The sequence below is a fragment of the Microbacterium sp. NPDC089190 genome, assembly GCF_040701795.1.
Classification (GTDB): domain Bacteria; phylum Actinomycetota; class Actinomycetes; order Actinomycetales; family Microbacteriaceae; genus Microbacterium; species Microbacterium galbum.
This window is the reverse complement of record NZ_JBFBHF010000003.1, coordinates 393,126-450,598: the sequence shown is the minus strand read 5'-3', so window position 1 is coordinate 450,598 and position 57,473 is coordinate 393,126. Positions and strand designations below refer to the sequence as shown.

Sequence of the window (57,473 nt, the reverse complement as noted above, 5' to 3'; positions counted from 1 at the left end):
TCGACGCTGTACTCGTCTTCGTCGAGGGCGCGTGCCGTGTCCACGCGCGCGGCCAGAGCCGAGGTGTCGACCTTGCTCGCGTCGGCGTTCGCGGTCACGACCCCCACCGCGTCGATGTTCAGCGCGTCGGCGTTCGCGGTGCGGATCTCGACCGTGTGGGTGCCGTTGCGGAGCCCCCGCAGCATGTACGCGGTGCGTTCGCTGCCCGCGGCCAGCGTCGGCGCGGCGGCGACGAGCTGCTCGCCGTCGACGATCACGTCGAGGGTCGGAGCTCCGGAGTTGGTGCCGACGATGTCGAGACCGGTCCCCGCGAACGTGTACGCCATGGTCGCACCCTGTCGGGTGCTCTTCGAGGCGGTGCGCTGCCACTCGTACATGCCCTGGCCGTTGACATGGCTCCACCCGTCGTCGAAACGCAGGACGGATGCCGAGGTGTCGCTCCAGCTGGTCTGGTGCATGCCGTCGATGATCTGGGTGTAGTACGGCGTGTAGCCGGGCACCGTCTCGACGGTGAGGTTGTCGAAGCGCACGAAGCTGAAGCTCGATCCGAGCTGGATGCGTCCGGTCGCCTGGGGGGCGGCATCCGTGTACAAGGCCACTTCGACCCCGTTGATCTGCGCGGTGTAGACCTCTCCCGCCACCTTCAGGGCGATGCGGTTCCACACGCCAGAGCCGGTGCGGAAGTCGACGCCCGCCGTCGTCGAGGTGTTGCCGGTGGCGATCACCGTGCCGTAGCGCTGCAGGGCCCACGCCCCGGTGGGCTCGACGCGCAGCTCGGCGGCCGAGACCGCCTGGCCGTTCGCCGTGCCGCCCTGCTCGCGCGCCCCGATGGTGGCGTACTGAGCCCCGTCGGCCTCGAACATCACGTCGGCGCCGACCAGGTAGTTCGCCCACCGCGCGTCGCCGATGGTCGTCTTGGGGTCACCGCCGTTCCATGCGCCGCCGGCCATGCCCGAACCGATCTGCTGGCGCAGCACGCGCCCGTGCGCGGCGTCGGAGGTCGCGACGGACTCGAAGGCGCCGTTCGTGTCGTTGGTGTAGCGCGGGGTCGCACCCTGGTCTTCGGCCTGCACGCTCGGGGTGCCCGACGATTTGTCGGCCGCTCCCCTGCTGGAGAGGTAGCCCTCGCCGCTGTCGACGAGGGTGCGCGTGTCAGGGTCGTAGCCCTGCACGTCGCCCGTGCCGCGGTAGTCGAAGTCGTCGGCGTACAGGTAGCCGTCGTCGACCACACCGTTGACGTCGCCGGTCGAATCGGTATCGAGCACGTCGCGGCCGCCGTCGGTGTCGGTGTACTCCGTCGTCGCGGGGGCGGTGCGTCCGAAGCCCTCGCGCGGCGCGATCTCGCCATCGCGTGTCTCGGCGTGATCGAGCGTCGTGGCCGTCACCGTCGACCACGGCTTCACGGTGACGGTGTAGCTCCCGTCAGCGGCGGGCGCCATCTCGGCGAGGGGGCGGACGTAGTTGGCATCCGCCGCCTGCCCGGCGTCGGCCGCGCGCGTCTCCCACACCTCCAGCGTCCTGTCGTCGCCCAGGGGCATCCCGTCGACGGCGACGCGGTAGGTCTTGGTGAACGAGCTGTCGTTGACGATGACGGTGGAGAAGTCCGCACCGTCGGGGTCGGCGAGGGTCGTGTACGACGCCCCGCCCGAACGGGCGCCGCTCGGCGGGTTGCCCGTGCCGAGCTCACTGCCCGAGGCCTGCGGGATCGCGCGCCAGATGCCCGCGGTGTTGTCGTCGTTCTCCCACCCGAGCGTGGCGAACTGCGTGAACTGCTCGAGCACCGCAAGGCCGCCGTCGTACGAGATCCAGCCCGACCAGGGTTCACGGGCGTTCACGAGCTCCTTCGAGGAGTACTGGAAGCCGTCGTAGAACGACCCGATCGCCGGCTGGAAGATGTTGAGCGTGCGGCGCGACGCCGAGAAGCCGGTGGTGACCCAGTTGCCCATCTCGAGCGCGCTGCCGGGGCCGCCCATCGAGGTGCCCACCCCGCCCTGCTCGTTGCTGTTGGTGTTGTTCGGGCGGTCGGCGGAGCTCGAGAACGTCGACTGGCCCTCGGAGTTCCACACCTCACGATCGAGCTGCTCGGCGATCTTCTTCATGTTGCCGTTGCGGTCGTCGGCGCTGCTGTAGTGGAAGCCGACGATATCGACGGCGTCACGCAACGAGGAGTCGCTGCCGGTCATCGCATCGCCCAGGGCGACCGGCGGGGTGCCGACGGTGTCGCCGGCGATCGTGCGGATCGAGGTGTACAGCTCGCGCTCGGTCGGCGAGGCGAAGCCGTTGTTCGGGTCGCCCGCGGTGGCGCCCTCGTAGCCCTTCGTGTCGTTGCGCAGCCACCCGGAGAAGTCCTTGTAGAGCTGCAGGTCGGGGTTCGAGGTCTCGTTCGCGTCGGGGTTGATCGAGTCGATCATGTAGCCGAACTGCCGGTAGGCAGCCAGGGTGGTGTTCTTGAACCAGACGTACTGGTCCTGGTGGTTCGTCACCCACGTCGGGCGGTTCCAGCGGAGGATGCTGACGTGCACCGGACCGTGCGCGACGGTCTTCGCATCGGCGGCGAGCTGGAATCCGGGCTCGCGGAGCACGTTGGGGTACTCGTCGCGCGAGCGCATGGTCGAGGCGTTCGCTCCGGTCGAGGTGTTGCGGTCGTTGCCCATCTCGATTTTTACGGTGTTCATGATCGGATGGTCGCCACCGAAGAGCGTCTCGATGAGTTCCCAGTACTTCTCGGGGTGCTGCGACTTGTAGTCCAGCAGCAGGGCGCTCGTCGAGTTCGCGCTGAGCACCCCGAAGCCTTTGAAGGTCAGACCGTTGACGTTCTTCGCCGCCGCGGCGACGTCACTGCCGCGCACCGTCACGGTGACGGGATCGGCGCCGGCCGCCTGTGCCGCGGTCGGAACGAGAAGGGCGCCGATCATCGTCGCCGTGACGAGTGCGGCCGCCGCCGCAGTGCGGACCGTAGGACGGGGATGAGGTCGAACCGGGGGGATCGGTGCCGTGACCATGGGGAGTCTCCTTCGACGGGGGCGCAGCGTCGGTCCGTTCCGATCGCCGCAGGGCACGCCCGTGTGCCCGCCCACATCGTCGGTCACCAGGTATGTCGCGCGGAAGCAAAACGAACACGTTCGATCACTCTTGAATTGATACGTACATCGCCCTACGCTGGCCGATCATGAGCGCAGGTTCTCCGCCCTTCGGACTGTCGCGCCGTGAACGCATCCTCGACGAGCTTCGCCGCACCGGATCCGTGAGGGTCGCCGACCTCGCCCGCGATCTCGGCGTCGCCGAGCTGACCATCCGGCGCGACATCGGCCAACTCGCCGACCGTGGACTGCTGACCCGGGTGCACGGCGGAGCGACGCTGCGCAGCCGGCTCGACACCAGCGTTCCCGCCGAGGCTCGGACGTCGGCGCCCATCCGCTTCCGGGTCGGAATGGTCACCCCGTCGCTCACGTACTACTGGCCGCACATCATCGTCGGCGCCCGCGCCGCCGCCACCGAGCTCGGTGTGCAGCTCGTGCTGCGCGGCGCCAGCTACTCGGTCGCCGATCAGCGGCGGCAGATCGCCTCGCTCGTCGACTCGGGGAGCCTCCACGGCCTGATCGTCGCCCCCGAGACCACCGGCGCCGACGGGCGGGCTTTCCTGCACTGGCTCGAGTCGCTCCCGCTCCCCGTCGTGCTCGCCGAACGCCGGGCGGCATCCGCCCTCGCCCTCACGAAGCTCGAATGGGTCACGACGGATCACGTCTTCGGCGGGTCGCTCGCGGCCGATCACCTCGCGACGCGCGGACACACCCGCGTGGGGATCCTCACCTCGGCGGGATCGCCCACCTCGTCGCAGCTGCGGCGCGGATGGGAACGCTCGCTCGCCGAACTCGGGCTCGACTGCCCCGTCGACGTCGACGCCTCGCTCGACGCCCTCGACGGCACCGCCCGCGAGGCGGTCGTGGCCGACCTGCTCGCCCAGTGCCGCGCCACCGGCACCACAGCGCTGCTCGTGCACTCCGACCCGCAGGCGGTGCTCGTGCAGCAGTACGCGCGCGACCACGGCTGGCACGTTCCCCAAGACCTCGCGATACTCGCCTACGACGACGAGGTCGCGGAGAGCGCCGAACCGCCGATCACGGCCCTGCGCCCCTCGAAGCAGCACGTCGGACGTCTCGCTGTCGAGACCATGGTCGGACGCCTGAGCGAGGGAGCGAGCCGGCCGGTCCAGCGGACGTACGTCCTCCCCGTGCTGCACACGCGCGAGTCGACCTGAGCGATCGGCGCTCGTCTCGCCACGTGCGCCTCGACGGACGCTCCATCGAACGCCGTCGCGCCGCGGGTGGGTCAGCGCACGTAAGCGTCGACGAGAAAAGACCCCCGGATGCCGCGGAACGCCTCGACCAATCGATCGAGCGCCGCGCGGTTCCAGCTCGCGAGCTGCAGATCGTGGGGGCCGAGTGGCTCGAGCCTCCCGGTGCGCAGCCGCACGACTTCCCACCCCGCCCCGCGGAGCGCGCGGTCCTTGCGCCGATCGGCGTCTTCGCGACGACCGACGTGCTCGAGGCCGTGCCGGCCGATCGAGTCGTACTCGACGGCGATGCGCAGCTCGGGGAAGACGAAGTCGGGCCACACCTCCAGGTGATCGAAGAACGGCCGCGCCACGCGGACCGCGTTCAGCTCCTCGCTCAGGTTCAGCCGCTCGCGCAGGTCAGCGCGCACCCGCCCTTCGACGGCGGAGGCGGGCTTCGGAGCGCACACAGAGACGAACGCCTCCCCCACGGCCACGGCGGGCGTCTTGCCGCACAGACGCTGCGGGCGCGGGGCGCGTCGCGCCCGCAGGACCGCGTTGGCGGACACCGCGGGCTTCGTGACGTCGTCGCGCAGGTGCAGCGCCACGGCGCGGGTGGGATTCGCCCGCTCGCTGCAGTCGGGGCACCACGCGCTGCGACGACGCTCCCGCCCTGGGCGGAGACGCTGCTCGGCCGGGGTGGCGGCGAACCGGTGTCCGGCGTCGCACTGCCAGAGCAGCAGGACGTCGGCGGCGGGAGGGACCTGGCTCAGCGCGATCCCGTCGTTGAGGTCGGGATGATACTGCCGCACGAGAGCCGGGAACGCGGCCCAGGCCGCGCGGTACGCCCCCAGGGGGTAGGGCACCTCGAGCCCCTTCGACCACTGCCTGCGGGCCCACCACGCTTGCACTCTCTCCGGCACGCGCCCGACGGTAGCGCCGACCCCCGACACCGACGGAGGAGCCGCGGAATCGCCGGCGCGCGGGAGCCGGCACCACCGCGGGACGGAGGCGAGGCCGGGCGAAGGTGCCTGGCGTCGAGTGATGACGACTCCCCCGCCTAGATCCGTTCCGCTGTCGATGTGGCTGTGCACCGCCGCGGTGATCGTCTTCGCCGCGGTCGCACCGTTCGACATCGACGGGGTGGGGCGATGGAACATCATGGCTCTCGGGCTCGCCCTGGTGATCGCCGGTGGCGTGCGGCTCGGTGTCGAGCTCCCGCGCGCGTAGGCCCCGGGGGGCGGGACCCGCGTGAGCCCCGAGGAAAGGAGTAGGGCGGGTGGGACTTGAACCCACGATCGTCGGGTTATGAGCCCGCTGCCTTGACCAGCTTGGCCACCGCCCCCAGCGGAAACGAGCCTACCGGCATCCGGATGCCGATCTCGAAAGCGGTCGCGGCCGGCGCCCTCCGTGACGCGCGCGGCTAGCGCCGAGAGCCCACCGGCGTCAGGCGGGGGATCCAGCACCGCACGTCGCGCGCGTAGGAGAGGTAGTCGTCGCCGAAGGCCCGGACCAGGTCGGACTCCTCGTGGGGACGGATCGCGTAGTTCCAGATGAGCGAGCCCGCGAGAGCGTAGACGACCACCATCCACGATGACATCAGCAGTCCGACCCCCACGCCCTGCGCGATGCCCGCGAGCGCCATCGGGTTGCGGACGAAACGGTACGGCCCCGCCACCACCAGACGGTTCGGCATGGCGGAGGGCAGGGGCGTGCCGTCCCCCTTGACGGTCATGGCCGCCGCCGACCACAGCCCGAGGGCGCTGGCGGCGACCACGACCGCGACCCCCGTGATGACCACGCCGTGGGGCAGCGGCAGCACGAGCCGCCACCGCTCCTCGAGGAAACGGATGACGAGGGGGAACACGACGAGGAAGAGTCCCCAGAACGCGACGATCTGCGTGGCCGTCGCGATGACGTGGGCCAGGGGCGTCGCGCGCGAGCGAGCCGGTCGGAAGGCGAACGGACCGACCAGCAGCAGCGAGGTCGGGATGCGGCCGAAGACGAGCAGCAGCCACGCGCCCACGGAGGCGACGCTCGCCGCGATCATGAGGATCACCCCCACCCCGGCGAGGGTCGTCATCGTCGCGTACAGCGCGAGGAGGGCCGTCACCACCAGGGTCCAGGCGGTCGCCGCTCCCGCTGCCACCCGTGACGCCCGGCCCGGCAGCACGGCGGCCAGGGCGGACGACACGACGAACAGCGGGATGTCGACCAGTGCCACGACGACCGGGTCGAGCCCGCCGAGGGTCGCTTCACGGACGAAGGGCACGGTGAACACCGACACCCACCAGGCGGCGCCGGCCACCGCCTGCAGCGCGAAGTACGTGCGACCGGCCAGGCGTGCGGTCGGCGAACGCAACGACACCGCCGGATCCCGTCGCTTCGTCAGTGCACGCGGGGTGCGGCGGGCTTGCCGTCGGCGGTGATCTGCGGGTGGTGCTTCGTCAGCTGGATGACGCCCCAGGTGGCGATCGCCCCCGCGATGACGAACCCGATGAGCGCCCAGGCGGGGGCCGTGGAGGCCTCGCCGAGGACGAGCAGGCCGATGAGCACGGCGACGATGGGGTCGATGACGGTCAGTCCCGCGATCACCAGGTCGGGCGGACCGACCGAGTAGGCCGTCTGCACGAAGTACGCGCCGACCGCGACCGCGGCGAGCAGCGCCACGAGGCAGAGAAGCGTCAGCCACTCGAAGTTGCCGGCCTGGGCGCGGCTGATGACGACCTTCGCGAGCGTCGCGACGAACCCGTAGATCACGCCCGCGGCCATGATGTAGAACAGCGCCTGCGCGCGACGACGAACGAGCACCCAGAACACGCCGAACACGATGACGACCACGGCGAGGATGCCGAGGATGATCAGCAGTTCGCGCTCGGTGATGACGTGCTCGGTGGCGAAGAACGCGGCGATCGTCACGAAGATGAAGATGCCGCCGACGCACAGCGCGATCGCGAACAGCGACTGCTTGGTCGGCTTGTGGCGCGACACGCGCGCATTCAGCACGGTCGTGATGACCAGGGCGATCGCGCCGAGGGGCTGCACGAGGATGAGCGGCGCCACCGAGAGCGCGGAGAGCTGGCAGACGATCGCGAGGCCCAGCATGAGCGTGCCCGCCACCCACGACGGGCGCGTCAGCAACGAGGCGAGCTGCGAGCGCGAGAGCCCCCCGGTGGTCTTGCCCGACAGGCGCTCCACCTTCTGCACCCCGCGGTGCTGGTACTGCGCCCCGAACGACATGAACACCGCACCCAGCAGGGCGAGCGGGATGCCGAGCAGGATGCGCGGATCGCGGAACACGCCGACGAGCTGGTCGATTCCGTCGCTGAGGGTTGCATCGAGCGGGATCACCCCTCGACGATAGCCGTCCGCTCGCTGGATAGGCTGGTGACGTGGCCGTACTCCCGATCCGCATCATGGGCGATCCCGTGTTGCACGCTCCCGCCTCCCGCGTCGACGAGATCACCGACGAGGTGCGTCAGCTCGTCGCCGACATGTTCGAGACGATGGATGCCGCCCCCGGCGTCGGCCTCGCCGCCCCCCAGGTGGGCGTGGGTCTGCGGATCTTCACGTACACGTACGAGGACGACGAGGGCCTCCCGTGGCGCGGCGTCGTGATCAACCCGGAGCTGTGGATCCGTCCGCTCGAGCCGGGCTACCCCGACCCCGACGACGAGAGCGAAGGGTGCCTGTCGTTCCCCGGCGAGCGTTTCCCGCTCCGCCGGTCGGAGGCCGCTGTGCTCACGGGCACCGACCTCGACGGCCACGCGGTGCGCATCGAGGTGTCGGGGTGGCGCGCACGCATCCTGCAGCACGAATTCGACCACCTCGACGGCATCCTGTACATCGACCGTCTCGATGACGAGGACGCGCGCGTGGTCGCCAAGATCGCGAAGAAGCGCAAGTGGGGGAAGCCGGGCGCCTCGTGGATGCCGGGCGTCGACGACATCGACGCCTGACCGTCCCCGCCGGTCCCGGCATCCGGGGGACGCGGCGATCCGGACCATACGAGCGGCCGACCGACGGCCCCGTTTGCTGTCGTGCGCCCGGGACCGCCCCGCACCTCACCCGCCGAAGGCGTGCAGCCCGAGGTCCTCACTGAGGAGCTCGCTCGCCACGTGTCCTCGCACACTCGTGCCCTGAGCGTCCAGCGGCGGGCTGATGATCGCGGCTCCCAGACCGCCGCGTGCGGCGAGGACGATCCCGCCCGACACGCTCGACTTGGCCGGGACACCGACCGCCCGCATCCATCGTCCCGATCCGTCGTACATCCCGCACGTCGCCATCACCGACACGACGTCTCGAGCGACGCGCGCGGGGATCACGCGGTCTCCCGTGCGCGGGTTGACGCCGCCTCCCGCCAGCGTCGCGCCCATGATGGCGAGGGTCTCGGCATCCACCAGCGTCGCGCACGCCCGTGCGTAGACGGCGACGGCGTCGTCGGCCGACGCGTCGAGCACGCCTTCCGCGCGCAGGAGGTGGGCGAGGGCGTGATTGCGGTCACCCCGCAGGTGCTCATCGTGGGCGACCTCGTCGTCGACGTCGAGCTCGCGGCCGGCGAATGCCGCCAGCCCGGCCGCGATCCGCTGCATCCGCCCCTCCGGGCCCGTGCCGTCGACGAGGGATGCCGTGAGCAGCGCACCCGCATTGACCATCGGGTTCGGCGGACGACCCGTGCCGGTCTCGAGCGTGATGGCGTCGAAGGACTCCCCCGTCGGTTCGATGCCGACGCGCTCCAGGGCACCGCCATCGGTGTCGAGCAGGGCGAGAGCGAACAGGAACGGCTTGACCGCCGACTGCACGCTGACGCGAACACCGGCCTCGGCACTGCCGCGGACGCTGCCGTCCGGCAGGGCCAGGGCGATGGCGCACAGGTCGGGGTCGGCGGCGGCGAGAGCCGGGATGCTGTCGTCGACCCGACCATCGCGGTGGGGGCGCAGGCGCGTGCGCAGCGCCTCGACGTCGTAACGGGAGGGGTCGGCAGGAGACGGCGATGCGGGAGGGGTCACTCCCCCACCCTCGCAGCCCTCCCCGGCGCAGGCGCGGGCGATTGCGCTTTCCGGCGGTCAGTAGAGGCCGCGCGCCGCCAGTTCGCCGCGCAGGATCGGGGTCAGGCGCTCGGCGAAAGCCGGCGTCACGTGCGTGTCGTCGTAGCGCACGGGGGTGTCGCCGGCGAAAGCGGGACAGACCCCCTGCCAGCAGGTGAAGGGCAGCGCGCTGATCGCGGCGTCGCCGGTCGACGCCGCCTGCTTCTCGCTCGCCTCCTCCATGGCGGTCCAGACGTCGTCGACGGCGGACAGGCACGATGCCGGTCCCATGATGGGCGAGAAGCACCGGCCGAGGTCGGCGCCGTGCGGCGGAGGCGCCAGATACACGGTGCGTCCCGGCGGAGCCCAGCCGGCGACCTCCCGGGCGGTGGAGGATGCCAGTTCGCCCGCGTTCAGGTCCCGACCGTCGATCGTGCGCGCGAGGGTGAACGCGTTCGACACCACGAGCAGATCCGCGGGGTCGGACGCCACCATCGCCGCCACGTCGCTCTTGCGTGCGCCGCAGCCGGCCGTGACCGCGGGGTCACGGCTCTCGATCAGGACGTCGGTGAAACGGCATCCGTACATGCCGACGGTCGTCACCCGCCAGGCGCCGCCGCTCTCGTCGGCCAGACGCGCGAACGCGGGCGCGTAGGCCATCGCGCTGGAGTCGCCCACGAGGTAGAGGTGGTGCGCGGCGCCGGGATCGCCCCACGTGCAGCCGCGGAGATCGGGGGCACGATCGGGGGTGAAGCAGTCGTGCGCGCGGTTGGCGGCCGACGAGTCGCGCATGGCGTCGTCGAGCGACGGATGCAGGCTGGGCCAGGTGCTCGCCGTCGTCGCGGTCGCGAGGTCGCTCTGCAGCGTGGCGAGCGCGTCTCCGGCCACGGCGTCGACCTCGGCCGGGGCCGGCGCGGCGACGGGCATGCCCGGAAGGGTGGGGGCGCCGTAGCTCGCGAAGACGGCGAGGAGGGTCGCGCCGGCGCCGATGACGAGGGTGGCGAGGGCCATTCCGACGCGCGGGGCGAAACGAGAGCGCCACGACGCCCGTGCCTCGGCGGTGGACGGGACTGTGGTCGGGGCGCCGGTCGCGGGCGAGGAGGTCGCGGCGGGGGTGCGTACGGGCGAGGCGGTCGCACGACCCGGCTCGGCGGGGGCGGCCGGGGGCGCCTGTGCGGCGGGGGCGGAGCGCTCGGCGGAGGCGGTTTCCTCGGACGCGGGAAGAGCGGCCTCGACCTCGGCGCGGGCGGCGGGTCGCGCGCCCGGGTAGTACCGCTGACCGGGCACCCAGCCCGCGGGACGCGACGCGAGGGCGCCGACACGGGCCTGAGGCGCGGCGGCCGCGGGAGGCGCGGCGGGGGTGGGTCGCGCGGCGGTCGTGGGTCGCGCGGCGGGGGTGATGCGCGCCGAGGCCGGGGCATCGACGGCGACGTGTCGACCGCGCGGCCACGGCAGGCGATGCAGCGGTTGCTCGACGCCCAGAAAGGTCGCGACCGAGAGGACGACGATCGCGAGAGCGGTGATCGCGAGGGCCGCCGGCCCCGGCGTCAGCACCACGCCGGCGAAGACGATGACCGGGAGGTGCCAGAGGTACAGCGAGTACGACATGTCGCCGAGGGCGACGGAGAGGGGATTGGTCAACACGAAGAGATGGCGGTGACGCGGGTCGCCGGCCACTCCGCCCGCGATCACCAGAGCAGCACCGGCCACGGGCAGCGCCGCCCAGGGCGCGGGGAAGGGAGCGGCGGGGTCCACCACGAAGAACGCCGCGACGATGACCGCCACACCGGTCCAGGACCCTGCCCCGCCGATCGGGGCCGGGACGCGGGAGAGCGGCCCGGCGCTCGCGGCGAGCACCGCACCCACGGCGAGTTCCCCCACCCGCGTGACGGTCGAGAAGTACGCCAACGAGGGGTCGCCCGGCGTCAGCATCACGGCGGCGGCACCGGATGCCACCACGACCGCGAGCGCGAGGACCGCGATCATCGCGCGGGCGATGCGTCCGCGACGGGCAGCTGCGGGCAGGAGCGCCACCGCCAGCAGCACCAGGAGGGGCCAGACGAGGGAGAACTGCTCTTCGACCGAGAGCGACCAGAAGTGCTGCAGGGGTGAGACGTCGCCGGTGGCGAAGTAGTCGCGGCCCTCGAGCCCGAAGCGCCAGTTCGACACCAGGCCCACCGCGGCCAGGGCGTCGCCGAGGGTGCGATCGACCCGGGTGGCGGAGAAGAGCGCGGATGCCACGGCCACGACCACGCCGATGACGAGCAAAGCCGCGGGGAGCAGGCGTTTCACGCGCCGCGCGAAGAAGGCTGCCAGGCGAACGGTCCCCTCGGCGCGCAGATCGGCGAGAAGGATGCCGGTCACGAGGAACCCCGACAAGACGAAGAAGACGTCCACGCCGACGAACCCTCCGCGCGGCCACCCCGTGAGATGCGTCGCGACGACGGCGAGAACGGCCACCGCTCGAAGCCCCTGGAGATCGCGGCGCACGCGCGGGGCACCAGCGGTCACGGGAGTCCCTTCCGACCGGTGGGAAGCGGCCGGGAAGAGCATAGTGGAAGCGCTCCCATATGAACGCCACCGGTGTCCTCATTACGCAGCACGGAGCCTGACCACGTGCAAGCCCCAGATTCCCCCGTGCGGTGGTGCTTCGATCAGCGCATGTGGCAGATCGCCGGGCTCCCCGCCCACCCTCTCCTGGTCCACGCCGTCGTGGTGCTCATCCCCCTCGCCGCCCTCATGCTGGTCGTGGGAAGCGTGTGGCCGGCGGCGCGCCGACGGCTCGGCATCCTGACCCCGATCGTCGCGCTCGTCGCCCTCGTCTTCGTACCGTTGGCGAAGGAGGCCGGAGAGGCGCTGGAGCGGCAGGTGCCGGAATCCGCCGTGCTCGAACGGCACACCGAGCTCGGCGACCAGCTCCTGCCGTGGGCGATCGGGCTTTTCGTCGTCGCCGCCGGACAGTGGCTGTGGTTCCGACTGCAAGCACGACGCACCGACGACGCGGCGCGCACGACCAGACCCGGGGCGCGCGTGGCGACGATCGCCATCGCGGTGGTCGCGGTGCTGGTCGCCGGAGCGACCACTTACTCGGTCGTGCAAGTGGGCGACAGCGGGGCGCGAGCGGTGTGGTCGAGCGACAGCGGCGGCAACTGATCGGCCCGTCATTATGCGCGCCCCCCGCGCCCGCCGCTACCCCTGCCGTGCGAGCGGCGGAGGCCCGTAGCGTTCGGATCGGTGGATGTCGCCCGACGCCCGCCCGCTGCTCGCCCTCGCGGCACCCCCTGTGAAGGAACCGATGAGCCACGCTCCCGACCTGACGATGCCCCACGCCGGTGACATCCTCGGCGGGCGCTACGTGCTCGCCGAGCGCATCGGCGCCGGAGGGATGGGACGGGTGTTCCGCGCCCGCGACGAGGTGCTCCGCCGTGACGTCGCGATCAAGATCTTCTTCACCGACCGCACCGACGAGGCCGAGTCCTTGCGTCGGATGGCGGAGGCGCGCGCACTGGCCGCCCTCGATCACCCGGCGCTCGTGACGCTCTACGACGCCCGCCTCGACACCGACGATCACGTCTACCTCGTGATGGAGCTCATCAACGGTCCGTCGCTCCAGCGGCGTATCGAACAGGGGGTGCTCGCCCCCGCCGAGGTCGCCGGCATCATGGCCGACCTCGCCGCAGCCCTCGCCGTCGTCCACGAGGCGGGGATCGTGCACCGCGACGTCAAGCCCTCGAACGTCTTGTTGCGACCCCTGCGGGGAAGCGACCGCGCCGTCGAAGCCGTGCTGGCCGACTTCGGCGTCGCCCACCTCGTGGATGCCACGCGGCTGACGACACCCGGGACGGTCATCGGCACCGCTGCGTACCTCGCCCCCGAGCAGGTGCGCGGTGAGGCGCCGCAGCCTGCCTCGGACGTCTACGCGCTCGGCCTTCTGGCGATCGAGGCCCTGACCCGCCTTCACCCGTTCGGCGGCGGATCCGTGCAGGAGACCCTGCTGGCGCGGCTCGCGCGGCAACCCGACGTTCCCTCGACGCTCGGCTACGAGTGGAGATCCCTGCTGTCGGCGATGACCGCCCACGATCCGTCGGCCCGCCCCCGTGCGTCCGCGGTGGCCGAGCGAGCGGCGGCGCTCGCGGTCGGGCAGCAGGCGATCGCGGCCGACACGGGTCCCATGACCGTGGCGACGGGCACCACATGGGCCGACCTCGGCCTGCCCGATCCGACGCCGGATGACGATTCCCCCACCGCGCGGGTGACGGCCCCCGTTCCGGCGGTGGCTGCCAGCCGGCCCGCCGGGCCGGTGGCAGCTCCTGCATTCCTCGACGAAGCATCCTCCACGGCGAGGTCGGCCGCGCTGAACGAAGATCACCCCTCGCCTGTGGCATCCGACCCGGCAGAGCGAGAGACGGTTCCGGCTTCAGTGCGCTCACGCCGACGCCGGTGGGCGTGGGCCGGGGTCGGGACGGCCGCCGCCGTCGTGGTCGGGGGCCACCTCGTCGCGTTCTCGTTCGCGGGAGCGGGCGGCGTCCCCGCCACCGGGGGCGTCCCCTCCCCCGCGCCCTCGCTCGTGGCCGAGACCCCGGAGTCGACTCCCTCGTCACCGGTCTCCGACACGCTCGTCGATCCGGTCGTGAACACCGACCAGCGAACGACCGAGACGTCACCCGCCGATCAGACTCCCGTCGAGGTCGTGCCGCTCGAGCCCGCGCCCGCCGACCCGCCCGTGTCGGACCCGGGAACGGACCCCGGTCCGGGGTCAGGAGCCGAGCCGGGGAGGGATGCCGGCGGGGGGCCCGGATCGGGCCGAGGCAACGCGAACGGCGCAGATCACGGGAACGGGAACGGGAACGCCAACGGCTCAGGCAACGGAAACGGCGCGGGCGTCGGCAACGCGAACGGCGGCCCCGGGAAGCGGTGATGCGACGGTCGTGCGGATCGGCGCGGCGGGTCTTGCGTGTCAACGGTCGTGACGCCGGACGCGGCAGCATGATGCGCTACCGGCATGAGTGATCCCGACCGTCTCCCCGTCCCCGACCCCGCCGCGCAGAAGACCGACCGCGACGACACCTCCATCGTCCCCGACATGGACGCCGACCCCGTCGAGGAAGAGGCCCGACGCACTGAAGGCCTCGACGACCGGGCCTGACCCGCCGATCTCGCTCTGGCGCGTATGCCTGCTCCGCGGCGCGAAGCCGCCTCCCCCGTTCACGGCCTTGGCATCCGGAGCGGGCCGGCCGCAACCCCTCGCGTCCGGGCGCGGATCGCGCTTCACTGTGCGCGGGGGGAAGAATGTCGCCGAGGAGAGCCGCGATCGTCGTCGCCGTCGTCGCACTGCCTGTGGTGGTGGCATCCCTCGTCTCGCTCCCCTCGGGCGGCGTCGTCAGCCTGGTGTCGGCCCTCGGGCTCGCCGCGGGCCTGACGGGCGTCGGCGTCGCGTTGGTCTGGGCGACCCGCTCGTCGTGGGAGCCCGAGCCCGCCGCCTCCCCGCGCGCCCCCGACCGCGCCGCGGCGCACCGCCGCGCACGCCGTCTGCTGCGGGTGCAGGGGTGGGTGGGTGTGGCCGGAGGGCTCGGCATCCTGGTGCTCTCGCACGGGATGGATGACGGCGAACGCGCGACGGTGCGCCTCGGCGCTCTGGGGGTCGGCCTGCTGATCCTCGGCGCCGTGAGCATCGTCATCGCGCGCGCGACGGGGCGGGGCCGGAAAGAAGAGGATGCCGCCCCCGACGACGGTCCGCTCCCCTCGGGGTGGATCCTCGTCTCGCGGCGAGATCGCGGCTCCCTGCTCATCTTCGCCGTTCCCGCCCTCGTCGCCGGGGTGTGGGGCGTGTGGCAGTTCGTGCCGCTCGTGCTGCTGACCGTTCGCGAGGCGCCGACGGGGATCCTCGTCGCCCTCGGGGTCGGCGTGGTGGCCGCCGTCGCGGGCGGCGTCGCGTGGGCGCGGCGCCAGGTCCCCGACGTCTGGGTCGACGTCGAGGCGGGACGCGCGCGGGTCGGGTCGCGGGTCGTCGCGGGGAGCGAGCTGACCTCGGCGCGCCTGAGCGCCACCGCGATGATCATCGGCGGGACGCGATCACTGTTCCTCATCCTGGAGGGGCCGGAGAAGCTCCGCGTCCCCCTGCTGCTGCGTCGCCACGGCGCGCTCGCGATGACTCCGGTGCAGCGACGAGCCGCGCTCGCCCTGGTGGACGCCGCGGCGATCGAGCTGCCCCGCGCGAAGGAAGATCCGACGGGGAAGTTCTCGCGGACGCTGTTCCCCACGCACCTCGACGCCGCGCAGGCGCGCGACCTCGTCGCGCATCCGCCGCGTTCCGACGAAGACCTGCCCGTCGCCGTCGGGTGAGACGACGAAGGCCCGACGCGGACGTCGGGCCTTCTGCGGCTCCCCGGCTTGGACTCGAACCAAGAACCTATCGGTTAACAGCCGATTGCTCTGCCAATTGAGCTACCGAGGATCATGCTCACCTCGCGGCGGGCAACCCCACGATACTAACAGCACGCGGGGGCGGCGGAAAAATCAGCGGGCCGAAATCCGTCGCTCGGGCGTGCCGTCGGGTGTCCACTGCAGCGTCTGGTCGCCGTGTCCCAGGGCGACGGCGTGGCCGGCGTGCAGCACGAGCACGTCGGCGTCCAGATCGCGCGGGGCATCCGCGTCGTTCGTGACGATGAGCGAGGCCATCCCCCGCTCGTCGCGGCGGCGGATGATCGACGCGCGCGCGGCGGCCCGCACCTCGACGTCGAGGTTGGCGTAGAGGTCGTCGGCCACGAAGAGGCGCGGCTCGAGAACGAGGGCGCGCGCGAGGGCGACGCGTTGGCGCATGCCGGCGCTCAGTTCGTAGGGGTACTTGGGCGCGGTGCCCAGCGGCAGTTCCATCTCATCGAGCAGCGTCGCCACGCGCACCGCCAGCGCTCGGGTGTTGACCCGGCGGTCGCGGCTGGTGATGGGCTCGGCGATGACATCCTGCACGGTGAGGCGGGAGGGCAATCCGGCACCGGCTCCCTGCGGCAGGTAGCCGGTGTGGAATGTCCACTCACGACGGGCACGACCGGGACGCCGTGCCGAGATGCCGTGCACGCGCGCGTCTCCGCCGACGACCGTGAGGCCGTCGTCGGGGTGACCGGCCAGCAGTGACACGAGTGAGGTCTTCCCCGCCCCGGTCGCCCCGCGCACCACGAGCGTGCGCCCGGCGGGCAGGGTGAGGGTGATGCCGTCGATCACGCGCACGCCGCTGCGCGCGAGCGAGAGGTCGTCGGTGCGGAGGGCGACGTCGGTGTCGAGTGACCGGGGCATGCCCCCATCCTCGCCGAGGATCCGCCTCCCCGTCGCGGGGCTTCCTCGCGACACGCCGGTGCGGTAGCGCGCGGCGGTCTCAGCCGGCGACGAGACGCTGGCGATCGGCATCCAGTTCGCGCAGGCGCAGGCGGAGGCGGCGCCCCTCCTCGGACTCCGCGGGAACACGCTGGATCCCGCGCAGCAACTCGTCCTTCTCGCGCTGCAGTTCGCGCACGAGCAGGCCGCGGGCGAGGTCGTTCGCCGACGCCACCGCGCCCTCCTCGGTGCGCGCCGGGAACTCGGCCGTCAGCAGCTCGGCGGCGAGCGAACGGAACGGCTCGCGCACCGCCTCGACGGCCGTCACGGCCCAGCCCGGTTGCGACAGATCGGTGGATGCCAGGGAGCTGCGGACCGCTTCGAGAGCGGGGTGGCCGAACGGCGTCTGCAGCGCACGCAGGAACAGGTCGGGATCGATCCGGTGCCCGTACTGCAGGAACGCCATCATGGCCCCGCGCTCGAGCGCGACGTCGCGGGTGTGCGGGAGCGAAGCCATCGTGACCGACACGGCGACCGGGGCGGGCTCGGCGGTGCGCTGCGCGTCGCGCTTCTCGGCGCGGTCGGCGCCGCGGGCGGCGCGTTCGACGGCGGCCTGCACCTCGGGGATGTCGAGTCCGAGTCGGCGCGCCAGCACGCGGACGTAACCCGGCCGCAGCGCGGGGTCGCGGATGTCGGCCACGATGGGCGCCGCCGCGTGGAGGGCACCGGCGCGCCCCTCGACGCTGGAGAGGTTGAAGTCCTTGAGACGCTGGTCGATGACGAACTCGAACATGGGGGCCTTGGTCTCCATGAGCGAGCGGACGGCGCCGTCGCCGCGCTGGAGGCGCAGGTCGCACGGGTCGAGGCCCTCGGGAGCCACGGCGACGTACGTCTGGGCCGCGAATCGCTTCTCGTCGGCGAAGGCGCGCAGCGCCGCCTTCTGCCCCGCGGCATCCGGATCGAAGGTGAACACGACCTCGCCGGAGCTGCTGTCATCGCCCATCACGCGGCGGAGCACGGTGATGTGGTCGCTGCCGAAGGCCGTGCCGCACGAGGCGATGGCGGTGGTCACGCCCGCGAGGTGGCAGGCCATGACGTCGGTGTAGCCCTCGACGACCACCACGCGGTGCGATCGCGAGATGTCGCGCTTGGCCAGATCGAGCCCGTAGAGCACCTGGGTCTTCTTGTAGAGCGGGGTCTCGGGGGTGTTGAGGTACTTCGGGCCCTGGTCGTCGTCGTAGAGCTTGCGCGCCCCGAAGCCGATCACCTGGCCGGTGATGTCGCGGATCGGCCACACCAGGCGCCCGCGGAACCGGTCGTAGACCCCGCGCTGCCCTTGGGAGACGAGCCCGGCCTGCAGCAGCTCGTCGCGCGTGAACTTCTGCGCATTCAGGTGGTCGAGCAGATGCGACCAGCCCTTGGGTGCGTATCCGACACCGAAGTGCGCCGCCGCCCCCGCGTCGAACCCGCGATCGCCGAGGAAACGGCGGCCGGTCTCGGCCTCGGGGGTCATCAGCTGCGCGCGGAAGTACTCCGCCGCGGCCGCGTTCGCGGCGTACAGGCGCGATCGCCCCGACGTCTCGGGGGCCGCTCCCCCGTCTTCGTAGTGCAGGGTGTAGCCGACACGGGCCGCCATGCGCTCGACCGCCTCGGTGAAGGAGACGTGGTCCATCGCGCGGAGGAACGAGTAGACGTCACCCGATTCGCCGCAGCCGAAGCAGTGGTAGTAGCCGACCTGCGGCCGCACGTTGAAGCTCGGACTGCGCTCGTCGTGGAAGGGGCACAGTCCCTTCATCGACCCGACGCCGGCGGGCTTGAGCGCGACCCGTTCGCCGATCACGTCGGCGATGTTCACCCGCGCTTTGACCTCGTCGACGTCGGCCTGACGGATGCGTCCGGCCATCAGGCATCCGCTCCGCGCGACGCCCGCGCGCCGGGGGCCCACACACCGAGCTCGGCGGCGTCGACCTCGCCCACGAGACGCCCATGCCACGAGATGGCGAGCTGGTCGGTGAGGCTCGCGACCTGGTCGACGACGACGCGGCGGCGCGCGGCGTCGTCGGCCGCGGCGGCGAAGTCGGGGGCGTGCAGGGCGTCGAGCGCGCCGGGGTTCTCCCACAGCGCGGAGGCCAGGCGCTTGAGCACGTGGCGCTGTTCGCGGTACAGCACCTTGCGGCCGTCGATCGAGACGACGGTCGCGCCGATGATGCCCTTCAGCACCGCCATCTCGACCTCGACCTCGGCCGGGACGATGACATGCGCGCGGTAGCGGGTGAGCTCGTCGGCGGGGTACGCCTCGCGCGTGGCCGCGGTGGCCGCGCGGGCGAACCGACCGATCAGGTCGGAGGTGAGGTTCTTCAGCCGCGCGAGCGCGGGCCGGGTGCCGTCGAAGGAGTGGATCCACTCCGGCATGGCCATGAGCCGCTCGAGCCCTGCGGCCAGGTCGTCGCGCACGAAGTCGTACCCGACCCAGCGCTGGATGGCGTCGAGGAGCCCCTCGCGACCGACCCGTGAGGCCAGTCGCGCAGGATCGACGTAGCGGTTGACGACGGCGTCCTCGAAGTCGTGCACCGAATAGGCGATGTCGTCGGAGAGGTCCATGACCTCGGCTTCGATGCAGCGCTGTCGCGCCGGGGCGCCCCCGCGCATCCAGTGGAACACCGGCTCGTCGTCGGGGTAGACGCCGAACTTCAGCCGACCGCCCGGGTCGGGCACCGGCTCGTCGACCGTCCACGGGTACTTGCACGTGGCGTCGAGGCTGGCGCGGGTGAGGTTCAGACCGAACGGTTCGCCGTCGGCGCCGAACACCTTGGGCTCGAGGCGCGTGAGGATCCGCAGGGTCTGCGCGTTGCCCTCGAACCCGCCGATGTCGTCGGCCCATTCGTTGAGCGCCCGCTCGCCGTTGTGCCCGAAGGGCGGGTGACCGAGATCGTGGCTGAGGCACGCGGTGTCGACGACGTCGGGCGACAGCTGCAGCGCGGTCGCGAGCTCGCGGCCCACCTGAGCGACCTCGAGCGAGTGCGTGAGGCGGTTGCGGGCGAAATCGGCGGGGCTCGCGGGGCTCAGCACCTGCGTCTTGGCGGCGAGGCGGCGCAGAGCGGCCGAGTGCAGCACGCGGGCGCGATCGCGCGCGAAGTCGTCACGCTGCGAGCGGTGCCGTTCGACGTGGAAACGGCCGGCGTCGTCATCGTCGTAGCCGGCCGGACGAGCGGCCGTGGCCGACGCCTCAACCACCACTGTGGTGCAGCTCCGCATCGGCGAGGGCGCGGCCGGCGTCGTGGCCGATCTCGCGGGAGTCGAGCCAGCCGTCGGGAAGGGCCGGGCGCTTGGGAGTGCCGGCGCGACCGCGCTGCCCCTCCGCCGCCGCGCCCGGGTAAGGCGCGTCGAGCTCCATCGTGGCCAGCAGCTCGTCGATCTCCTCGAGCGTCGACGCGGTCGCAAGGCTCGCACGAAGCTCGCCGCCGACGGGGTAGCCCTTGAAGTACCAGGCGACGTGCTTGCGGATGTCGCGGCATCCGCGGCCCTCGTCGTCGAAGAACTCCACGAGCAGCTCGGCGTGGCGGCGGAAGGCCTTCGCCACGAATCCGAGCGTGGCGTCGACGGGCTCTCCGTGCGCGGCACCGGGGCCGCCGAGGGTGCGGGCGAGGTCGCCGAACAACCACGGGCGACCGAGGCAGCCGCGACCGACGACGACGCCGTCGCAGCCGGTCTCGTCCATCATGCGCACGGCGTCGTCGGCCGACCAGATGTCGCCGTTGCCGAGGACCGGCACGCTCGAGACGGTCTCTTTCAGCTTCGTGATCGCCGCCCAGTCGGCGTGGCCCGAGTAGAACTCGCTCGCGGTGCGGGCGTGCAGGGCGATGGATGCCACCCCCGCCCCTTCGGCGATGCGACCGGCCTCGAGGTAGGTGAGGTGGTCGGCGTCGATGCCCTTGCGCATCTTCACCGTCAGCGGCTTGTCGCCCGCGGCCGCGACCGCGCGCTCGACGATCTCGCGGAACAGCGAGGTCTTCCAGGGCAGCGCGGCCCCCCCGCCGCGACGGGTGACCTTCGGGACGGGGCAGCCGAAGTTCAGGTCGATGTGATCGGCGTGGTCTTCGTCGACGATCATGCGCACCGCCGCCTCCACCGTGGCGGGGTCGACGCCGTAGAGCTGGATCGAGCGCGGCGTCTCGGACTCGTGATGCCGGATGAGCCGCATCGTGGTGTCGTTGCGCTCCACGAGGGCGCGCGTCGTGATCATCTCGCTCACATAGAGCCCGGCACCGTATTCGCGACACAGGCGACGGAACGCCGTGTTCGTGATGCCGGCCATGGGGGCGAGCACGACGGGGGCGTCGAGTTCGATGTTGCCGATGCGGAGCGTCCGCGCCGGGGCCAGTGCCGTGTTCACCATGTCATTCTCCCAGACGTGCGCTCATGACGGTGCCCGCCCCCGACGGATGCGGGGACGGGCACCGGGTGGGGAGGAGTCTCACGCGTCGGCGGTCTGCGCGACCTCACGACGCTCGCCCCACACCTGACGGGCGATCTGCGAGAACGCCTCGACCGGCTGTGCACCGCTCACGCCGTACTTGCCGTCGATCACGAAGAAGGGAACGCCCGTGATGCCGAACTGGCGAGCCTGCTCCTGGTCGGCGCGCACGGCGGCGCGGTAGCGCTGCGAGGAGAGGGCCTCGCGGGCCTCGGCCTCGTCGAGATCGACCTCGACCGCGAGGGCGACGAGGTCGTCGTCGCGACCCACGTGCTTGCCCTCGAGGAAGTACGCCGACATGAGCAGTTCCGCGAGCTCCAGCTGCTTGCCGTTCTCCTTCGCGAAGTGCAGCAGCTCGTGCGCCTTCACGGTGTTGGTGTGCTGCAGGATGTCGAAGCGGTACGCGAGCCCCGCGTCGGCCGCGACACCCGTGACGCGGTCGAGCATCTCGCGGGCCTGCTCGGCGGAGATCCCCTTGTGCTGCGAGAGGTAGTCGATCTCGCCGCCGTGGAAGTCCTCGGGGGTGTCGGGCGACAGCTCGAACGAGTGGTACTCGATCTCGACGACCGGGGCGTCGTCGTCCCCGGCCGTGGCCGCCAGGCCGTTCTCGAGGTTCCGCTTGCCGATGTAGCACCAGGGGCAGGCGATGTCGCTCCACACGTCGATCTTGATGGCATCCGTCATATCGCGTGCAACGGCGCGACTCGTCGGTCTATTCCCCGCGCGGCATCCTTCTCCCGGATCCCTCGAGGTTCATCGCCGGCGGGTCATCGCTCCGACACCGCCGGCCCCGTGTAATCCGCGAGCAGCGGAGGAGGCAGCGGACCCTTGATGCGCCGACCCGAGCGGCTCTCCTCCCACGCATGGGCGAGGATCCCGACGGAGCGCGCGAGGACGAAGAGTCCGCGCGCGAGCTCCGGCTCGACCCCGAGCTCGCCGTACACGATCGCCGAGATGCCGTCGATGTTCATCGGCACTCCGCGTGAGGCGAGCGCCCGTTCGATCGCGAGGCCGGCACGCAGATGGTCGCCGACGACGTCTCCCGATGCCGCGGCCTGCTCGACCAGCGCGAGGAGCGGATCGCGGCGCGGGTCGACGGGGTGGAAGCGATGCCCGAAGCCCGGCACGAACGCGCCGCGCGCGCGGTGCTGCGCGATCTCGTCGGTGGCGAGGTCGTCCCAGTTCCCGGCGCCCTCGCGGTGCGCGTCCACCATGCGGCCGAGCATCGCGACGCACTGCTGACCGGCGCCGCCGTGGGTGTCGCCGAGCACGTTGATGCCGTTCGCCATCGCCGAGTTGATGCCGACGCCGCACGTGGCCGCCATGCGTGCGCTCGCGATCGACGGCGCCTGCGGTCCGTGATCGACACTGGCGACCAGGGTCGCCTCGAGGAGGTGCCGGCGCGCCGGCGCGAGGTCGCCACCGGTCACGAGCAGCCAGATCGTGTCGACGAAGCCCGTCGTGCCGATGAGGTTCTGCACCGGGCGACCGCGGAAGGCGATCTCCCCGGGCTGGATGCGGGTGATGGCGGTCGCCCACCAGGCGGTGACGGGGGCGAGCTGGTCGTCGGTCATACGGCGCCTTCCTCGTGCAGGGCGGCGATGTCGTCGGCGGAGTAGCCGAGCGCCGCCAGGATCTCGTCGGTGTGCTCGCCGAGCACGGGGGGCGGGGTGCGCGGGGTGGAGGGAGCCCCGTCGATGCGGATGCCGTTGCCGAGCACCCGCAACGGATCACCGCCGCCGCCCGGGAACGGCAGTTCGTGCACGAGCCCGCGATCGCGGATCTGCGGGCTCGCGAGCATCTGGTCCACGCGCAGGACCGCCGCGGCCGGGACCCCGGCCGAGCTCAGGAGGTCCTCCCACTCGGCCGCGGGCCGGGTCGCGAGGGCGCGTTCCAGCTCGGCCGTGAGAGCCGCCCGGTGGGTCTTGCGACTCTCGCGTTCGGCGAACCGCGGGTCGGTGCTGAGCTCCGCCCGATCGACGAGCGCGCACAGCGTCTCGAACTGCTCCTGCTTGTTCGCGGCGATGTTGAGCAGCCCGTCGCCGGTGGCGAAGGCGCCCGAGGGTGCCGCGGTGCCGTTGTCGTTGCCGAGCGGTCGTGGCTCGTGACCGTCGACGAGCAGGTTCGACACCACCCAGCCCATCGCGGTCACGGCGGTCTCGAGCATCGACACGTCGATGACGCTGCCGACCCCCGTGCGGGCCCGGCCGGCGAGGGCGCTCGACACGGCGAAGGCCGCGGCGAGCCCGCCGATGGTGTCGGCGAGGGGGAAGCCGGCGCGCAGCGGGCCGGTCTCCTCGGTCCCCGTGACGCTCATCATCCCCGAGTAGCCCTGGATGATCTGGTCGTACGCCGGCTTCGTCCGCATCGGTCCGGTCTGGCCGAATCCGGAGATCTGGCACAGGACGAGGCGGGAGTTGAGGGCCTGCAGCTGCTCCCAGCCGAACCCGAGCCGCTCGAGCACCCCCGGCCGGAAGTTCTCCACGAGCACATCGGCGGTCGCGACCAGCCGGCGCAGCGCCTGCGCGCCGCCCTCGGTCTTGAGGTCGAGCGTGATCGACCGTTTCTGCGCGTTCTGGGCGAGGAAGGAGATGCCCAGGTGGCGCGCGTTCAGCTCGGCCGAGGTGCCGAGCCGTCGGGCCAGGTCGCCGCCGTGCGGGGTCTCGACCTTGATGACGTCGGCGCCCATCAGCGCGAGCTGGTACGCGGCATAGGGGCCCGCGAGCACGTTCGTCAGATCGAGGACCGTCACTCCGGCCAGCGGCCCGGGCATCCCGGCATCCGTGTCGGTCATACCGCGGCCTTCGAACGGCGGGCCGAGCGGACGCGGGTGAAGACGACCCCGACGATCGCGATCGCGAGCACCGCGTAGAGGGTGATCGAGATGGGGCTCGACACCAGGATGCCGGCATCCCCCTCGCTGACGGCCATCGCACGGCGGTACTCGGTCTCGGCGAGCGGTCCGAGGATGATCGCGATCAGCATCGGCGCGACGGGCAGCCCGTACCGGCGCATGAGGAAGCCGAGCAGGCCCACCACGAGCACGAGCACGAGGTCGAGGATCTTGCTACTGGTGGCGTATACGCCCAGCATCGCGAAGACCGTGATGCCGGCGTAGAGGTAGTGACGCGGCACCTTCAGCAGCTTCGCCCACAACGGCGCGAACGGGAGGTTGAGGATGAGCAGCACGACCATGCCGACGAAGAAGCTCGCCAGCAGAGCCCACACGAGGTCGGGCGCGCGGTCGAACAGCAGGGGCCCCGGCTGCAGTCCGTACTGCCGGAAGGCCGCGAGCAGGATCGCCGCGGTGGCCGAGGTCGGAAGGCCCAGCGCGAGCAGGGCGCCCATCGCCGTTCCGGCGGTGGCGTTGCCGGCCGCCTCGGGACCGGCGACACCCTGGATCGCTCCGCGTCCGAACATCGGCTTCTTGCGGCGACCGTCGAGCTTGCGCTCGGCGCCGTACGACAGGAACGTGGGCACCTCGGAGCCGCCGACGGGGATGATGCCGAACGGGATGCCGATCGCCGTGCCGCGCAGCCACGCGGGAAGCGCCTGCCGCAGCTCGCGGAACGACAGCCACAGCCGGCCGGTCGAGGGCAGCAGCTTCGTCTCGTCGGGCGTGCCGCGTCGTGCGGCGACGCTGAACACCTCGCCCAGCGCCAGGAGCCCGACCGTGATCACGACGATGTCGATGCCGTCGAACAGTTCCGGCAGGCCGAAGGTGAAGCGCGAGGTGCCGGAGGCGCCGTCGATGCCGACGACCGAGATCGCCAGGCCGATCACCAGGGCCGCGAGACCGCGCACCACCGACTCGGTCACCACGGCGGAGATCGCCACGAACGCGAACACGGCGAGCGCGAGGTACTCGGCGGGGCCGAAGAGGGTCGCCAGCTCCGCCAGTCGCGGCGCGAAGAACACCACGAGGATGGATGCCACGATCCCACCGATGAAGGCGCCGATCGCCGAGGTGGCGAGCGCCTGCGCGGCGCGGCCGCTCTTGGCCATGCGGTGACCCTCGATCGAGCCCGCGATCGCGGTGCTGTTGCCGGGGGTGTTCATGAGGATGCCGGCGATCGAGTCGCCGAAGAGGCCGCCGAAGAGCACGCCGGCGAACATGATGAACGCGCCGATGGGGTCGAGCGAGAAGGTGACGGGCAGCAGCAGGGCGACGGCCATCGCCGAGCCGAGGCCCGGCAGCACACCGACCGCGGTCCCCAGAACGGCGCCGATGAGCACCCACAGCATGTTGATGGGGGTGAGGACGACGGCGAAGCCCTCCCCCAGGTTGACGAGCGCATCCATCAGAAGAGTCCCTCCAGGATTCCGGGCGGAAGATTGAGTCCGAGGCCGCCCGAGAAGGCGATCTGCACGAGGGCGGAGATCGCCAGCGACAGGAAGATGTCGAAGACCGGCCGGCGGCTGCCGAGCGCGCGCGCGATCCCCCAGAACAGGAACGCTCCCGAGAGCAGCCACCCCAGCGGGGTGAGCGCCGCGATGAAGACGACCACCGTCCCGACGGCGCCCAGCATGGCCCAGAGGTTGCTGCGGGGCCGCACGGCGGGCGCTTCGGGTTCGCGGCCCTCCACGGCGGCGAGGAGCGCCTCGTCGTCGACGTCGACGTCGGCGTCATCGTCGGTGGCGCCGGCGTCGGCCACGTCGACCGGTTCGGGCCGGCGCAGGATGTCGACCGCGAGCAGCACCGCGAGCACGATCACGGCGACCGCGATGATCGTCGGGAACAGCTGCGGGCCCGGGGGTGCGGTGTTGGCCGGCACGGTCATCGTGATCGTTCCGATGATGAGCGCGACGCCGATGGCGAGCATCACCGCCGGGACGACGAGTCCGGAGCGGCGGCGCCAGAACCCGTCGGAGGTGCGGACGCGGTGGGTCCGCGGGACGGTGGGGATGACGCCGCTCACAGGCCCAGCTCCTCGATGATGGCGTTCACACGCGCTTGGTCCTGCTCGATGAAGTCGGCGAATTCGGAGCCGGTCAGCAGTGCGTCGCGCCAGCGGTTGCGCTCCATCACCTCGGTCCACTCGGGGGTCGCGGCCATCTCCTCGACGATCGCGACGAGCTCGTCGCGCTGCGCGTCGGTGATGCCGGGGGGTGCCACGAGTCCTCGCCAGTTCGGCAGGTTCACGTCGACGCCCTGCTCGATGAAGGTGGGGATGTCGATGCCGGGCACCGGCTCCTCGGCCGAGACGGCGAGGGCCCGGAGGCGTCCGGCCTCGATCTGATCGCTGAAGTCGTTGTAGCCGCTGACGCCGACCGCCACCGTGTTCGACAGCAGGGCGGTCAGCACTTCGCCGCCGCCGGCGTACGAGACGTAGTTGATCGCTCCGGGGTCGATGCCGGCGGCCTGCGCCGTCAGACCGGTGAGCAGATGGTCGGTGCCGCCGATGCCGCCGCCGCCGACGGCCTGGCCATGCGGGTCGGCGCGCCAGGCCCGGATGAAGTCGTCGAGGTTCTGGAAGGGCGAGTTCGCGGGCACGATGAAGACGATGTAGTCCTCGGCGAGCCGGGCGATGGGGGTCGTGTCGCCCAGGGTCGCCTCCGATCCGTTGACCGTGATCGCGCCCTCCATGACCGTGCCGGTCATCATGAGGTTCGTCGGATCGTCGCCGAGCTGTGTGAATTGGCCGAGACCGATCGTGCCGCCGGCTCCGGGGACGTTCACCACCTGCACGTTGTTCACGACCGAGGTCGAGCGCAGGACCTGCTGCGACTCGCGGGAGGCGAGGTCCCACCCCCCGCCGGGTGCGGCCGGGGCCATGATGGTCAGCTTGGCGCGGGGGTCCACTCCGGCGGTCGAGCCGCTGGCATTCACTGCGGCCACGCCGACGAGCGCCGCGGTGGCGGCGATCCCGAGGGCGTTCCACAGGACGCGTCTGGTTCTCACGTCGTCACTCCTTCGTGAAGATGTCAGGTGTCCATCTAGTGGACTCCGGTGTCCACCAGACGGTACACTCGGGACCGAGCAGGTGCAACCGGCGCACCGCGGAGGGGAGCGACCGTGTCCACCGTGACCGAGGCATCCGAGCGTTCTGCTTCCGAGGGAGGGGGCGTGCGCGCCGTCACCCGCGCGTTCGAGGTGCTGCAGTGCTTCACCGCGGCCCGGCCCGTGCTCTCGCTCGCCGAGATCGTCCGCGAGAGCGGGCTCCCGCGCACCACGGTGCTACGCCTGATCGACACCCTCGTCGGCGAGCGGATGCTGCGGCACGCCGCCGACGGACGCATCACGGTGGGGGCGCGCCTGATCCGTCTGGCGGCGTTCGCCGAGGCCGCGTGGGCCGTCCCCGACGAGACCGCCGACCGCATGACGCGGCTCGCACAGGAGACCGGCGAGACCGCGAGCCTCTACGCGCGCAGCGGCCTGCGGCGCGTAGCCGTCGGGCAGTCGCCCAGCCCCTACTCGCTCCGCCACGTCGTCCAGGTCGGCGACGAGATGCCGCTCGTGCTCGGAGCCGCCTCGACGCTCCTCGTGGCGGCGAGCGGGCCGGACGCCGCCGACCACGTCCTCGAGGCGCTTCCCGCGGCCGAGCGGTCCGCCGTCGACGTCGCCTCCTTCCGCGCCGCGGTCCACGACGCCCGTCGCGACGGGTACGCCGTCTCGCACGGCGCACGGGAGCCGGGGAACAGCGGCGTCGCGGTCATCGTGCGCGAGGGCGACGAGCGCCGACCGGCGGTCGTGCTCGGGCTCGGCGGACCCACCGCGCGCTTCACCGAGGAACGGGTGCCCGTGTTCCTCGACGCGTTGACGGCGGCGGCCGCCGACATCCGGCGCACCGGCCTGCCCGCCGCCCTGGACTGACCCCCTTCCCGATCGAGAGGACCGCCCGATGACGAGCACGATCCCCGACAGCACCGTCTACCCGCCTCCGGGCGCCTACGCCGCCGCGACCGTCGGCGATGCGATGGAGCGCTTCGGGGTCGCCCGCGGCGTCTCCCCCCTGTGGGAGGGGGCGGTCGTGTCCGGACCCGCGGCCACGCTCCTCACCCGCCCCGGTGACAACAAGGGCGTGCACGCGGCGTTCGAGCAGATCCGCGCGGGCGAGGTCCTCGTCGTCGACGGCGGGGCGGATGAGACGCGCGCTCTCATCGGCGAACTCGTCGCCGAGAAGGCCAAGGCGCTGGGCGTCGCCGGCATCGTGATCGACGGGGCCGCCCGCGATGCGGTCGAGCTCCGCGAGGTGGGGGTGCCGGTCTTCGCCCGCGCGGTGACGCCCGCGGGGCCGTGGAAGACCGGCCCCTACCGCCTCGGCGGCGTCGTCACCGTGGGCGGGGTTCCCGTGGCGCCGGGCGATTGGGTCGTCGGCGATGCCGACGGGATCACGATCGTCCCTCGCGAGCGCATCGCCGAGGTCATGTCCGCCGCCGACGCCCTGGTGCGCGCAGAGGCCGACCGCCGCAGCGCCAACCGCGCCCTGGTGCCGCGTGTCTGAGGTGGCAACCGCCCGCCCGCTCATCTGGATCCCCCGCGAGGTGCACCCCGACGCGATCGGCGAGCTCGAGACGTGGGCGGAGGTCCGCCGAGGCTGGGGGCAGGATGCCGCGACCGAGGCCGACATCGCGCCGCTTGCACAGGGCGTGCTCCTGCGCACCGCCCGGATGGATGCCGGACAGCTGAGCCGGATGCCACGGCTGCGCATCGTCGCGCGGCACGGCGTCGGCACCGACACCGTGGACACCGCCTTCGCCCGGGAGCACGGCATCCGGGTCACGACGACACCCGAAGCGAACGTGATCTCGGTCGCCGAGCACGCGATTGCCCTGCTCATGGCCGTGCGGCGCGGTATCGGGGCCGCGGCCGCAGGTACCGCCGACCGTGACGCCCTGGTCGGGGCCGAACTGAGCGGCTCGACGCTCGGGCTCATCGGCTACGGCCGGATCGCACGCCGCGTCGCGCGGATCGCCCAGGGAGGCTTCGGCGTGCGCATCCTCGCGTTCGATCCCGCCGTGCCCGACGACGTCGTCCGCGCCGACGGCTCCGACCCGCGTGCCCTCGACGAACTGCTCGCCGAGTCCGACGCGGTCAGCGTGCACGTCCCCCTCGTCCCCGCGACGCGAGGGCTGCTCGGCGCCGCGCAGTTCCGGCGCATGCGCTCTCACGCGGTCGTGGTGAACACTTCTCGCGGCGGGGTCGTCGACGAGGACGCCCTCGCCACCGCGCTCGACGCCGGGGAGGTGGGCGGAGCGGGCCTCGACGTCTCCGAAGTCGAGCCGATGCCCGCCGACCACCCGCTGCGCGACCGGGCGAACGTGGTGGTCACCCCTCACATCGGCGGGCAGACGCGCGAGGCGATGCGTCGCGTGGCCATGGAGGCCGCCGCGTCCCTCCGGGACGAGCTGGCGCCGTAGGCGGTCACGCCGTCGGCGCGTCGACCGCACCGCCGAAGCGGCGATCGCGCGAGAGGTAGAGCCCGATGGCATCCCACAGGTGCGTGCGGCGGAAGTCGGGCCAGAGCGTGTCGAGGAACACCATCTCGGCGTACGCGGACTCCCACAGCAGGAAGTTCGAGGTGCGCTGCTCGCCACTGGAGCGCACGAACAGATCCACGTCGGGCATGTCGGGCTGGTAGAGGTTCTTGCGGATGAGCTTCTCGGTCACGGCCGACGGCTTGAGCTTCCCGGCCGCGATGTCGTCGCCGATCCGGCGCATGGCATCCACGATCTCCACACGCCCGCCGTAGTTGACGCACATGGTCAGCGTCAGAGTCGAGTTGCCCTCGGTGAGTCGTTCGGCGTGCTGCAGTTCCTTGATGACCGAGCCCCACAGACGCGGCTTACGACCCGACCAGCGGATGCGCACGCCCCACTCGTTCAGCTGATCGCGGCGACGGTGCAGGACCTCGCGGTTGAAGCCCATGAGGAAGCGCACCTCATCGGGAGAACGCGACCAGTTCTCGGTCGAGAAGGCGTACACCGACAGGTGCTTCACCCCGGCCTGGATGGCTCCCGCGACCACGTCGAGCAGCGCGGCCTCTCCCGCGCGGTGACCCTCGACGCGCGTGAGCCCCTGGCGGTTGGCCCAGCGGCCGTTGCCGTCCATGACGATCGCGACATGCTCGGGCACGGCCCCCTTGGGGTAGCTGGGCGGGTACTCGCCCGTCCAGTCGAGGGGGCGGTACGGCACGGCGTCGCGGTGCGTGAACGGCTTCGGTGTCATCGATGCGACTCCAGGTGCGAGAGGGAACGGATGCCGCGCTCCAGGTGGAACTGCGCGTACGCGGCCACGAGGCCCGAGGCGGCGGCCACCGTGCGGCCGGGGGCGGTGTCGATGGTCTCCCACTCCCCCGCCATGAGCGCGCGGAGCATGTCGACGGTGTCGCGCGCGACGCGCGGCGAGCCCGCGGGCGCGCACGTCGAGCAGACGACGCCGCCGAGCTGGGCGAGGAAGTAATCGTGGTCGCCGATCGTGCCGCAGCGCGCGCACTCCGTGAGCCCCGGCGCCCAGCCCGAGAGGGCCATGGCGCGCAGGAGGTACGAGTCGAGCACGCTCCGCTCGGAATGCTCACCGCGCGCCAGGGAACGCAGTCCACCGACCAGCAGCAGATACTGCTGGGGCGTCGCCTCGGCCTCATTGAGACGATCGGCGGTCTCGACCATGGCGCTGGCCGTGGTGTACACGTCGTAGTTCGCCACGATCTCGGCTCCGTACGAGCCGAGCGACTCGGCCTGCTGCACGATGTCGAGGTTGCGGCCCTTGAACAGCTGCACGTCGGCGACCATGAAGGGCTCGAGGCGCGAGCCGAACTTCGACGACGTCCGCCGCACGCCCTTCGCGACCGCGCGGATCTTTCCGTTGCGGCGGCTGAGGAGGGTGAGGATGCGGTCCGCCTCCCCGAGCTTGTGGGTACGCAGGACCACGACTTCGTCGCGGTAGGTGGGCACAGTCCATTATCCGTCCGCGCACCCGTGAGCGGCCTGCGCGACGCGCCTCCCCCACCCGCCCAGGCACGGGCCGGAGAATGGATGCCGTGGACTCCCCGACCTTCGTCATCCCCCTGTGGGCCGACCTGACCGCCGTCGCGCTCGGCGGCGTCCAGGGAGCCCTCTTCGCCTCGGGGTTCCAGGGCCAGCGCCGGCTCGATCTGCTCGGGGTGGCGATCATCGGCATCCTGCTCGGGATGGGCGGGGGTCTCATCCGCGACCTCCTGCTGGGTCTCACGCCGGCCACGCTGCAGAGCAACTGGTACCTCATCACCGCGACGCTCGCCTCGATCGTGGGCATGCTGCTGTCGGGGATCTTCCAGCGACTCAACCGCGCGATCGTGATGCTCGACGCCGTGGTGATCGGCCTCTTCGGCGCCTTCGGCACCTCGAAGGCGCTGGCCCTGGGGATGCCCGCGGTGCCCGCCATCTTCGTCGGGGTGCTGGCCGCGGCCGGCGGCAGCGTGCTCCGCGACGTGCTGATGGGCCTGCCGGTGGCGATCATGCACGTGGGCTCGCTCTACGCCGTGGCTGCGGGCGGCGGATGCGTCGTGTTGGCGACGACCGCCGCCTTCGGCGTGCCGCTGCCGATCGCCGCGGTGATCGGTGTGGTGGTGACGACCGTCATCCGCGTGCTCGCCGTGCTGTTCGACCTCTCGCTGCCCGAGCAGCGCAAGCTCTACCGCCGCAAGGTCGCGGTCGAGACCACCGGCATCCCCATCATCCGCACTGACGAGTGACCGCGCGAGTCGCCGCGATTCGTCGCCTCGGGCGGGCGCGCGGCGACGAACCCCGGCGACTCACGCGTCGAGGTCGACCTCGTCGCCGACGCGGATCGTTCCGCCCGCCGCGACGGGCAGCAACAGGATGCCGAGGGTCGGCTCGTGCTGACCGAACTCGCCGGTCAGCACGCGGAGCAGGCGCGCGTCGCGCACGCCGGTGTCGGGGTTCGCGGTGATCGCCGCGCACCGCTCGATCGGCTTCTGCACCTCGAACTCGACCTCGCCGATCCGCACGCGACCGCGCCACGTGAGCTCCTCCCACGGGGCAGCGCCCGAGACGACGATGTTCGAGCGGAACCGGCGGTCGTCGACGGGCGCCGGCACCGCGGCATCCAGGTCTGACACCGAGGGCGCTCCATGCAGCGAGATGTACCCGCGCGGCCGGTCCTGGAAGCGTGCCGTCACCCCGTCTCCGAGCAGTCCCAGGGGCAGGATGCCGTCGGCCTCGAGCAGCTTCGCATCGCTCGTCGAGCGCAGGTAGGCCGTGACCGCCTCGCTGAGCCGCGCACGGCCCTCGTCGCTCAGATCGGCGGTCACGTCGATGTCGTCGACGCGCAGTCGCAGCGTCCGCGCCTCATCGTCGAAGGTGAGCTCCACGCGCGCCAGCGTGGGGAACGACATGAGCGCGAGTCCGCGGCTCTTCGGGAAGGTGGCATCCGCCGGCTCGAGGGCATCGGCGAAGCGGAACACGAGCGAGCGATCGCCCTGCACGCGACCGTCGTCCTGGACGACGAGACTGTCGCGCTTCTCGGGCGTGAAGCCCTTGACGGGGTAGCGGTAGAGGGCGTCGACGCGGATCACATCGCTCATCCTCGCATCCACGCCCTCCACCGCCGTCACCACCGGGCGAGCACCTCGCCGTGCGGCAGCAGGATCCACCCGTCGGGGTGCGCGGCCCACTCCCGCCACGCGTCCGAGATGCGCTGCAGGGTCGCCTCATCCGCGAGGCCCAGTCGCCTGGCGTGCCCCGCGAACGCCGAGGCGAGTACACGGTCGGCCCACATGCCGCCCCACCAGGCGCGCTTCTCCGGCGTGTCGAACACCCACACGCTCGCGCTCGCCTCGACGCGCGAGAACCCGGCTTCGCGCGCCCACGCCTTCAGCACGCGCCCCGCGTCGGGTTCTCCCGATGACCCGCGGTGCACGCCGTGGTAGATGTCGAGCCATTCGTCGAGGGCGGGGATGAGCGGATGCCAGATCACCCCGCCGTAGTCGACGTCGCGCACCGCCACCAGGCCGTCGGGTCCCGCGACGCGGCGGAACTCCCGCAGGGCGTCGACGGGCCGCTCGAGATGCTGGAGCACCTGATGGGCGTGGACGATGTCGAACGAGGCGTCGGGCACGTCGAGAGCGTAGGCGTCGCCGGTGCGGAAGGTCACGTTCGTGCGCTCGCCGGCGGCGGCGCGGGCGATCTCGACGACGTCGGAGGCGGCATCCACCCCGACGACCTCTCCCGGGAAGACCCGGTCGGCGAGGTCGACGGTGATGGTGCCGGGGCCGGCGCCCACATCGAGGATGCGGGTGCCGGCCGACAGCGACGACACCAGGTACGCCGCCGAGTCGACGACGGTGCGCGCGGCGTGGGAACGCAGCACGCTCTCGTGGTGTCCGTGGGCGTAGGCCACGGCCGGAGGCTCCGGTCGGGTCAGACGCCCGCGAGGGCGCCGGTGGCCTGACGCGTGCGGATCGCGCGGTTGACGCCCGACACGATCGCCTTCAGCGACGCCGTCGAGATGTCGCCGTCGATCCCCACGCCCCACAGGCGCTGATCGTCGACCTGCAGCTCGACGTAGGCCGCGGCCTGCGCGTCGCCGCCGGAGCTGAGGGCGTGCTCGACGTAGTCGTACAGGGTCACGTCGAACCCCTGCGAACGGACGATCTCGAGGAACGCGGCGACCGGACCGTTGCCCACGGCCGAGGCCGGGTGCGTGGTGTCGCCGTCGCGCAGCGAGACGTCGAGGTGCACATCGCCCGACATGTCGCTCGAGGAGCGGGTCGAGAGCAGCTCGAAGCGGCCCCAGCGCTGGTCGTCGTCGGTCGCGGGCAGGTACTCGTCGGTGAAGATGTCCCAGATCTGGGCGCTCGAGACCTCGCCGCCCTCGGCGTCGGTGCGCGCCTGCACGACCCCCGAGAACTCGATCTGGAGCTTGCGCGGCAGGTCGATCGCGTGGTCGGCCTTCAGCAGGTAGGCGACGCCGCCCTTGCCCGACTGCGAGTTGACGCGGATGACGGCCTCGTACGAGCGGCCCAGGTCCTTCGGATCGATCGGCAGGTACGGCACCGCCCACTCGATCTCGTCGATCGTCTTGCCCTCGGCCGTCGCGCGGGCCTCCATCGCCTCGAAGCCCTTCTTGATGGCATCCTGATGCGAACCGCTGAACGCGGTGAAGACCAGGTCGCCGGCCCAGGGGCTGCGCTCGGGGACGGGCAGCTGGTTGCAGTACTCGACGGTGCGCTTGACCTGGTCGATGTCGCTGAAGTCGATCTGCGGGTCGATGCCCTGCGTCAGCAGGTTGATGCCCAGGGCCACCAGGTCGACGTTGCCGGTGCGCTCGCCGTTGCCGAACAGGCATCCCTCGATGCGGTCGGCGCCGGCCATGTAGCCCAGCTCGGCGGCGGCCACCGCCGTGCCGCGGTCGTTGTGCGGGTGCAGCGACAGGATGACGTTCTCGCGGTGGTCGAGATTCCGCGACATCCACTCGATGGAATCGGCGTAGACGTTGGGCGTGGCCATCTCGACGGTGGCGGGGAGGTTCAGGATGACCTTGCGCTCGGCCGTCGGCTGGAAGACCTCGAGCACCTCGTTGCAGATGCGCAGCGCGAAGGCGAGCTCGGTGCCCGTGTAGCTCTCGGGCGAGTACTCGTAGTAGACCTCGGTCTGCGGGATCGTCGCCTCGTACTTCTTGCACAGGCGCGCGCCCTCGAGCGCGATGTCGACGATGCCCTGCTCATCGGTGCGGAACACGACCTCGCGCTGCAGCACGCTCGTGGAGTTGTACAGGTGCACGATGGCCTGCTTCGCGCCGGCAATCGCCTCGTACGTGCGGGCGATGAGGTGCTCGCGCGCCTGCGTCAGCACCTGGATCGTGACGTCGTCGGGGATGAGTTCTTCTTCGATGAGCTGGCGGACGAAGTCGAAGTCGGTCTGGCTGGCGCTGGGGAAACCGACCTCAATCTCCTTGTAGCCCATCTTCACCAGCAGGTCGAACATGACCCGCTTGCGCTCGGGGCTCATCGGATCGATCAGGGCCTGGTTGCCGTCGCGCAGATCCACGGCGCACCAGCGCGGTGCGACCTCGATGCGCTTGCTCGGCCACGTGCGGTCGGGCAGGTCGACCCGGATCTGCTCGTGGAAGGGACGGTACTTGTGCACCGGAGCGGACGTGGGCTTCTGGGTGTTCTTCATGATGTGTCGCTTCTTTAGATTCGTTCGGTGGGGCCGACGACGATCTCCGCGACGAGGAAGGCCCTTAGAACGAGGACTCGTCGCGGCAGCTAAGAAGAAGAAGGCCACCGAAGCGCATGGAGCGATCGTAGCAGCCCCGCACCGCGGCCTCCGCCGCGTCCGCGTCGCGAGCCGCCGACGTCAGGCCGCGGGCGCTGCCCACTCGCGCGCCAGCACGGCGTACACGAGCAGGTCGCCCCAGCGCCCCTTGAACCATTCCTTCTCGACGAAATGCGCCTCCCGGCGCATGCCGAGGCGTTCGGCGAGCGCGACCGAGCGGGCGTTGTCGGGATCGATCCGGGCCTCCACCCGCCGCAGACCGTAGACGCCGAAGGCGGTGTCGATGAGAGCGCGCACCGCGGCGGTGCCGAGCCCCCGGCCGGATGCCCCCGGGCTCACGACCCAGCCGATCTCGGCGGATCCCGCGTCCGTGTCGAGGTGGAACAGCACGAGGTCGCCGATGACGGCGCCCTCGCTCTCGATGACCAGGACGACACCGCCGCGCTCGCCCTCCAGGCTCGTCCCGCCGAACAGATGCCCGATGCGGCGCCGGATGTCGTCGGGCGACTGGGGGTCGAACGGGAGGAACCGGCACACCTCGGCGTCGCCGCGGTAGCCGGCCATGGCCTCGAGATCGCGCTCCTCGAAAGGGCGCAGGCGCACGCGCTCCCCCGTCACCTCGAGGGTCTCGGGCGCGGGCGGCAGGGCGAACGGCGACGTGCTCACGGCAGGAGGGCGACCTTGCCGCCGGGGTGCCCGGTCATCACGAAGCGCACGGCCTCGACCGCCTCGGCGAGCGGGTACGTGCGGGCGAGGGGAACCGCCAGGGCCCCGGATGCCGCGAGCTCCAGCACCCGAGCGCGGGCGATGTCGCGGAAACGGGCGCTCTCCGGGCGGGCGCCGGCGATCCACAGGAAGCCGTCGGCCTTCGCGCGATCGGGCGAGACGATGGTGACGATGCGGTCGCGGTCCGAGACCAGCTCGAGCGAGACGTCGATGGCCTCGTCGGTCCCTGCCGCGTCCCAGGCGGCGACGATCGCCGCTCCCTCCGCCGCGGCTTCGACGCGCTCGCGCAGCCCGTCGCCGTAGGCCACCGGGATCCCTCCGTAGCGACGAACGCGCTCGGCCGAGTCGTCGGCATCCGCCCCGACCGTGCCGATCACGCGGACGCCGAGTTCGCGCGCCTGCTGGAGCAGGCTCACCCCGACGGCGCCGGAGGCGGCGTGCAGCAGCACCGTCTCGCCCTCGACGACCCGGGTGACCTGGATCATCTCGGCCGCCGTGGTTCCGGCGAGCAGCAGGTTGGCCGCCTCGGGATGCGAGAGGGCCGCAGGCTTCGCGAAGACGTCGCGGGCGGGCACGGTGAGGTCGGTCGCGTAGGCGCCCTGCACCCGGAACGCCACGACCTCGTCGCCGACCGCGAGCTCTCCCGAGCCGCCGACCGCGCCATCGCCGACCGCGGTGATCTCACCCGACAGCTCGTACCCGATCGGCACCGGGAACGTCGCGCCGGGGCGCTGCGTCGCGACGTGCTTCGCGTCGGCGGGGTTGATGCCGGCCGCGCGCACGCGGATCGTCACCTCGCCCGGTCCGGGGGCGGCGACGTCGACCTCGTCGAAGCTCCACGTCTCGATGGGCCCCGGAGCCGGAGCCGTCCACCTCTTCGCCATGCCTGCACCTTTCGTTGCGACCGCGCGTTCAGCACGGTCGGGGTCACGCGGTCGGGGGCCGAGCGGGTGTCGCGCGGTCTCCGGGGCTCAGAAGCCGAGGCGTCCGAGCTGCTTCGGGTCGCGCTGCCATTCTTTCGCCACCCGCACGTGCAGCGACAGATAGACGCGGCCGCCCACGAGCGGCTCGATGCCCGCGCGTGCTCGCGCGCCCACATCGGCCAGGCGCGAGCCCTTCTTGCCGATGATGATGGCCTTCTGACTGTCGCGCTCGACGACGATGTTCGCGTACACGTCGGTCAGGTCGCTGTCCTCGCGCGGCGCGACGTCGTCGACCGTCACGGCGATCGAGTGCGGGAGCTCGTCGCGCACGCCGTGCAGGGCCGCCTCGCGGATGATCTCGGCGATGCGGTCTTCGAGCGTCTCGTCGGTCACCACGTCGTCGGCGTACAGCGCGGGGCCCTCGGGCATGAGGGCGAGCAGCTCGTCGCTCAGCACGTCGAGCTGATCGTTGGTCACCGCCGACAGCGGGATGACCGCCGCCCAGTCCTCGCGAAGTGCATCGACCTCGACGAGACGCTCGGTGATCTGATCGCGGGTCGCGGCGTCGGTCTTGGTCACGAGGGCGACCTTCTTCGCGCGCGGGTAGCCCGACAGCGACTCCGCGATGCGGCGATCGCCGGGACCGACCTTCTCGGTCGCCGGTGCGCAGAAGGCGATGACGTCGACGTCGCCGAGCACCTGCTCGACGAGGTCGTTCAGGCGCTGACCGAGCAGGGTGCGCGGGCGGTGGATGCCGGGGGTGTCCACCACCACGAGCTGACCGCCGGGGCGGTTGACGATGCCGCGGATCGCGCGGCGCGTCGTCTGCGGCTTCTCGCTGGTGATGGCGACCTTCTCGCCCACGAGCGCATTGGTCAGAGTGGATTTGCCGACGTTGGGTCGCCCCACGAAGGTCACGAACCCGGAGCGGGTGTCGGTCATCTGTCGTTCCTTTCACGCGCCGACAGCTCTGCGTCGGCGTCGTCGTCGGCGGAGACCTCGCTGCGCTCGACGATCACGGTGGCGATGCCCCGGTTCCGGCCGCGCGACGCGCCTCCGGTCATCACGAGGCCGGAGTGCTCGGCGGTGGCGCCGGGCTGAGGGATGCGGCCGAGCGCCTTGCCGAGCAGGCCGCCGATCGAGTCGACGTCCTCGTCGTCGAGCTCGAGACCGAACAGGTCGCCGACCTCGTCGAGCCCGAGGCGCGCGTTGATCCGGTAGCGGCCCTCGCCGAGCTCGACGATCTCAGTGTTGGGAGCGTCGTATTCGTCGGCGATCTCGCCCACCAGCTCCTCGATGAGGTCTTCGAGGGTCACCAGACCCGCGACGCCGCCGTACTCGTCGACGACCAGGCAGACGTGGACGGCATCTTTCTTCATCTGCTGCAGCAGCGTCTCGGCCTTCATCGACTCGGGGACGAAGACGGCCGGCCGGGCGATGCGGCGGATGGGGGCGTCGCGCCAGCCGGCCTCGTCGCGGAAGCCGAACTGCACGAGATCCTTCAGGTACAGCACGCCCACGACGTCGTCGGCGTCGTCATCGGCGAGGGGCACCCGGGAGACCCCCTTCTCGAGGAACAGCGCGAGGGCCTCGCGGGAGGTGGCCGCGGCATCCACACTGACCATGTCGGTGCGCGGCACCATGACCTCGCGGACGTAGCGATCGGTGAAGTCGAAGACCGAGTGGATCAGCTCGCGATCGTCTTCCTCGATCAACTCGTTCTCGGCCGCCTCGTCGATGATGCTGAGCAGCTGCTCCTCCGACGCGAACGAGGTGGAGTGCGACACCCCCGGCGTCACGCGGTTGCCGACGGCGACGAGACCATGCGCGAGCGGGCCGAGCAGGATGCGCATGCCCCGGATGACGGGGGCGACGCCGCGCAGCAGACCGCGCGCGTGCTGGCGACCGACGGTGCGCGGACTCGCCCCCACCGCGACGAACGAGATGCCCGTCATGAGCACGGCCGCGGCGATCACGGCCCACCAGATGTCGTCGAAGATCAGCATGAACGCGGCGGCGACGAGCACGGCGGCGGTCGTCTCGGCGAGCACGCGGATGAACACCACCGCGGTGTTGTGCGCGCTCGTGTCGTCGGCGATCCGCCGGAGCGATCGGGCGTTGCGGCCTGAGGCGCCGAGCTCGAGAAGGTCGGTGCGCGAGGTCACGCCGAGCGCCGCCTCGGAGGCCGCCATCAGGCCGCCGAACGCGACGAGGAGGAAGGCGGCGACGAGGAGGAGCGCTTCGGTCATGCCCGACGCTGGCGCTCGACGGCCTGGAACCCGGTGATCAGCTCCCGCTGGAGCCCGAACATCTCGCGCTCCTCGTCGGGTTCGGCGTGATCGAATCCTAGGAGGTGCAGCAACCCGTGCGTGGTGAGGAGGATGAGTTCGTCCTGCGTCGAGTGCTTCGCGGCGACCGCCTGCGTCTCGGCCACGGCGGGGCACAGCACGATGTCGCCCAGCAGCCCTGCGGGGGTGGGGGCGTCTTCGGAGCCGGGACGCAGCTCGTCCATCGGGAAGCTCAGCACATCGGTGGGGCCGGGCTCGTCCATCCACTGCACGTGGAGCGACTCCATGGCCCCCTCGTCGACGAGCACGATCGCCACGTCGGCGTCGGCGCTGACGTGCAGCTCCGCCAGGTTGTACTCCATCAGGCGCAGCAGGACCTGCTCGTCGACCTCGTGGCCGGATTCGTTGTTGATCTCGATCGTCATGAGCGGTTTCGTCTCGGGAGGTGATCGCGGGGACCGGCGGCACCGGGGCCGCGTCGCTCCGCACGGTTGGCGAACTCGGAGGCCTCGTCGCGTTCGCGACGCGCGGCCAGGCGCTTCTCGTCGTACTCGCTGTACGCGTCGACGATACGGCCGACCAGGGAGTGACGCACGACGTCGTCGCTGGTCAGGCGCGAGAAGTGGATGTCGTCGATGTCGCCGAGCACGCGGGTGACCAGACGCAGACCCGAGGCGCCCTGCGGGAGGTCGACCTGCGTGATGTCGCCGGTGACCACCATGCGGGTGCCGAAGCCGAGGCGCGTGAGGAACATCTTCATCTGCTCGGGCGTGGTGTTCTGCGCCTCGTCGAGCACGACGAACGAGTCGTTCAGCGTGCGACCGCGCATGTAGGCCAGCGGGGCGACCTCGATCGTGCCCGTCGCCATGAGCTTGGGCACGATGTCGGGGTCCATCATCTCGTTGAGCGCGTCGTACAGCGGGCGCAGGTACGGGTCGATCTTGTCGGTCAGTGTTCCGGGGAGGAACCCGAGTCGCTCGCCCGCCTCGACGGCGGGTCGGGTCAGGATGATGCGGTTGACCTCTTTGCGCTGTAGCGCCTGCACGGCCTTGGCCATCGCGAGGTAGGTCTTGCCCGTACCGGCGGGGCCGATGCCGAACACGATCGTGTTCTCGTCGATCGCGTCGACGTACTCCTTCTGGCCGGCCGTCTTGGGGCGGATCACCTTTCCGCGCGACGACAGGATCGCCTCGCCCATCACCTCGGACGGGCGAGGCCCGCCGTCGGTGCGGAGCATGCGGTTGGAACTCGTCACGTCGGCCGGGTCGAGGCCGTGGCCGGAGCGGGTCATGGCGACCAGCTCGTCGACCAGGCCGCGAGCGGCCCGCACCGCCGCGGGAGAGCCCGACAGCGTGATCTCGTTGCCGCGCACGTGCACGTCGACGTCGGGATGCTCCTTCTCGACGACGCGCAGGAGACGGTCCTGCGGACCGAGCAGCTGCACCATGGCCACGCCGTCGACGGCGATCTGCTCGGAGACGGTCTCTTCGGGGGAATCAGCCACCCAGGCTCTTTTCGTTCAGGCCGCCCGCGAGAACGTGGGCATGCACATGGAAGACGGTCTGTCCGGCACCCTCGCCGGTGTTGAAGATCAGACGGAAATCGCCGTCGGCGTGCTCGGCGGCGACGCTGTTCGCGAGACCGATCACCTCGGTCAGCAGCTCCGGGTCGCCGGCCGCGAGCTCGACGACGTTGCGATACTGCTGCGTCTTGGGGATGACGAGCAGGTGCACCGGCGCCTGAGGGGCGATGTCGCGGATCGCGAAGGCGTTCTCGGTCTCGGCCACGATCTCGGCAGGGATCTCGCCCTGCAGGATGCGCGTGAAGATCGACGGTTCGCTCATGGCATCCAGTCTAGTGAGGGCCTCCGACACCGGGGCTCGGCCGTTTCGCCGACGCCCTCTCGGCGCTCACCGACCCGGATCGGGGCGGATCCCACCGCTCGGGGCGGAGAATCGACGCCCCGATCTGCCGTATCCGCGCCGGATGCGAGAAGCGCCCGGCACGGCCAGGCTCACCAGCGCCCGTGCGCCGCCGACAGCACCGAGATGGCCGCGGCCCCCGCGGTGGAGGTACGCAGCACGGTGTCGCCCAGCCGCACGAGGCGGGCGCCGGCGTCTTCGAGCGCCGACAGCTCCTCCGGGGCGATCCCGCCCTCCGGGCCCACCACGAGCACCACGTCGCGACCGTCCGATTCCTCCGCGGCCACCTCGGTGAGGCGGACGGATGCCGTCGGCTCGAGCACGAGGACGACAGAGGCACCGGCACGGGCGACGAGGTCGGCCGTCCGGGCCACGCCCTCGACCTCGGGCACCCACGCGCGGTGCGCCTGCTTCGCAGCCTCGCGGACGATCGTCCGCCAGCGCGCGAGCCCCTTGTCGGCCTTGGCATCCCAGCGCGAGACGCTGCGCGCCGCCTGCCACGGGACGATCTCATCGACGCCGAGCTCAGTCGCCGCCTGGACGGCCAGCTCGTCGCGGTCGCCTTTCGCCAATGCCTGCACGAGCACGAACCGCGGGACGGGCGCTGCGACCTCCTCGCGGCCCGTGACGCGCACGTCGACCTGCTTGGGGCCGAGAGCGGTCACGACTCCCGAGAGCCACACGCCGCGTCCGTCGCCGAGCGTGACCGCCTCGTCGACCCGCACGCGCCGCACGCTCGCGGCGTGATGCGCCTCCGACCCGGTGAGGGTCACGGCATCCCCCGGCTGTGCGTCGGTGGCGTCGTCGGTGACGAAGTGCAGCGCCATGCTCAGTGGCGGAAGCGATCGCGGAATTTGCTGAACATGCCCTGCTGGTGCTCGGCCAGGCGGGGCGCCGGAGCCTTGGTGCGCTTGGCGAACTCCTCGATGAGAGCCCGCTCCTTGTGGTCGAGGCGCGTGGGGGTCACCACGTGCACACCGACCTTCAGGTCGCCGCGCTGGCTGCCCCGCAGGGGCGTGATGCCGCGGCCCTTGATCGTCAGCACGTCGCCCGACTGCACGCCCGGGCGCACCTCGAGGTCGACGGAGCCGTCGAGCGACTCGATCGTCGTGGTGGCGCCGAGGATGGCGTCGGGCATCGACACCTCGAGGGTGGCGACGAGGTCGTCACCCTCGCGACTGAATGCGTCGTGCGCCTCCACGGTGATCTCCAGGTACAGGTCGCCGTTGGGGCCTCCGGCCGGGCCCACCTCGCCCGAGCCGGGGAGCTGCAGGCGCAGGCCCGACTCGACGCCCGCGGGGATGTCGACCGACACCGTGCGGCGCGCGCGCACCCGGCCCTGACCCTGGCAGGTGCCGCAGGGGTAGGGGATGGTCGTGCCGTGACCGTGGCACACGGTGCAGGGCTGGCTGGTGACGACGTTGCCGAGGAGGCTCCGCACGGTGCGCTGCACGTGACCGGAACCGTGGCAGATGTCGCAGGTGACCTCGCTGGTACCGGGCTGCGTGCACGCTCCCTGGCACGTCTCGCAGAGGACCGCCGTGTCGACCTCGAGGTCGCGGTGCGTACCGAAGACGACGTCGCCGAGCTGCAGCGTGACGCGCACGAGGGCGTCCTGGCCGCGCTCCCGGCGTGACCGCGGTCGCGGGCCGCGGCCTCCGCCGCCGCCCTGCGCGCCGCCGAAGAACGTCTCGAAGATGTCGCTGAAACCGCCGAACCCGGCCGCTCCCCCGCCCCCGAACGGGCTCTGGTCGCCGCCCATGTCGTAGCGGCGGCGCTGCTCGGGATCGCTCAGCACGTCGTAGGCGTGTGTCACGAGTTTGAACTTCTCGGACGCGTCCTCGCCGGGATTCACATCGGGGTGCAGCTGGCGCGCGAGACGCCGGTAGGCCTTCTTGATGTCTTCCGGGCTGGCGTCGCGTTCGACGCCCAGGACCTCGTAGTGGTCAGCCACAATCGCCTTCCTGCCCGCTCGCGCGGGGTCGTTCTCGTGGGGAGTGCTCGCGGCGCGAGACGTCAGCGCGAGCTGTCGTCGTCTTCGAGCATCCGGGTCAGATAGTGCGCGACGGCGCGGACCGCCGCGAGGTTGGAGGAGTAGTCCATGCGGGTCGGCCCGAGCAGACCCACGCGGGCCCCGCCGGTGGAGCCGTCGTACCGGCTCGCGAGCACGGAGGCCTCGACGAGGCCGAAAGGCTCGTTCTCGCGCCCGATACTCGCCGACAGTCCCTTCTCGTCGGCGACCATCTCGCTCATCAGGCGCAGCAGGGTCACCTGCTCCTCGATCGCTTCGAGGAGCGGGTAGATACTGCCGCGGAAGTCCTGCTCGCGCTTGGCGAGGGTCGCGGCGCCGGCCATGACGAGACGGTCCTGACGGAAGGCCTCGAGCTCCTCCCCGACCACGCGCAGGACCGCGTCGGCGATCGCGTCGAGCACGACCCCGGGGCGCGGGCCGGCAGTGAGGGCCTCGGAGACGCGCTGGGAGCTCTCGGCGACGCTGTGTCCGACGAGCACCGCGCCCACGCGCGCGCGCAGCAGGGCGATGTCGCTCTCGCCGGGCTCGGCGGGCACGAGCGCGATGCGCTGCGACACCCGACCGGTGTCAGTGACCAGGATGACGAGAACCCGGGGCCCGCCGAGGGCGACGAGTTCGACGTGCGTGACGTTGGCGCGAGCGAACGAGGGGTACTGCACGATCGCGACCTGGCCGGTCAGCTGCGTCAGCGCCCGTACCGTGCGTGCGAGGAGGTCGTCGAGGTCGCCCGCCTCATCGAGGAAGGAGGTGATGGCGCTGCGCTGGGCGCTCGACAGCGGGCGGAGCTCGGCGAGGTGGTCGACGAAGACGCGGTAGCCCTTGTCGGTCGGGACGCGTCCCGACGACGTGTGCGGCGCGACGATGAGGTCTTCGTCCTCGAGGAGGGCCATGTCGTTGCGGATGGTCGCCGCCGACACTCCGAAGGCATGGCGGTCGACGATGGCCTTGCTGCCGACGGGCTCGCGCGTGTCGACGTAGTCCTGGACGATCGCGCGCAAGACCTGGAGGCCGCGTTCCGACACCATGGCTGCTCCTCCCGTTTGGCACTCGACTCGACTGAGTGCCAATTCTACGACGATCGCCCCGCCCGTGCGTCGAGCGGCTCGCGGAGGTCGGCGGCGTCGCTGTCAGGCGGCGCGGCGTGCGTGTGAACGCCGCTCCGAGCGGCGAACCCCCGGACAGGGCGTTTACGCCTCGCCGGGCGTTTGCACGAAGCACCGACGCGCCAACGGGCCGCGGGCATCGTCACGCCCGACGATTCAGCCCGTGGGCAGCAGAGGCGTCCCCGGGTCAGGCCGTCAGCGCGCGCACCACGGCATCCGCCAGCAGGCGTCCGCGACGGGTCAGCACGATGCGCCCGCGCACGGCATCCGGGCCCTCGATGAGCCCGTCGGCGATGAGGGATGCCACGGCCTTGCGCCCCTCGCCGAGGATCTCCGGCACCGGGAGCCCTTCGCGGATGCGGCTGCGCAGGAGCACCGATTCGAGCCGACGCGCCGTCTCGTCGGGACGCTCTCGCGCCGCGGCGGGCGATTCGGCGGCGGCGAGCCGCTGGGCGTACGCGGCGGGATGCTTCACGTTCCACCAGCGCAGCCCCGCGACATGGCTGTGCGCGCCCGGACCGAAGCCCCACCAGTCGGTGCCGCGCCAGTACGCGAGGTTGTGGCGCGAACGGTGCGCGACGCCCCGCGACCAGTTCGACACCTCGTACCAGTCGTAGCCCGCGGCGGCGAGCAGATCGTCGGCGAGCTCGTACATGTCGGCCTGCAGGTCGTCGTCCGGCGTCGCGACGGCGCCGGAGCGGATCTGCCGCGCGAGCTTCGTCCCGTCCTCGACGATGAGCGCGTACGCCGACACGTGGTCGGGTTCGAGAGCGGTCGCCGCCTCGAGCGAGGCGCGCCAGTCGTCGAGCGACTCCCCCGGCGCGCCGTAGATCAGGTCGACGGAGACGTCGAGACCCGCGCGGCGCGCGGCCGCGACCGCGGTGGCGACGTTCAGCGGATCGTGGGTGCGGTCGAGCGCCGCGAGCACGTGGGGCCGGGCCGACTGCATGCCGATCGACAGGCGCGTCACCCCGGCGGCGGCGAGGGTGTCGGCGACCGCGTCGTCCACGGTGTCGGGGTTCGCCTCCACGGTCACCTCGGCGCCCGGCGCGATGCCGAACTCGTCGCGGACCGCGTCGAGCATGCGGGCGAGGTCGCCCGGCGGCAGCAGCGTCGGCGTCCCTCCCCCGAAGAACACCGTGGATGCTGCGCGCCGACCGCCCGCGGCATCCATCACTGCGCCCGCCAGGCGCACCTCGGTGGCCAGGGTGTCGGCGAAGTCGTCCTGCCGCGCTCCGCGGAGCTCGCTCGCCGTGTAGGTGTTGAAGTCGCAGTAGCCGCAGCGCACGCGGCAGAACGGCACGTGCAGGTAGACGCCGAAATCGGCGCCGGGATCGATGACGAGGTCGTCGGGGAGGCGTCCGTCGATCGGCGCGGGGTCTCCGAGCGGGAGGGGCCCGCCCATCAGGAGGAGTACAGCGGCGAGATCGCTCGCAGGTAGCGCGCGAACAACGCCTTGCGCCGACGCCGGACGCGGCTGGTGAAGAGGCGGTACGACGGGGCGGTGGGCCGATCGAAGGCGCGTACGACGAACCAGACCTCGTCGTTTTCGCGCCACTCGAGGCTGAAGAGCTCCTCGCCGCTCACGATCGAGTGCCCCACGGTGCCCAGGATGAAGCCGACACGACGAGGCTCCTCGAAGACCGAGATGACGCGCAGCTCGGCGTCGGCGCGGTGCCCATCGACCTTGCCGTGCAGGCGCACGCCGGTGCCGGGGCGGACGAACGGCGTGCCGTCGGCGGCGAAGCGCTGCTCTGCTTCGAGCCGGCTCGGCGCGACGGGCGCGCCCTCGGCGTCGAAGCCGACGCCCGCGTAGCCCTCCCCGGATGCCGGGCGCACGTCGGTGATGCTGAGTTCCTCGCCGCGCAACGGCGCCCACGACAGCAGCAGCTCGCTCGCGGCGGCGAAACGCTCCTCGCCGCTGCCGATGCGCCAGGCGTCTTCGGCGGGCACGGAGTGCTCCGGCGGATACTGCATGAGGTCGGGCGCCTGGGTGGCGCCGACCGCCGCGTAGTCGACCGTGTCATCGGTGAAGTTCTGCCTGCGCATGATCCACCCCTCTCGGTTGCGTGCGTTCTACTTCTTGGCCTCGACGTCGCCGGAGAGCGCGGCGATGAACGCCTCCTGGGGGACCTCGACGCGACCGACCATCTTCATGCGCTTCTTGCCCTCCTTCTGCTTCTCGAGGAGCTTGCGCTTACGGGTGATGTCACCGCCGTAGCACTTGGCGAGGACGTCCTTGCGGATCGCGCGGATCGTCTCGCGCGCGATGATGCGCGCACCGATCGCGGCCTGGATGGGCACTTCGAACTGCTGGCGCGGGATGAGCTTGCGCAGCCGCTCGGCCATCATCGTGCCGTAGCTGTAGGCCTTCTCGCGGTGCACGATCGAACTGAACGCGTCGACCTTGTCGCCCTGCAGGAGGATGTCGACCTTCACCAGGTCGGCGGTCTGCTGTCCGGCCGGTTCGTAGTCGAGGCTCGCGTAGCCCTGCGTCCGCGACTTCAGGTGGTCGAAGAAGTCGAAGACGATCTCGCCGAGCGGCATGTTGTAGCGCAGCTCGACCCGGTCTTCGCTGAGGTAGTCCATGCCGAGAAGCGTGCCGCGGCGTGACTGGCACAGCTCCATGACGGTACCGACGTAGTCCTTCGGGAGCAGGATGCCGACCTTGACGATCGGCTCCGAGACCGAGGCCACGCGGCCGTCGGGGTATTCGCTCGGGTTCGTGACCGACACGGTCTCGCCGGTGTCGGTGGTGACCTCGTAGGTCACCGACGGAGCGGTGGTGATCAGATCGAGACCGAACTCGCGTGAGAGGCGCTCGGTGATGATCTCGAGGTGCAGCAGGCCGAGGAAGCCGCAACGGAACCCGAAGCCGAGCGCGACGGAGGTCTCGGGCTCGTACTGCAGCGAGGCGTCGGAGAGCTTGAGCTTGTCGAGGGCCTCGCGCAGCTCGGCGTAATCGCTGCCGTCGATCGGGTAGATACCCGAGAAGACCATGGGCTTCGGGTCGGTGTACCCCGCGAGAGCCTCGGTGGCGGGTTTGCGGTGCGTCGTGATCGTGTCGCCGACCTTCGACTGGCGCACGTCCTTCACGCCGGTGATGAGGTAGCCGACCTCGCCGACGCCGAGCCCCTGGGTGGGGATCGGCTCGGGGCTGGAGACGCCGATCTCGAGCGCCTCGTGGGTCGCGCCGGTCGACATCATCTGCAGACGCTCGCGCGGCTGCAGTGCCCCGTCGATCATGCGGACGTAGGTCACCACGCCGCGATAGGCGTCGTAGACCGAGTCGAAGATCATCGCGCGCGCGGGCGCGTCCGCCACGCCGACGGGAGCGGGGATCTTCTCGACGATGAGGTCGAGCAGCTCCTCGACGCCCATCCCCGTCTTGCCGCTGACGCGCAGCACGTCGGCGGGGTCGCCGCCGATGAGACCCGCCAGCTCGGCCGCGTACTTGTCGGGGTCGGCGGCGGGGAGGTCGATCTTGTTCAGCACCGGGATGATCGTCAGATCGTTTTCGAGCGCCAGGTAGAGGTTGGCGAGGGTCTGCGCCTCGATGCCTTGAGCGGCGTCGACGAGCAGGATCGCGCCCTCGCACGCGGCCAGCGAACGGCTCACCTCGTAGGTGAAGTCGACGTGACCGGGGGTGTCGATCATGTTGAGGGCGAACGTGCCGTCGGCCGTGGACCACGGCATCCGGACCGCTTGCGACTTGATGGTGATGCCGCGCTCGCGCTCGATGTCCATGCGGTCGAGGTACTGCGCGCGCATGTCGCGGTCGGCGACGACGCCGGTGATCTGCAGCATGCGGTCGGCCAACGTCGACTTGCCGTGGTCGATGTGGGCGATGATGCAGAAGTTGCGAATCTGCGCCGGCGGGGTGGCGGACGGCTCGAGGGGCTTCAGGGCGCGCGGTGACATGTTCCGTCGATTCTACGGTGGCGCGCCGACATCGCCGTCCGCGGACGCTCAGGCTGCGCCTCGACGGCGCTTCTAAGGTGGATGCCATGGCGGTCCAGGTCGTGCTCGTGCACGGCATCCGCACGTCGGCGACCATGTGGCGCGCGCAGGTCGCCCACCTCGAGCAGCGCGGCACCCCGGTGACCGCCGTCGACCTGCCCGGGCACGGCACGCGTCGGGGCGAGGAGTTCACCCTCGACGAGGCCTTCGCGACCCTCGATCGAGCGGTCCGGGATGCCGCGACCCGCGGTCCCGTGCTGCTCGTGGGCCATTCGATGGGCGGTCTGCTCTCGATCGAATACGTCGGGCGCGAAGACCCGCCGCCGGTCGCGGCGTTCATCGCGGCGTCCTGCACCTCGATCCCGCGCGGGGTGGGGCTCGCCGCATATCGGTTCCTCGCGCGTCGATTCGACAGCCTGCCCGACCGCGGCCTGGGTCTGACCAACCGGGTGCTCGACCGCACGCTCCCGGCCGAGACCCGCCCGGACTTCGGCGCCGGCGGCTACGCGTTCGACGCGCAGGACTCCGCTCTCGCGTCGCTGTCGGTGCTCGACCTGCTCGCGGCGCTGCGGCGCATCGAGGTGCCGCTGTGGTTCGTGAACGGGCAGTGGGACCAGCTGCGCGTGAACGAGAAGCTCTTCACGTCGATCGCGAAGGATGCCGAGCTGATCGTGGTCCCGCGCACGACCCACCTCGTCACGGCGATGCGGCCCCGCGTGTTCAACGCGCTGCTCGAGGTGGCGCTCACCACGGTCGAGACCTCGACCTGTTAGACTCGTCTCTTGGCTTGCGTGTGGGGTTTTTCCCGACCTCCACGACCGCCGGTACAGCGCCCCTCTACCGCTCGACCGGCACTTCCAACACTCACTCAAACGAAAGACCGTCGACGTGGCGAACATCAAGTCGCAGATCAAGCGCAACAAGACCAACGAGAAGGCGCGCGAGCGCAACAAGGCCGTCAAGAGCGAGCTGAAGACGCACGTGCGTCGCACCCGCGAGGCCGTTCTGGCCGGTGACAAGGAAGCCGCCGAGAAGGCGCTCGTCCTCGCCGGCAAGAAGCTCGACAAGGCCGTGAGCAAGGGTGTCATCCACCAGAACCAGGCCGCGAACCGCAAGTCGGCCATCGCGAAGCAGGTCAACGCTCTCTGAGCCGCAGCCGTTTCGACAGCCCGTCCCGCTTCAGCGGGGCGGGCTTCGTCGTTCCCGGAGCGAGAGGTTCGGTCCAGCGCATTCGGGGGTCTCGTCGCGTCCGGGATGTCCGCGGCATGTTCAGGCCTGGGCGCACGCGATCTCCTCCTCGCGGCGGAGGCACCCGCGCACCGGCGTTCGTAGCGTGGATGCCGGGAGGTGCAGTATGCAGAGCGAACGAGCGGCGAAGGTCTTCGGCGACCGGGAGGATCCACGGTCCCGGCTGGTGCAGTTGTTCAGCGGTGAGATGCCGGCGGGTGGGCAGCCTCCGGAACCGGCGCTCCGGTGGGCGCGGGCGGTGTCCTCACCGGATGACGATGAGGTGGTCGTGGTTCGCGACCTTCGGCGAGCGGAGCCGCGACTCACGCTCCGGGCGGCGACGTTCCTGGCGCGCCACATCGCGCGGGCGTGATCGGGTGCCGACGCGGCTCGCACTCGAGGACAGGGGATCGTTCCGTGACAGGGGCATCCCGGCCGGATCGGACCTGTCTCCGAACGATGCGCTGTCGTCGCCCGTACCTGAGGCGCTTGCTCACGGGGCCCCGACGCCGGGCGCCGCCTCAGTCGCCGTACGGCGCGCGCGTGGCGATGACGGTGATCATCCGCTCGAGCGCGAACACGGGGTCGCGCGAGGCGCCCTTGACCTCGGCATCGGCGCGCGCCGTGGCGTGGATCGCCATGCCGAGGGTGTTGCCGGTCCAGCCGACGAGGTCGCGGCGCGCACGGTCGACCTGCCAGTCCTTCATGCCGAGGCGCTGCGCGGTGGCCGACGACGACTCGCGCGTCCCCGCGACCCGCGCCATGGTGCGCAGCTTCATCGCAACAGCGGCGACGAGCGGCACGGGGTCGGCTCCGGATGCCAGGGCGTGCCGCAGCGCGAGCAGCGCCGGGCCGTACTGCCCGGCGATGGCCGTGTCGGCGACGGTGAACGCCGAGGTCTCGACGCGCCCGCCGTAGTAGCGCTCGACGATGCGCTCGTCGATGTCGCCCGGCACATCGGCGATGAGCTGCTGGCATGCGGCGGCGAGCTCGGTGAGGTCATCGGCGAAAGCGGACACGAGCGAGCGGAGCGCGACGGGGGCGATACGCTTCTGGGCCGCCTTGAACTCGCCGACCGCGAAGTCGAAGCGATCGGAGTCGCGCTTGACGGCGGGGCAGGCGATCTCGATGCCGCTCCCCTGACCCGCGCGGATGCCGTCGAGGAGCTTCTTCCCGCGGACGCTCGCGCCGGTGTGGCGCAGGACGACCGTGGCGCCCTCCTGCGTCTGCGACAGGTACGACACGGCCTCGGTGAGGAACGTGTCGCTGCACTTCTCGACCCCGCTGACGCGGACGAGGCGCGGCTCGCCGAAGAGCGACGGTGACGTGACGGAGAGCAGGGTACCGGCGGCGTAGTCGTCGGCACGGATGTCGGTGACCTCGAGGCTGGGGTCTTCGCTCTTCAGGAGGGAGCGGATGCCGGCGATGGCACGCTCGGCGCAGACCTCTTCGGGGCCGGAGACCAGCACGATGGGCGCCGGCTGCGGGGCACGCCAGGACACCTGCGGGATGGCCGATTTGGCCTTGGCGGGCGCTGCGCGTCGAGGGGCCGGGGTCACTCCCCCAGCCTACCGATGCCCTCGGACACCGTGGTCGGTCGGCGTCTCAGCGCGTGGCGGCCCGGGTCGAGCGCCGAACGGGCGCCGGTCCGGTCATGCCTCGCGCTGGCGCCACAGCGCGAGTCGTCCTTCATCGTCATGCCAGACGGCGAGGATCCCGCCGGTGTCCGTCCGTGCCGCGATCGTGCCCTCCTTCTGCAGGATGTCGAGCAGACGCGCGGTCGGGTGTCCGTAGGTGTTGTGGGCTCCGACGCCGATGAGCCCGACGGCGGCGTGCAACCGGTGGTAGAGCTCGGCGTCCTGGTCGGCACTACCGTGGTGGGACACCTTCACGATCTCCACCCGCGGCAGCTCGATGCGGCGCAGCAACGCCGCCTGCGGCTCGGCGCCGAGGTCGCCGAGCAGAACGGTACGCGGGAAGTTCTCGCCGGCGACGTCGATCGCGACGCTCGCGGCGTTTCCCGGCTCCATTCCGGGCAGGGGGCCGAGCGCCTGCCACCGCGTGTCGCCCACCTCGCCCGTCATCCCCATCGTGGCGGCGAGGAGCCGCGCCCCACCGGCAGCGAAGCGGTCGAGCAGCTTCTGATCGGTCGACTCTCCCAGGGGGCCGTGGAACACCAGCGAGGTTCGGCCCACGACCGCTGCCGACCCGCCCACGTGGTCTTTGTCGAAATGCGTCAGCACGACCAGGTCGAGGCGCGCGATGCCGAGGGTCTGCAGGCAGTCCGCGAGCGGTTGCGGGTCCGGCCCCGTGTCGACGAGGGCGACCGCTGCACCGGACCGCCACAGCGTGGCATCGCCCTGCCCGACGTCGCACATGGCCACCTGCCATGCCACCGGGACGGTGAGCGGTCCGGCCACGGAGCGCACGGTTCCCGTGGCGCCGGCCACCCCCACCAGGACCGCGACCATCGCCGTCGCAACGGCGGTCAGGCGCGGCACCCGCTGAGGGCGGACGATCGCCATGATGATCGCGGCACCGACGACGGCCAGAAGCGCAGCACCCGTGGTCCCGTCCGGCCACGGCAGGTTCTGCGCGGGCACACCGGCGGTCGTGTGCGCGACCGCGGCGATCCAGGCGGCGGGGATCCACGCCAGCACCGTCAGACCATCGCGCAACCAGGGGATGGGGGCGATGCATGCGAGCGCCCCCGCGATCGTCGCCGGCGCCGCGGCCGGATCGGCGAGTATGTTCGCCACCACCCCGAGCAGCGGAACGTGGGGGTCGATCAGCACGATCAGCGGGCCGCACACGACCTGAGCCGACGAGGGCACCGCCAGCGCCAGAGCGAGGGGTGCCGGCATCCATCGCCCGAGACCGTCGGCGAGCGGGCGCGCCAACACGAGCAGGGCCGCGGTCGCCGCGGCCGACAGGGCGAAGCCGAGCGATCGGCACAGCCACGGGTCGGCGATCAGCAGCGCGGTCGTCGCCCCCGCCAGCACGGCGATGCCGACGGCCGGTCGCCCCAGGGCGACCGCCAGCAGCGCGATCGCACTCATCACCGCGGCTCGGACGACGCTGGGCTCGGGTGTGACCAGGATGACGAACGCGGCCAGGACGGTGAGCGCGCCGACCACCCGGATGCCGCGGCCGACCCCGCACAGGGAGAGGAGACCGAACGCGGACCCCACGACCAAGGCGCAGTTCGCACCCGACACCGCCGTCAGGTGGGACAGGGAGGCGGCGTTCATGGCGGTCTCGGTGGCGCTGTCGAGGCTGGAGGTGTCTCCGACGGCCAGTCCCGGGATGAGGCCCGCCCCCGGTTGCGGCAGGCCGCGAGTCGAGTCGACCAGCCCGTCTCGCAGTTGTTCGAATGTCGCCCAGAGACCTTCGGGCGCAGCCGCCCGCTCGACCTCGGTCACCCGCAGCGCCAGGATCGCGCGGTCGGCGGGATCAGTGGGGATACCCGTTCCCGCGACGACGAGCTCGCTGCCGGGTCCGAGTGCAGCGGCGTCGTCCAGGGTCTCGGAGTCGAGGCCGATCCGGGCCGGGATCAGCCCGCGCACCGCGGTGTCGCCCGCAGCGACGAGGGAGACCGTCGCATCCGCCCACGCCCCGCCCTGGGAACTGCGGGCGAGATGTCCCGTCACGGTCGCCGTGACGCGCAGATGCCGCCCGCCCTCCACCTGCAGATGCGCGACGGCCTCGCGCGTGGGGACGAGGGACGCCACCGTGCCGGCCGAGGCGCCCGCGCAGCCGAGCGCGACAGCGGCGACGACCAGGATCGGATGCCGCACCCGGGTGAGGAGCGCCACCGCTCCGGCCGCGGCCGCCGCAAGGCCCGCCGCGAGAAGGCCGGGATCAGTCAGGACGGTCGCCGCGGCGGCCGCCGCCCACGTGCCCCCCGCCACAGCGACCGGCCGCAGGGACCGCCGCAGCAGTGCCCGCCTCACGTTCACACGTGCACCAGGTCGCGGATGGCGGCCAGCATCTTGTCGCCGATGCCCGGCACCGACAGAAGGTCGTCGACGCTGGTGAACCGTCCGTTCTCCGTCCGCCAGGCGATGATGCGGTCGGCCATCGCGGGCCCCACCCGCGGCAGGGTGTCGAGCTGCTCGGCCGTCGCCGTGTTGAGGTCGATGAGGATGTTCGCGCCTCCCGCGGTCGCCGGCGCGCCCGTCTCCGGAGCGGCACCCGCCACCGGAACGACGATCTGCTCCCCGTCGGTCACCGTGCGGGCGAGATTGACGCCGTCGCGGTCCGCGTCGTCGGCGAACCCGCCGGCCAGCGCGACGGCGTCAGCCACCCGGCCACCGGCATCGAGCCGATAGAGCCCCGCCCGGCGGACGGCACCGGCGACATGGACGTACATGCCGGACGGGACGGGCACGATCGCGCTGCGCGACGGCGACGGGCCGGGCGTGACGGTCTCGGCCCCGGTCGCTGCGCGGAACATCCCGATCCCGATGGTGATGGCGAAGGCCGCCAACACGAGCACGATGACCGCACCGACGCCGAGCTTCCGGCGCGCACCGGACGAGTCGGCATCCGGGGTCTGCACGGGACGGGCGGTCATACGCTCACGGTAGGCAGGAGCACCGTTCCCGAGTGGGCACGCCGACGGCATCCGTGGACGAGCCCGCCATCTCGCCCCGTGGGGAGGAACCGCCTGAGGCGGAGTTCCCCGACGGCGTCGCCGCTACCGCATCGACGCCGGCCCGCTCACCCGCTCACGAGGCGCCACGGCTCATGCCCCCACCCCGAGAGCACCGGATGCCACGCCCCAACGCTCCGGGGAGCGTCAGGACGTGGCATCCGGAGGCGACGATCACTTCGTCGAGAAGCTGACCACCTTCGGCGGGCGCACGACGGCGCGCACGATCTCGCGATCGCCGAGCGCACGCAGCACCTTCCCGTCGGCGCGGGCGAGCTTCTCCAGCTCGTCGGCGCCGATCTTGGCCGAGACCTGCAGCGTGCCGCGCACCTTGCCGTCGATCTGCACGACGGCGGTGACGGTGTCTTCGACCAGCAGGGTCGGGTCGGCCTGGCGCCAGGTGACGAGGCCGACGAAGCCCTCGTAGCCGAGCGTCTGCCACATCTCCTCCGCGGTGTGCGGGGCGAACAGGTCGAGGGTCATGGCGATGACCTCGGCGGCCTCGCGCACGGCGGGGTCGCTCGCCCCGGCGGACCCGTCGATCGCCTTGCGGGTGGCGTTGACCAGTTCCATGAGGCGTGCGACGACGACGTTGAACTTCGTCTGCTCGATGAGGTTCGGCGCCTCGGCCAGCAGGCGGTGGGTCACGCGGCGCAGCGACGCGTCTCCCTCGGCCCAGACGACGTCCGTCTCGCTGTCGACGTCGTGCGCGATGCGCAGGGCGCGGGCGAGGAATTTCGCCGCACCGGTGGTCGAGACGTCGTTCCAGTCCTTGTCGTCCTCGACCGGGCCGGCGAAGGCGAGCGCGACGCGCAGCGCGTCGGCGCCGTGGGCGTCGAGCTCTTCCTGGAACAGCACCAGGTTGCCCTTGCTCTTGGACATCTTCGCGCCGTCGAGGATGACCATGCCCTGGTTGATGAGGCTCGAGAAGGGCTCGGTGAACTCCACCAGGCCCATGTCGAACAGCGCCTTGGTGATGAAACGCGCGTACAGCAGGTGCAGGATCGCGTGCTCGACGCCACCGATGTAGAAGTCGACCGGACCCCACTTCGACGCCTCGCGGGTCGGGAACGCCTCGGTCTCGTTGTTCGGAGACAGGAAGCGCAGGTAGTACCAGGAGCTGTCGACGAAGGTGTCCATCGTGTCGGGGTCGCGCAGCAGCGTCTGCCCCGTCTCGGGGTCGGTGACCTGCACCCACTCGGTCGCCGCCCCCAGGGGCGAGGTGCCCTTGGGCTTGAGGTCGAGACCCTCGACCGAGGGCAGGCGCACCGGCAGCTGGTCGGCGGGCACCGGGGTGATCGAGCCGTCCTCGCCGTGCAGCATCGGGATCGGCGTGCCCCAGTAGCGCTGGCGCGAGATCAGCCAGTCGCGCAGGCGGTACGTCTTGGCCGCGCGGCCGACGCCCTTCGCCTCGAGCTCCTCGATCATGCGGGCGATCGCGTTGCGCTTGCTCAGCCCGTTCAGCGAACCCGAGTTCATCATGCGACCGTCACCGGTCAGCGCGACCCCGGTCCTGACCGGATCGAGGTCATCGACGTCGCCGAGCGGATCGATCGGCACGCCGTCGGCATCCAGCTCGATGACCGGGATCGCCCCGGTGACGGGCGCGTTGGTGTCGACGACCACCTTGACGGGCAGGTCGAAGGCGCGCGCGAAGTCGAGGTCGCGCTGGTCGTGCGCGGGCACGGCCATGACCGCTCCGTGGCCGTAGTCGGCCAGCACGTAGTCGGCGGCCCAGATCGGCAGCTTCTCGCCGTTGACCGGGTTGACGGCGTAGTGCCCCAGGAACACGCCCGTCTTGGGCCGGTCGGTCGACTGACGCTCGATGTCGGTCGCGCGCTGCACCTGCTCCAGATAGGCGCGGAACGTCTCCTGCACCCCCTGATCAGCGGATGCCGCGAGCTCGGCCGCGAGATCGGATTCCGGTGCCACGACGAAGAACGTCGCGCCGTGCAGCGTGTCGGGGCGCGTGGAGAAGACCGTGATCTTGTCGGCGCGACCCTCGATCTCGAACTCGATGTCGGCACCGACCGAGCGACCGATCCAGTTGCGCTGCATCTGGATGACCTTGCTCGGCCAGAAGCCCTCGAGCTGGTTCAGGTCGTCGAGCAGACGGTCGGCGTAGTCGGTGATGCGCAGGAACCACTGCGTCAGCTTCTTCTTCACCACGACGGCGCCGCTGCGCTCGCTCGTGCCGTCGGGCAGCACCTGCTCGTTGGCGAGCACGGTCTGATCCACCGGGTCCCAGTTGACCAGGGCGTCCTTGCGGTAGGCCAGGCCCTTCTCGTACAGCTTCTGGAACAGCCACTGGTTCCAGCGGTAGTACTCGGGGTCGCTCGTGTGCAGCACCCGGCTCCAGTCGAACGAGACGCCGTAGTCCTTCAGGCTCGCCTTCTGCTGGTCGATGTTCGCGTACGTCCACTCGACGGGGTCGGCGCCGCGCTTGATCGCGGCGTTCTCGGCCGGCAGGCCGAAGGAGTCCCACCCGATGGGGTTGAGCACGTTGTAGCCGCGGTGGCGCCAGAAGCGCGCCACGATGTCGGAGTAGAGGTAGTTCTCGGCGTGACCCATGTGAAGGTCGCCCGAGGGGTAGGGGAACATCGCGAGCACGTACTTGCGCGGGCGCGTGTCGTCGTCGCCACCGGCGCGGAAGGGGTCTTTCTCGGCCCAAGCCTGCTGCCACTTCGCCTGGATGGCGTGGGTGTCGAAGCCCCCCTCGCGGGGGTCTGCTGCGGAATTCTGAGACACGGGTGAAGCCAATCGTGAAGGTCGGGAGGCCACGAGGGCCGGCTCCCAGGCTATCGGAGTCCCGGTCACCACCCGGGCGGGACGTCGACCCCGAGCGCGGCGAGCGGACTGCGGGCCTTGAGCCCCACTTCGGCCACCTCGGATGCCGCGACCGAACGCCACGTGATGCCGCCGCCGGCGCCGACCCAGGCGGCATCCGGTTCCACCACGACGCTGCGGATGACCATGGCGAGGTCGGCGGAGCCGTCGTCGCCGACCCAGCCGAAGGCGCCGGAGTACACACCGCGGGGCGCTCCCTCGAGCCCGGCCAGGATGTCCATCGCCGACTGCTTGGGGGCGCCCGTCATGCTCCCGGCCGGGAAGGTCGCGGACAGCAGCTCCCCAATCGTCGTCCCGGGCAGCAACCTCCCCGACACTTCGCTCACGAGCTGGTGCACGCTCGGGTAGGTCTCCACCTCGAGGAGGCGATCGACGCCGACCGTCGCCGGCTCGCACACGCGCGACAGGTCGTTGCGCATCAGGTCGACGATCATGACGTTCTCGGCGCGCTCCTTGGCATCCGTCCGCAGTTCCTCGGCCAGCGCCCGG

General features: G+C 71.5%; 52 protein-coding genes and 2 tRNA genes (2 of these 54 cut by a window edge). 13 read left to right on the top strand and 41 right to left on the bottom strand.

The window, feature by feature from the left end; genetic code table 11:
- A protein-coding gene (locus AB0230_RS12100; protein WP_366375958.1) for a chitinase N-terminal domain-containing protein crosses the window boundary here: on the bottom strand, positions 1-2,915 show its 5' portion. Its footprint begins 2,446 nt before the window's first position; the window shows 2,915 of its 5,361 coding nt (coding positions 1-2,915); it begins with the start codon at positions 2,913-2,915; its stop codon lies off the left edge, out of view.
- A gap of 254 nt (positions 2,916-3,169) precedes the next feature.
- On the opposite strand from AB0230_RS12100, the gene AB0230_RS12095 reads away from it, so the two are divergent.
- The gene (locus AB0230_RS12095) at positions 3,170-4,258 is read left to right on the top strand and encodes a substrate-binding domain-containing protein (RefSeq protein WP_315995663.1); all 1,089 of its coding nucleotides are present in this window, start codon (positions 3,170-3,172) and stop codon (positions 4,256-4,258) included.
- Positions 4,259-4,329: 71 nt separating this feature from the next.
- Here AB0230_RS12095 and AB0230_RS12090 read toward each other — a convergent pair whose 3' ends face one another.
- The gene (locus AB0230_RS12090; protein WP_366375957.1) at positions 4,330-5,196 is read right to left on the bottom strand and encodes a zinc-ribbon domain-containing protein; all 867 of its coding nucleotides are present in this window, start codon (positions 5,194-5,196) and stop codon (positions 4,330-4,332) included.
- A 121-nt stretch (positions 5,197-5,317) separates the two neighbouring features.
- On the opposite strand from AB0230_RS12090, the gene AB0230_RS12085 reads away from it, so the two are divergent.
- Positions 5,318-5,503, top strand: coding sequence for a hypothetical protein (locus AB0230_RS12085; protein ID WP_366375956.1), 186 nt, complete (start codon positions 5,318-5,320; stop codon positions 5,501-5,503).
- A 41-nt stretch (positions 5,504-5,544) separates the two neighbouring features.
- On the opposite strand, the gene AB0230_RS12080 is transcribed toward AB0230_RS12085, so the two are convergent.
- From AB0230_RS12080 to AB0230_RS12070, 3 genes are all read right to left on the bottom strand, one after another.
- Positions 5,545-5,618: transfer RNA gene (locus tag AB0230_RS12080), tRNA-Ile, on the bottom strand.
- Positions 5,619-5,696: 78 nt separating this feature from the next.
- Positions 5,697-6,641 (bottom strand): methyltransferase, encoded by a 945-nt coding sequence (locus tag AB0230_RS12075; RefSeq protein ID WP_366375954.1) that lies wholly within the window; start codon positions 6,639-6,641, stop codon positions 5,697-5,699.
- Between the two features lie 20 nt (positions 6,642-6,661).
- Complete coding sequence (locus AB0230_RS12070) at positions 6,662-7,624, bottom strand: DMT family transporter (RefSeq protein WP_363391754.1); 963 nt, start codon at positions 7,622-7,624, stop codon at positions 6,662-6,664.
- A gap of 41 nt (positions 7,625-7,665) precedes the next feature.
- Between AB0230_RS12070 and def the strand changes: the two genes are divergently transcribed.
- Positions 7,666-8,232, top strand: a complete 567-nt coding sequence (gene def, locus AB0230_RS12065; protein WP_315995658.1) for a peptide deformylase — start codon at positions 7,666-7,668, stop codon at positions 8,230-8,232.
- A 105-nt stretch (positions 8,233-8,337) separates the two neighbouring features.
- Here def and glsA read toward each other — a convergent pair whose 3' ends face one another.
- Together glsA and AB0230_RS12055 are read right to left on the bottom strand one after the other, a co-directional pair.
- On the bottom strand, positions 8,338-9,282 hold the full coding sequence (gene glsA, locus AB0230_RS12060; RefSeq protein ID WP_315995657.1) for a glutaminase A: 945 nt from the start codon (positions 9,280-9,282) through the stop codon (positions 8,338-8,340).
- A 57-nt stretch (positions 9,283-9,339) separates the two neighbouring features.
- Positions 9,340-11,811: an acyltransferase family protein gene (locus AB0230_RS12055; protein WP_366375951.1), complete on the bottom strand. Its 2,472-nt coding sequence runs from the start codon at positions 11,809-11,811 to the stop codon at positions 9,340-9,342.
- A 105-nt stretch (positions 11,812-11,916) separates the two neighbouring features.
- Here AB0230_RS12055 and AB0230_RS12050 point away from each other — a divergent pair, with 105 nt between their 5' ends.
- From AB0230_RS12050 to AB0230_RS12035, 4 genes are all read left to right on the top strand, one after another.
- Positions 11,917-12,453: a DUF2231 domain-containing protein gene (locus AB0230_RS12050; protein ID WP_363579116.1), complete on the top strand. Its 537-nt coding sequence runs from the start codon at positions 11,917-11,919 to the stop codon at positions 12,451-12,453.
- An 85-nt stretch (positions 12,454-12,538) separates the two neighbouring features.
- The gene (locus AB0230_RS12045; RefSeq protein WP_366375948.1) at positions 12,539-14,218 is read left to right on the top strand and encodes a protein kinase; all 1,680 of its coding nucleotides are present in this window, start codon (positions 12,539-12,541) and stop codon (positions 14,216-14,218) included.
- Positions 14,219-14,302: 84 nt separating this feature from the next.
- On the top strand, positions 14,303-14,446 hold the full coding sequence (locus AB0230_RS12040; RefSeq protein ID WP_315995653.1) for a hypothetical protein: 144 nt from the start codon (positions 14,303-14,305) through the stop codon (positions 14,444-14,446).
- Between the two features lie 143 nt (positions 14,447-14,589).
- Complete coding sequence (locus AB0230_RS12035; RefSeq protein WP_366375946.1) at positions 14,590-15,642, top strand: hypothetical protein; 1,053 nt, start codon at positions 14,590-14,592, stop codon at positions 15,640-15,642.
- Between the two features lie 39 nt (positions 15,643-15,681).
- On the opposite strand, the gene AB0230_RS12030 is transcribed toward AB0230_RS12035, so the two are convergent.
- From AB0230_RS12030 to AB0230_RS11980, 11 genes are all read right to left on the bottom strand, one after another.
- Positions 15,682-15,754 (bottom strand) — tRNA-Asn (locus AB0230_RS12030).
- A 62-nt stretch (positions 15,755-15,816) separates the two neighbouring features.
- Positions 15,817-16,590: an ATP-binding cassette domain-containing protein gene (locus AB0230_RS12025; RefSeq protein WP_315995651.1), complete on the bottom strand. Its 774-nt coding sequence runs from the start codon at positions 16,588-16,590 to the stop codon at positions 15,817-15,819.
- A 79-nt stretch (positions 16,591-16,669) separates the two neighbouring features.
- Entirely contained in the window at positions 16,670-18,511 is a 1,842-nt protein-coding gene (gene dnaG / locus AB0230_RS12020; protein WP_363391765.1) for a DNA primase, read from the bottom strand.
- Complete coding sequence (locus tag AB0230_RS12015; protein ID WP_315995649.1) at positions 18,511-19,863, bottom strand: deoxyguanosinetriphosphate triphosphohydrolase; 1,353 nt, start codon at positions 19,861-19,863, stop codon at positions 18,511-18,513. Before AB0230_RS12015 ends, dnaG begins: the two co-directional genes overlap by 1 nt.
- The gene (dusB, locus tag AB0230_RS12010; RefSeq protein ID WP_363579128.1) at positions 19,835-21,004 is read right to left on the bottom strand and encodes a tRNA dihydrouridine synthase DusB; all 1,170 of its coding nucleotides are present in this window, start codon (positions 21,002-21,004) and stop codon (positions 19,835-19,837) included. The genes AB0230_RS12015 and dusB overlap by 29 nt, the downstream gene beginning before the upstream one ends.
- A 78-nt stretch (positions 21,005-21,082) precedes the next feature.
- The gene (locus AB0230_RS12005) at positions 21,083-21,766 is read right to left on the bottom strand and encodes a DsbA family oxidoreductase (protein WP_366375943.1); all 684 of its coding nucleotides are present in this window, start codon (positions 21,764-21,766) and stop codon (positions 21,083-21,085) included.
- Positions 21,767-21,849: 83 nt separating this feature from the next.
- Complete coding sequence (locus AB0230_RS12000; RefSeq protein ID WP_366375941.1) at positions 21,850-22,656, bottom strand: citryl-CoA lyase; 807 nt, start codon at positions 22,654-22,656, stop codon at positions 21,850-21,852.
- A complete protein-coding gene (locus AB0230_RS11995; protein WP_366375939.1) occupies positions 22,653-23,876 on the bottom strand; it encodes a CoA transferase in 1,224 nt (407 codons plus the stop codon). Before AB0230_RS11995 ends, AB0230_RS12000 begins: the two co-directional genes overlap by 4 nt.
- The gene (locus AB0230_RS11990; protein WP_366375937.1) at positions 23,873-25,384 is read right to left on the bottom strand and encodes a tripartite tricarboxylate transporter permease; all 1,512 of its coding nucleotides are present in this window, start codon (positions 25,382-25,384) and stop codon (positions 23,873-23,875) included. The genes AB0230_RS11995 and AB0230_RS11990 overlap by 4 nt, the downstream gene beginning before the upstream one ends.
- Entirely contained in the window at positions 25,384-26,001 is a 618-nt protein-coding gene (locus AB0230_RS11985; protein WP_366375935.1) for a tripartite tricarboxylate transporter TctB family protein, read from the bottom strand. Before AB0230_RS11985 ends, AB0230_RS11990 begins: the two co-directional genes overlap by 1 nt.
- The gene (locus AB0230_RS11980) at positions 25,998-26,984 is read right to left on the bottom strand and encodes a tripartite tricarboxylate transporter substrate-binding protein (protein ID WP_315995642.1); all 987 of its coding nucleotides are present in this window, start codon (positions 26,982-26,984) and stop codon (positions 25,998-26,000) included. The genes AB0230_RS11985 and AB0230_RS11980 overlap by 4 nt, the downstream gene beginning before the upstream one ends.
- 114 nt (positions 26,985-27,098) lie before the next feature.
- Between AB0230_RS11980 and AB0230_RS11975 the strand changes: the two genes are divergently transcribed.
- The 3 genes from AB0230_RS11975 to AB0230_RS11965 are packed head-to-tail and all read left to right on the top strand — an operon-like array spanning position 27,099 to position 29,443.
- Complete coding sequence (locus AB0230_RS11975) at positions 27,099-27,896, top strand: IclR family transcriptional regulator (protein WP_366375932.1); 798 nt, start codon at positions 27,099-27,101, stop codon at positions 27,894-27,896.
- Positions 27,897-27,924: 28 nt separating this feature from the next.
- Positions 27,925-28,527, top strand: coding sequence for a methyltransferase (locus AB0230_RS11970; protein ID WP_366375930.1), 603 nt, complete (start codon positions 27,925-27,927; stop codon positions 28,525-28,527).
- The gene (locus tag AB0230_RS11965; protein ID WP_366375928.1) at positions 28,520-29,443 is read left to right on the top strand and encodes an NAD(P)-dependent oxidoreductase; all 924 of its coding nucleotides are present in this window, start codon (positions 28,520-28,522) and stop codon (positions 29,441-29,443) included. Before AB0230_RS11970 ends, AB0230_RS11965 begins: the two co-directional genes overlap by 8 nt.
- A 4-nt stretch (positions 29,444-29,447) precedes the next feature.
- Here the strand turns inward: AB0230_RS11965 and AB0230_RS11960 are convergent, their stop codons facing one another.
- A complete protein-coding gene (locus AB0230_RS11960) occupies positions 29,448-30,251 on the bottom strand; it encodes an isoprenyl transferase (RefSeq protein WP_315995638.1) in 804 nt (267 codons plus the stop codon).
- Positions 30,248-30,976 carry a DNA repair protein RecO gene (recO, locus tag AB0230_RS11955; RefSeq protein WP_315995637.1) on the bottom strand — a complete coding sequence of 243 codons (729 nt, stop codon included), beginning with the start codon at positions 30,974-30,976 and terminating at the stop codon, positions 30,248-30,250. The genes AB0230_RS11960 and recO overlap by 4 nt, the downstream gene beginning before the upstream one ends.
- A 77-nt stretch (positions 30,977-31,053) precedes the next feature.
- On the opposite strand from recO, the gene AB0230_RS11950 reads away from it, so the two are divergent.
- Entirely contained in the window at positions 31,054-31,755 is a 702-nt protein-coding gene (locus tag AB0230_RS11950) for a TRIC cation channel family protein (RefSeq protein ID WP_315995636.1), read from the top strand.
- A gap of 60 nt (positions 31,756-31,815) precedes the next feature.
- On the opposite strand, the gene AB0230_RS11945 is transcribed toward AB0230_RS11950, so the two are convergent.
- The 16 genes from AB0230_RS11945 to lepA form a co-directional block, all read right to left on the bottom strand.
- Positions 31,816-32,607 carry an MOSC domain-containing protein gene (locus AB0230_RS11945; RefSeq protein WP_366375925.1) on the bottom strand — a complete coding sequence of 264 codons (792 nt, stop codon included), beginning with the start codon at positions 32,605-32,607 and terminating at the stop codon, positions 31,816-31,818.
- A gap of 26 nt (positions 32,608-32,633) precedes the next feature.
- Positions 32,634-33,422 (bottom strand): methyltransferase domain-containing protein, encoded by a 789-nt coding sequence (locus AB0230_RS11940; RefSeq protein ID WP_315995634.1) that lies wholly within the window; start codon positions 33,420-33,422, stop codon positions 32,634-32,636.
- Positions 33,423-33,442: 20 nt separating this feature from the next.
- The gene (gene leuA / locus AB0230_RS11935) at positions 33,443-35,203 is read right to left on the bottom strand and encodes a 2-isopropylmalate synthase (protein ID WP_366375923.1); all 1,761 of its coding nucleotides are present in this window, start codon (positions 35,201-35,203) and stop codon (positions 33,443-33,445) included.
- Between the two features lie 180 nt (positions 35,204-35,383).
- Positions 35,384-35,968, bottom strand: coding sequence for a GNAT family protein (locus AB0230_RS11930; protein WP_366375921.1), 585 nt, complete (start codon positions 35,966-35,968; stop codon positions 35,384-35,386).
- Positions 35,965-36,912 carry an NADP-dependent oxidoreductase gene (locus tag AB0230_RS11925; protein ID WP_366375919.1) on the bottom strand — a complete coding sequence of 316 codons (948 nt, stop codon included), beginning with the start codon at positions 36,910-36,912 and terminating at the stop codon, positions 35,965-35,967. Before AB0230_RS11925 ends, AB0230_RS11930 begins: the two co-directional genes overlap by 4 nt.
- Before the next feature lie 87 nt (positions 36,913-36,999).
- Positions 37,000-37,893: a GTPase Era gene (gene era / locus AB0230_RS11920; protein WP_315995630.1), complete on the bottom strand. Its 894-nt coding sequence runs from the start codon at positions 37,891-37,893 to the stop codon at positions 37,000-37,002.
- Positions 37,890-39,200: a hemolysin family protein gene (locus AB0230_RS11915; protein ID WP_315995629.1), complete on the bottom strand. Its 1,311-nt coding sequence runs from the start codon at positions 39,198-39,200 to the stop codon at positions 37,890-37,892. Before AB0230_RS11915 ends, era begins: the two co-directional genes overlap by 4 nt.
- Positions 39,197-39,664 (bottom strand): rRNA maturation RNase YbeY, encoded by a 468-nt coding sequence (gene ybeY / locus AB0230_RS11910; RefSeq protein WP_076675771.1) that lies wholly within the window; start codon positions 39,662-39,664, stop codon positions 39,197-39,199. The genes AB0230_RS11915 and ybeY overlap by 4 nt, the downstream gene beginning before the upstream one ends.
- A complete protein-coding gene (locus tag AB0230_RS11905) occupies positions 39,661-40,686 on the bottom strand; it encodes a PhoH family protein (protein ID WP_315995901.1) in 1,026 nt (341 codons plus the stop codon). The genes ybeY and AB0230_RS11905 overlap by 4 nt, the downstream gene beginning before the upstream one ends.
- A 49-nt stretch (positions 40,687-40,735) precedes the next feature.
- Entirely contained in the window at positions 40,736-41,083 is a 348-nt protein-coding gene (locus AB0230_RS11900) for an HIT domain-containing protein (protein WP_363391793.1), read from the bottom strand.
- A 170-nt stretch (positions 41,084-41,253) separates the two neighbouring features.
- Positions 41,254-41,988 carry a 16S rRNA (uracil(1498)-N(3))-methyltransferase gene (locus AB0230_RS11895; protein ID WP_366375916.1) on the bottom strand — a complete coding sequence of 245 codons (735 nt, stop codon included), beginning with the start codon at positions 41,986-41,988 and terminating at the stop codon, positions 41,254-41,256.
- Between the two features lie 2 nt (positions 41,989-41,990).
- Positions 41,991-43,115, bottom strand: coding sequence for a molecular chaperone DnaJ (dnaJ, locus tag AB0230_RS11890; RefSeq protein WP_366375914.1), 1,125 nt, complete (start codon positions 43,113-43,115; stop codon positions 41,991-41,993).
- Between the two features lie 62 nt (positions 43,116-43,177).
- The gene (gene hrcA, locus AB0230_RS11885) at positions 43,178-44,218 is read right to left on the bottom strand and encodes a heat-inducible transcriptional repressor HrcA (RefSeq protein WP_363391799.1); all 1,041 of its coding nucleotides are present in this window, start codon (positions 44,216-44,218) and stop codon (positions 43,178-43,180) included.
- A gap of 265 nt (positions 44,219-44,483) precedes the next feature.
- Positions 44,484-45,701 (bottom strand): radical SAM family heme chaperone HemW, encoded by a 1,218-nt coding sequence (gene hemW / locus AB0230_RS11880; RefSeq protein WP_366375911.1) that lies wholly within the window; start codon positions 45,699-45,701, stop codon positions 44,484-44,486.
- Entirely contained in the window at positions 45,701-46,345 is a 645-nt protein-coding gene (locus AB0230_RS11875; RefSeq protein WP_315995623.1) for a DUF1990 family protein, read from the bottom strand. The genes hemW and AB0230_RS11875 overlap by 1 nt, the downstream gene beginning before the upstream one ends.
- 27 nt (positions 46,346-46,372) lie before the next feature.
- Positions 46,373-48,217 carry a translation elongation factor 4 gene (gene lepA / locus AB0230_RS11870; protein WP_315995622.1) on the bottom strand — a complete coding sequence of 615 codons (1,845 nt, stop codon included), beginning with the start codon at positions 48,215-48,217 and terminating at the stop codon, positions 46,373-46,375.
- 86 nt (positions 48,218-48,303) lie between these two features.
- Here lepA and AB0230_RS11865 point away from each other — a divergent pair, with 86 nt between their 5' ends.
- Positions 48,304-49,029, top strand: a complete 726-nt coding sequence (locus tag AB0230_RS11865) for an alpha/beta hydrolase (protein ID WP_366375908.1) — start codon at positions 48,304-48,306, stop codon at positions 49,027-49,029.
- Between the two features lie 115 nt (positions 49,030-49,144).
- Entirely contained in the window at positions 49,145-49,405 is a 261-nt protein-coding gene (gene rpsT, locus AB0230_RS11860) for a 30S ribosomal protein S20 (RefSeq protein WP_136585549.1), read from the top strand.
- Positions 49,406-50,004: 599 nt separating this feature from the next.
- Here the strand turns inward: rpsT and holA are convergent.
- From holA to AB0230_RS11835, 5 genes are all read right to left on the bottom strand, one after another.
- On the bottom strand, positions 50,005-51,042 hold the full coding sequence (gene holA, locus AB0230_RS11855; protein WP_363391806.1) for a DNA polymerase III subunit delta: 1,038 nt from the start codon (positions 51,040-51,042) through the stop codon (positions 50,005-50,007).
- Positions 51,043-51,135: 93 nt separating this feature from the next.
- Positions 51,136-53,436, bottom strand: coding sequence for a ComEC/Rec2 family competence protein (locus AB0230_RS11850; protein WP_366375906.1), 2,301 nt, complete (start codon positions 53,434-53,436; stop codon positions 51,136-51,138).
- Between the two features lie 2 nt (positions 53,437-53,438).
- Positions 53,439-54,059: a ComEA family DNA-binding protein gene (locus tag AB0230_RS11845; RefSeq protein ID WP_366375904.1), complete on the bottom strand. Its 621-nt coding sequence runs from the start codon at positions 54,057-54,059 to the stop codon at positions 53,439-53,441.
- Between the two features lie 252 nt (positions 54,060-54,311).
- A complete protein-coding gene (leuS, locus tag AB0230_RS11840; protein ID WP_366375902.1) occupies positions 54,312-56,885 on the bottom strand; it encodes a leucine--tRNA ligase in 2,574 nt (857 codons plus the stop codon).
- A 65-nt stretch (positions 56,886-56,950) separates the two neighbouring features.
- A protein-coding gene (locus AB0230_RS11835; protein WP_366375900.1) for an anthranilate synthase component I family protein crosses the window boundary here: on the bottom strand, positions 56,951-57,473 show its 3' portion. The gene runs 719 nt beyond the window's last position; the window shows 523 of its 1,242 coding nt (coding positions 720-1,242); its start codon lies beyond the right edge, outside the window; it ends in the stop codon at positions 56,951-56,953.

Coding starts and splice junctions, on each gene's coding strand:
- AB0230_RS11865 (WP_366375908.1), top strand. CDS start 48,304: ATGGCGGTCCAGGTCGTGCTCGTGCACGGCATCCGCACGTCGGCGACC.
- leuA (WP_366375923.1), bottom strand. CDS start 35,203: ATGAAGAACACCCAGAAGCCCACGTCCGCTCCGGTGCACAAGTACCGT.
- AB0230_RS11915 (WP_315995629.1), bottom strand. CDS start 39,200: ATGACCGAAGCGCTCCTCCTCGTCGCCGCCTTCCTCCTCGTCGCGTTC.
- dnaG (WP_363391765.1), bottom strand. CDS start 18,511: ATGGCCGGACGCATCCGTCAGGCCGACGTCGACGAGGTCAAAGCGCGG.
- AB0230_RS12095 (WP_315995663.1), top strand. CDS start 3,170: ATGAGCGCAGGTTCTCCGCCCTTCGGACTGTCGCGCCGTGAACGCATC.
- AB0230_RS11995 (WP_366375939.1), bottom strand. CDS start 23,876: ATGACCGACACGGATGCCGGGATGCCCGGGCCGCTGGCCGGAGTGACG.
- AB0230_RS12085 (WP_366375956.1), top strand. CDS start 5,318: ATGACGACTCCCCCGCCTAGATCCGTTCCGCTGTCGATGTGGCTGTGC.
- AB0230_RS11950 (WP_315995636.1), top strand. CDS start 31,054: ATGGATGCCGTGGACTCCCCGACCTTCGTCATCCCCCTGTGGGCCGAC.
- AB0230_RS12035 (WP_366375946.1), top strand. CDS start 14,590: ATGTCGCCGAGGAGAGCCGCGATCGTCGTCGCCGTCGTCGCACTGCCT.
- AB0230_RS11895 (WP_366375916.1), bottom strand. CDS start 41,988: ATGGCGCTGCACTTCGTCACCGACGACGCCACCGACGCACAGCCGGGG.
- AB0230_RS11960 (WP_315995638.1), bottom strand. CDS start 30,251: ATGACACCGAAGCCGTTCACGCACCGCGACGCCGTGCCGTACCGCCCC.
- lepA (WP_315995622.1), bottom strand. CDS start 48,217: ATGTCACCGCGCGCCCTGAAGCCCCTCGAGCCGTCCGCCACCCCGCCG.
- hrcA (WP_363391799.1), bottom strand. CDS start 44,218: ATGGTGTCGGAACGCGGCCTCCAGGTCTTGCGCGCGATCGTCCAGGAC.
- AB0230_RS11905 (WP_315995901.1), bottom strand. CDS start 40,686: ATGGTGCAGCTGCTCGGTCCGCAGGACCGTCTCCTGCGCGTCGTCGAG.
- AB0230_RS12040 (WP_315995653.1), top strand. CDS start 14,303: ATGAGTGATCCCGACCGTCTCCCCGTCCCCGACCCCGCCGCGCAGAAG.
- AB0230_RS12000 (WP_366375941.1), bottom strand. CDS start 22,656: ATGACCGACGACCAGCTCGCCCCCGTCACCGCCTGGTGGGCGACCGCC.
- AB0230_RS12045 (WP_366375948.1), top strand. CDS start 12,539: ATGTCGCCCGACGCCCGCCCGCTGCTCGCCCTCGCGGCACCCCCTGTG.
- hemW (WP_366375911.1), bottom strand. CDS start 45,701: ATGGGCGGGCCCCTCCCGCTCGGAGACCCCGCGCCGATCGACGGACGC.
- AB0230_RS11970 (WP_366375930.1), top strand. CDS start 27,925: ATGACGAGCACGATCCCCGACAGCACCGTCTACCCGCCTCCGGGCGCC.
- AB0230_RS12005 (WP_366375943.1), bottom strand. CDS start 21,766: ATGACGGATGCCATCAAGATCGACGTGTGGAGCGACATCGCCTGCCCC.
- AB0230_RS11925 (WP_366375919.1), bottom strand. CDS start 36,912: ATGGCGAAGAGGTGGACGGCTCCGGCTCCGGGGCCCATCGAGACGTGG.
- dusB (WP_363579128.1), bottom strand. CDS start 21,004: ATGGTGAACACGGCACTGGCCCCGGCGCGGACGCTCCGCATCGGCAAC.
- AB0230_RS11845 (WP_366375904.1), bottom strand. CDS start 54,059: ATGACCGCCCGTCCCGTGCAGACCCCGGATGCCGACTCGTCCGGTGCG.
- AB0230_RS12015 (WP_315995649.1), bottom strand. CDS start 19,863: ATGCGGAGCTGCACCACAGTGGTGGTTGAGGCGTCGGCCACGGCCGCT.
- ybeY (WP_076675771.1), bottom strand. CDS start 39,664: ATGACGATCGAGATCAACAACGAATCCGGCCACGAGGTCGACGAGCAG.
- AB0230_RS11945 (WP_366375925.1), bottom strand. CDS start 32,607: ATGAGCGATGTGATCCGCGTCGACGCCCTCTACCGCTACCCCGTCAAG.
- AB0230_RS11990 (WP_366375937.1), bottom strand. CDS start 25,384: ATGGATGCGCTCGTCAACCTGGGGGAGGGCTTCGCCGTCGTCCTCACC.
- AB0230_RS11900 (WP_363391793.1), bottom strand. CDS start 41,083: ATGAGCGAACCGTCGATCTTCACGCGCATCCTGCAGGGCGAGATCCCT.
- AB0230_RS12025 (WP_315995651.1), bottom strand. CDS start 16,590: ATGCCCCGGTCACTCGACACCGACGTCGCCCTCCGCACCGACGACCTC.
- AB0230_RS11875 (WP_315995623.1), bottom strand. CDS start 46,345: ATGCGCAGGCAGAACTTCACCGATGACACGGTCGACTACGCGGCGGTC.
- era (WP_315995630.1), bottom strand. CDS start 37,893: ATGACCGACACCCGCTCCGGGTTCGTGACCTTCGTGGGGCGACCCAAC.